Raw genomic sequence first — 57,671 nt, 5'->3', positions numbered from 1 at the left:
AAAAAAGAAAGAAACTTCTGACGAATTTCTGAGGTTTTCATTACATGCAACGCGATGGAAAATTTAACTGCCTATTATAAGACGATCAGCCTTGCAGCCCATGCGCGCGCTGCGCTGGCACAACACCTGCCGCCCCGGCAAAGCAGTGAGAAGCCAGGACGCCACACTCCCTGTACGAGCGGCTGCGTAAGCGTCAAATAGTACTGTTTTCAGCGGGCAGAAACAACAATTCCGACCCTGGCGAGTCGGAATGTGAAGGCACCCTGCTCATATTCAGGATGTCGTCCTGACGGGCCAGGAGGCATGAACCCTGGCCCTGCCTCGATCAGGCCTTGGGCTGATAGGGATGATGTTCGGCCCAATGACGGGCAATATCCACACGACGGCAAACCCAGACACGCTCGTGCGATTGCACGTAATCCAGGAAGCGCTGCAAGGCACGGAAGCGGCCAGGACGGCCAATCAGACGGCAATGCAAACCGATGGACAACATCTTGGGGGCTTCTTCACCTTCTTCGTAGAGCACGTCAAACGCGTCTTTCAGGTAGGAGAAGAAATGATCGCCGGTGTTGAAACCCTGAGGAGCCGCAAAGCGCATGTCATTGCTGTCCAGGGTGTAAGGCACGATCAATTGCGGCTTGACAGTATTGTCGCTGAGTTGAACCTCGGTCCAGAACGGCAGATCATCACCGTAGTAATCGGAGCTGTACAGGAACTGGCCTTCTTCTGCCACCAGACGCAAGGTGTTGGGGCTGTCACGGCCGGTGTACCAGCCTTCAGGGTGATGGCCCAGCAGGTCCGTCAGTACTTTTACGCACTGACGCATATGCTCGCGCTCCACCTCTTCGGATACGTTCTGGTAGTGAATCCAGCGGTAACCGTGGCACGCGATTTCATGGCCCAGGCGTACAAACTCCTGTGCCAGCTCGGGATGACGCTCCAGCGCCATACCCACACCGAAAATGGTCATGGGCAAGCCGCGTTTCTCAAACTCTTTCAGAATCCGCCAGACACCGGCACGCGAGCCGTATTCGTAAATGGATTCCATGGACAGGTGACGGTCCGGGTAAGCCGCTGCACCAATGATTTCGGACAGGAACTGCTCGGAGCCCGGATCACCGTGCAGAACGCAGTTCTCGCCGCCTTCTTCATAGTTCAAGACAAACTGCACCGCGATGCGCGCCCGATCAGGCCATTGTGCATGAGGCACGTTTTTACCGTAACCAACCAGGTCACGAGGGTACTTACTCAAGGACATACCGTCTCCGTTTAGCGTTTTACGCTGAGGGCCAGCCAAGGATCAGCAGCACTGCCATCACCCGCTTCGCTCATGCGATGTTCACAATCACTTAAGTGATGATGCATAGCCAGATGCGCGCCGTCGGCGTCGCCCTGACTAAGCTTGTCCAAAATCTCTTTGTGCTCGTAAAACGAGCAAGCCTGTTCGCCCGGTGTGTCGTGATAGGCAATGATGAGCGTGGTGCGGGCGCACAAGGTGTGCATCAGCTCGGTCAACTCATCGTTGCCAGCGCAGCGCGCCAGCATCACGTGAAACGCGTTTGACAGGCGCAACCAGCTGATGCGGTCGCCGTGTTCAAAAGCGTGCTGTTCACGTTCCACCATTTCATACAGGCCAGCCAAACGCTCCGGCAGATCCGGGTAGCTGATCAGTTTTTTCAGAATCAGCGCTTCCAGGTCTCGTCGCAGTTCAAACACATCCCGTGTCTGCTTGGCCGTCGGCTTCCAGATAAAAGCGCCACGATTGGGCTCGATAACCACAATCTTGTCGTGTTCGAGGGCAGCCAGCGCCGCACGAACGGTCGCCCGCGAGCACTCGAAAATCGTGCACAGCGTGGCTTCCGTCAGTTTGGTTCCAGGCAAAAGACGACGGTCAACGACCGCATCAAAGATCTGGCTATAAACACGCCCGACCTCGCTATCTGCCATGCCTCCCTCTAGCAGCGAGGAGGCGCTGGGCGCTTGGGATTCACTGCTCATCCCCTCTTGCCGCCGTATCTGAAGCATAGAATTTCTCGTTATTGACTATTGACAATTATTCGGTACCCCGACAAAATCGTCAACATAAATTGTCGACAATCTGATTCCTCAAACAGAGCGACAGTTTCGGGGCCTCAACCCAGCGCACTGATCCTTGCACCGTTGGCCCCCGGCCGGTTCTCAAAACTGGGCTCGCTGGACCTTTTTTGATCACCATAAACCGGAGACATTTATGGGAAAGCTATCAACCCATGTCCTTGACACGACTCAAGGGCGCCCAGCCAGCGGCGTGCGCGTCGATCTTTATTCCATCGAAAACGATCAACGCACTCTGATCAAAACCACTCACACCAACAGCGACGGTCGCTGTGATGAGCCCCTGCTGCAAGGCCAGGCCATGCACACGGGCGTTTTTGAACTGGTGTTCCATGCAGGTGACTACTTTGCCGCCAGCGGTGTGGCTCTGCCCGAGCCACGCTTTGTGGATCAGGTCGGCATTCGCTTTGGTATCGCTGATGCCAATGCCAATTACCACGTACCTCTGGTCGTGACCCCCTGGTCCTGGTCTACCTATCGCGGCAGCTGATCGCGTATCCAAGTCGACTTTTCGCTTCTATACGAAACCACTCTGATACGAGATCTTTATGTACGCTTACCTACTTGAGTACGGCAACCTGCTGTTGCGCTGGTTGCACGTGATTGCGGCTGTCGCCTGGATCGGCGAGTCCATCTACTTTGTGATGCTGGACAATGGCCTGAAACCGCCTAAAGGCGAAGAAAGCAAGAAACGCGGTGTATTTGGCGAGATGTGGGCTGTCCACGGCGGCGGCTTCTATCACAACCAGAAATACCTGACTAATCCGGCCGAACTGCCTGATGACCTGCACTGGTCTTTCTGGAAGTCCTACACCACCTGGTTGTCCGGTTTCTTCCTGTTCGCCCTGCTCTACCTGACCAAGCCCGAGTTCTATCTGGTCAACCCCAACAGTCCCTGGGAATGGGCGGCTCAAATGACAGGCACTCAGGCCAACGTCATGGCCATTGCCTTCCTGGTATTGGGCTGGGTGGTCTATAACGGCCTGTGCCGCCTGATCAGCCCCAACATGAACCGCGACGGCCTGCTAAGCGTGGCGGTGGCGATCATGATGGTGGTCGTGGCTTACCTGAGCGCCCACATCTTCTCGGGTCGTGCTGCGTTCTTGCTGACGGGTGCTGTCATGGCCACCAGCATGTCGGCCAACGTGTTCTTCTGGATCATTCCCGGCCAGCGCCGCATGGTCAAGGCACTGAAAGCCGGTCAGGCGCCCAACCCTCTGGATGGCAAGCGCGGCAAACAGCGTTCGGTACACAATACCTACTTCACGCTGCCTGTCCTGCTGCTGATGCTGAGCAACCACTACTCGTTCACGTATAACAACCCCAATGCGTGGATCATCATGGTGCTGTTCATCTTTGCCGGTGCCCTGATCCGTCAATACTTCGTGCTGATGCACGCTGGCATCAAAAAGCCTGCCTACCCGGCTGCCGGTGTTGTGCTGCTGCTGATCGTGGGTTACCTGGCGGCTCCTGCCAGCTTGAAGGGTGAAGTTGCCAGTGCACCTGAAGCTGCCAACGGTGCGGAAACAATCAGTGTTGCCCGTGTCCAGGAAATCATGGACGCACGATGTGTTCAGTGTCACGCGGTCAAGCCCAATGCCGACTTCGGCTTTACGGCTGCCCCTGCCGGCATGTTGCTCGATACCATCGACAACACGGTACTGCACGCCGAACAGGTCAAGACCGTGGTGCACTCCAAGTACATGCCCTTGGGTAACATGACGCAAATGACCGACGAAGAGCGTGCCGCCATTGCCGCTTGGAGCGGTACCCGCGACTAATGCAGAACAAGGCTCAAGCCTGACGAGCGACAAGCTCCGTAGTAACTTCCAACCCCGATATGATGAAAATCATGTCGGGGTTTTTTCTTGCTTCGGGTCTATGAAGCCGCCTGTCTGGTCTGCTGCTGCACGAACCCACGGCCTTGCTGATTCAAGAACAGTCAGGCGTGAAACCTGCAAAGCAGTAAGCCTGGGCTTCTGCGAATCGCAGAAGTCCGATCACACTTGGCCCTGCCCGGAAGGCAAACATAGTTTGATGGATTGCAATTCCAGTTGCGGTTGCGGTTGCGGTTGCGGTTGCGGTTGCGGTTGCGGTTGCGGTTGCGGTTGCGCAGCTTGAGCCTGGGTTTGCCCTATTTCAAGCTCAATACAGCGACTACTCAAAGACAAGAGGCGCATGGACCTATCTCGCTCACGCCCTATCGGCCAAAGCTGTCCTTGCTGAAACAAGAGCAGACGCTGCTCATGCTGCACTTCGGCTAGCAACTGGGTGTCTTTTCCATAGATCGCTTTCAGCTTCAATGCAGGGGTGGGCTTACTGGATTTGATCTTGGCCACATCAGGCTGACTTGCCCCCTCTTGCTCCTGTGGTGTCCTCAAGCAGGACGACATGTTCTGCCGCGCCTGTTCGGCTTCCAGCAACAGCATCTCCCTTACTATCGTCGCCATGGTTTCCATCGCCCAAGCCGGTGCACTAAACATCAGCGTCAGACCAAACAGAATGCTCAAAAGGGCTCTGCATGTAATCGGCCAGATCTTGATCAACCAGATCCCGCTGCGCAGATTCATAAACATAGCCTTCCAGCTCCACGATAAAAGCGCTGCCCAGCAGCGAGGGGTAGGACCGCGAGTTCAATGACAAGCTCATACGCTCCCAGTGCAGTTCAGGAAGCTGGGCCGCCAGTAAATAAACCGAACGCAGGGGCGATTGACTGAGCCAGGAGCGGCGCCACACGCCTGCCCTTGTTTGCTCATTTTCGGCGGAGGATTCAACCCACTGAGCGGGGCTCAATGACAAGCGCATAAAAGCAGGCTGCAGGGCCGCCAGCTTGGCATGCAAACCTGGAGATGCCGCAGTTGGCATTCGCGTCTGATCTTTCGTTTCCAAGGACTGGGGAATCAATACCTGATACCCGCGCCGGATACTCAAAGTCCCCTGCCCCAAGCCGGTGAACTCCAGCACATTCGGCTCACGAATCTGGCTATTCATGGCTGCACTCAAACTTTGCACATCCTCAAACCCGTAATGTGCCCTGCACTCCCACAAGCCGGCCTGACGGCGACAATCCACCTGCTGCAATTGCCAGTCTGCCCCCTGAGCAGGAAGCTCCTCAATCAAGCCCAACACAGATTGAATACTCGTCAAACCATGCTCTTCCTGTGATGGACTTTGCTCCCAATCAGACGCCATGGCAGCCAAGCGAGCCCGAAGATCAAGGGAGAACACGCTTCCAAGCGTAGCCAACACCAGCAAAGAAAGAACCGCCAGACGAAGCGGGATCTTTTCACACCCACCAACACGCCTGACAGGCTGGCGCAGCATACGGCCCTGCGGTCTTCTGCCCTGTTCCAGACAGACCCATAAATCAGCAGGTTGCCGCAGTTCACGTATAGAGGGATAACGCGCCTGCATGGCCCGCCGCAAGGTCTGCACTTGCCCGATCTGAGCCAGGAGGCAATCGCTACCTTCCATCACCTGACCATGTTCAAGCACCAGAAACCACAAACGGCCAGGAGCCACCGTCCATAAAAGAAAAACTGCGTCCTGAGGGTGGTGGGCAGCCATACAGGCAGCCGCAGAATAAGCCTGAACTCGCGTTAGTCTGGCTCTTGAAGGCCCATTCTGGGCCAAGCGCAAGACAGATTGGGTCCTCCGGCTGTTCAGCCAACAACTTGGAACCCAAGCCATTGCCTGCCCTGCTGTTCGTCCTGCTGTTCGTCCTGCTGTTTGCCCTGCTCTTTGTCCTGCTACATCCTCATCAGTCTTTTCCTGTACTTGTTGTAGTTCTTCTATTTGCCTTTCCGTTTGCTTACGTGCCTGTTCTCTCAGCCCCCCTTTCACTCCCATCAAGCAAGTCCAATACGATCTCTTCATTCGACGATTTTGAGTCCGCCGCATACCGTCCCTGGCATCCACCCACTGCAACCCAAACCAGTACTCCCGCTCAGGCAAGACAGAACTCATTTCACACCTCGACCAATTAAGCCCCCTGTCCCTGACCCGTCTACTTGTCGCAATCCAGACTGCTGCCCCAAAGCCAGAGAACTCTCATCGCGATACAACTCAATACGGCCTGCCTGATAACGCCACTTCAGGCCATATACCGCTGCAATCTGATCCAACAAGGCTGACAAACGTAGTTGTTCAAAAATCAGACCTCCCTGCCGAGTCGATTCCGGCCCCTCCTGCCCAGCGGTTCGTGGCGGGAAATGCGTTAAAGGCAAACGAGCCTGCGGGCTAATGAAAACGCTCAGATCAGACAATAAAGACAAACGACGCGCCAGCTCATCCAGATCGGGCAAAGGCGCTTCCAAAGAAAAACTGAAGGTTTGTCTGGAGCGCAATGCCGCTGGCAAGGCAGCCTGTTTTCGTAAAGGCACGGCCGCCCCCAGCAACCAGGGCTTGTCGACAGACTGTGCATGTGCCACGGAGGATGGACTATTGCCATCCAACACCACGGCATCATCCAGCCATGCCTGAGCCTGATCAACATGCTGCCCTGCTGTTTGCAAGCTGCAAGCCGCTATCAGCGGCAAAAGCAAGAGACAGAGATAATTCATGACTGTCCCTCGGGCGAAGCACTGGGATCACAGGCTTGCGGCCAAGCCAGAATCCTGAGCACCTGATTTGAGTAAAAACAGGCCTGCAAAGGATGAGCATTCAGTTGGGCAGCCGCCAACAACTGAGCCACAGCAGTCTCAAAGTCCCCCTCAAAGCGAGCCGCCGCCTTGATAGGGAAATCAACCTCCAAAGTCCAATGCTCAGGTGCAAAAACCCATTGCGCTTGCTTAGCCCATCGGACTAATGCCTGCCTCAAGGTTCTATCCTTGATTCGCAGTTCAAAAACAGGCTCTGCAATGGACTGTGCATCCACACCAGGAGCTGAGACTGGCAGCAACTCTGAACGGGCTTGAAAGGCTTGTGTCTGCAACACATTCCCAGGGGCAGACTCGCCCTCCTTCACTTGAGCCGCCATCCAATCTGGCGCGGGCTTTCCAGAAAACAGACTACTTTGCTCGGAAGAGCGGATATCGGAACGACTTAGGGGGAAATGGCTTGGCGAAGAATCACTACGCTGGGAGAGACTGGCTCGGGCTTGCTGCTGATCCTTCTGTTGACTACGGTCCTGTGGCAAGGCATCCGATGCCTCTACGCCAAGTGTTGCAGCACCCTCAGCATGGGCACTCTTGCGCCCTAAACTAGCCTGCGCCTGTGCTCGTCCGGCCCGAAATATCAACTCCGTCCACAGGCCTTCAATCACTTGAAACTGCCCCAAGGGCTTCAAAGACAGCAGCGTTTCCTGTCCATTCCTGCGCCCCAACACCGCTGGCAGCATCTGCTCCGGTGCAAAATGCAGCCAGATACGCCTGCCGTTATCAAACACCTGCATAGGGCCGACTTGAGGGTCGCCAGACAAGCGCCAATCGAAGTTAAAGACGCGTGTTCCCGGATCAGCCAACAGGCCATCAGGCCCCTGACTGGTCTGACAGGCAGACAACCCCAGGCCACACATCAGCAAGACGCAGAAACGGACAAGAAAACGCATTGCGAGCACCCAAAGAAAAAACCCCATGTCCCGTCAAGGGCATGGGGTTTATCTTCAAGGATGCTCGCTCAAACCGCTAGATCGGCTTGTACGCACAGATAAATCAGCGTCCTTTCTGAGCCACCAGTCGGTTGGCTTCCGTGGCGGCGGTACGCAAGGCCGTCATGGCAGGTTGCTGACCGTCCAGCGCGCTTTCCAGGCTCTGGTTGAACACGGCGCGAATCTGGCGGTAGTTACGGAAGTTGCCCTTGGCTGTACCCGATGTACCGCTGCTGTAGGCGCCCACCAGGTGCATCCAGTCGCCCTTGTCCTTGTAGTAGTCGCTACCCGTCGCGTTAAAGGCTTCACGGCTTACAGGCAAAAAGCCTGTTTTCTGATACCAGCGAGCGGCATTCTCTGGCTGGGCCAACCAGCTGATGAAGCGGGCCGAGGCCTGGTTCTGTTCAGCGTTATGGCCTTTCACCGCCCACAGAGCGGAGCCAGTCACAAAAGGCTTGCCGGGGGTTTGGGTGACTTCAGGGTAGTAAGGCAGACCAGTCACAGCGTACTTCAGGCCGCGCGTGTCGCTGTACTCACCGATATGGCCGGAGTTGGAGAACATGACTGCACATTCACCCTTGGCAAAACGCTGGGGCGACTCGGGCAAGGTGCCGGGTTTGACCATCAGCTCGGATTTCACCCAACTGATCATCATGGACAAGTGACGGATATACATCACGTCAAAATCAAAGCCCACTTTGCCTTTAACCTTGGGGCCGGGTGCCAGACCGTAAATCTGGTTATTAACCGCTGCCAGGTTTTCCAGGTTGATGGAGACAGACTGGTCGGAGGTCAAAGGACAACGGCGCGAGCCTTTATTGGCCAGATCAACCAGTTGAGCTTGCAAGTCCAGCCAGACGCGGCTGGGCACGGGAGGCTCGATCTTGGCTTTATCAAACGCTTCCAGGTTGTAGTACATGACCGGAATTTCGGCCATGTAGGGGAAGCCTTGCAATTGGCCGCGGCCATTGCGCACAAAGGAATTCGAGGCCAGGAACCAGGACACATTGTCCATTTTTTCCCGAGCCAGCAAGGTGTGCATGGGCATGATGTAGGAGCGGTCGGCGACCTCGTCCAGGCCGGACATCTCGCCTAACTGCACCAGATTGGGCAAATCCTTGCCCGCTTGCATGACCTGCTCCAAAGAGGCTTCTGTGTCATGCGCCTTGACCGACACCTTGACGTCGCTCTGGCTACGATTGAAATCCCGAACCAAGCGTTCGAACTCGTCCTGATTGTGCGAGTTCAAAGCGGTCCAGACCTGAATATCAACGGCTGCCAGGGCGGTCGACCCGAACAGCAAAGCGGCTGAGCCACCCGCTGCCATCGCCAAAGCCATAACACCACGTTTCAACAGTAATCCGCGTAGATTTTTCATACATCCTTCAAGATAAAAAAGGAAATTCAGGTTCGGGTTTGTGCCCCATGACCAGGTCCGCCAAGGCTCGGCCAGAGCCTATGCCCATGGTCCACCCCAAGGTGCCATGCCCGGTATTCAGGTACAGGTTGGGAATGGAGGATCGGCCTATCAGTGGGACATTTGATGCTGTGGCAGGACGCAGTCCTGACCAGAAATGAACATTATCAAAATCCAATGCGCTTGGGAACAGATCAGCCACATGCGTTAACAAAGCCTGACAGCGGGCGGGGTTCAAGCTACGCGTATAGCCCGACAATTCGGCCGTTCCAGCAACCCGCAGGCTATCGCCCAGGCGGGAAAAAACCAGTTTGTGATCTTTATCTGTCAGGCTGACAGTAGGCGCGCCCTCGGGGACCAGCACCGGGAAGGTGGCCGAATAGCCTTTGGCCGGATAAACGGGGCAGGAAATTCCCAGCGGCTGCAGGACGGTAGGGCTGAAACTACCCATGGCCACCACGAAGGCGTCTGCCTGTATGGAGTCGTACGCACCATCCGCGCCTATAACCTCGACCCCCACCACTCGGCCCTTGGCCGTCAGCAAACGGGTGATTTGGGTAGAAAAGCGAAATTCCACTCCGACTCGCCTGGCCATGGCCGCCAAACCGCAGGTGAATTGATTGGCATCGCCCGACTCATCATCTTTGGTGTAGTCGCCACCCACGATCTGGCCGCGCGCTGATGCCAGGGCAGGCTCCAGCTGCACCAGTTCGTCCACGCTCATGATGCGGCGGTCCACTCCCATATCTCGCATGACGTCGGCCATTTGCTGGGAGTCGTCCAGGCTTTGGGCATCCCGGTAAAACGTAATGATGCCTTTTTCCTGATGGCGATAATCAAAATCCAGGCTGGGACGCAATTGCTTGAGCGTGCTGCGGCTGTATTCCGCCATGGCCACCAGCGCGCGCACATTGGGCGTAACCCGCCCCGGCAGGCACTCTCGCAAGAAAGACAGGCACCAGCGCCACTGGCGCAGGTCCAGACGCGGACGGAACAACAAGGGAGCATCATCCTGCAACAACCATTTCAGCAGTTTGAGCGGCATTTTCGGGTTGGCCCAGGGCTCGGCATACGAGACCGAGATTTGCCCGCCATTGGCACGCGAGGTTTCCTGCGCGGGACCGGTTCCTCGATCCACGACCACCACCTCACAACCTTGCTGGCTGAGCCACCAGGCAGTTGATACCCCAATAATGCCGCTGCCCAGAACTGCTACTTTCATGTGTACTGTCCGCTTGTTGAGCTATTGATCAAGACGCTTACTTGACGTCTGCCAGCGACGTAAAGGCATCTGCAAAATAATTGTCCGGATTCAGTTGAGCCTGCTCCACAAAATCCTTGCGGGCCGCTTCAACCATGCCCGGCGCGCCACAGGCGTACACCTGCCAGGCCGACAGATCAGGCAAATCAGCCAATACGGCCTGATGCACAAAGCCGGTACGACCTGTCCAGCCATCTTCAGGCTGAGCGTCGGAAATCACCGGAATGAAACGCAAGTTAGGCAGTTCGCTGGCCCATTTCTCGGCCAGTTCGGACTGGTACAGATCCTTGGGTCGACGCCCGCCCCAGTACAGGGCGACTTCGCGCTGGCTGCCGGTTTGAATCAGGCGCTCGATCAAGGCCTTGATCGGAGCAAAACCTGTACCGCTGGCCAGGAAAACCATAGGAGCCGCGCTATCTTCGCGCAGGAAGAAAGAACCCAAAGGTGCTTCTACGCGCAGAATCTCGCGCTCTTTCATGGCGGTAGCACCGGCACCAAAGACGTGGTCGGTAAACACGCCACCGGGCATGTGACGGATATGCAATTCCACCTGATTGTCTTCCCGTGGCGGTGTCGCCATGGAATAACTACGACGGCTGCCGTCTTTCAGGATGAATTCCAGGTACTGACCCGGGTAGTAACGGAATGGCTCGGAAGATGGCATTTGCAAACGCACCACCATCACATCATCACGTACTTTTTCCAGACCCACCACGCGCGACGGCATTTTACGAATCTGGATATCGGTCGCCATGCGAATTTCGTGCGATTCGATCAACATGTCGCTGCTGGGCTTGGCCTGACAGAACAGGGTGTAACCTGCAGCGCGGTCCTCTTCGCTCAGCAATTGCTCGGGCGCACGGCCTGCATCGTATTCGCCTTCAATGACCTTGCCACGGCAAGACGAACAGGTGCCATTGCGGCAACTGTAGGGCAAGACAATACCGGCATTGAGCGCGCCATCCAGCACAGACTGTCCGGGCTGTACGTCAAAACTGTGCCCGCTGGGCTGAACCGTGACTTTGAAACTCATATCCAACACTCAAAAAAGAAATCTATCAGGCGGAGGCCCAGCCTCCGGCGGCTATACAAATTCAGGACTCTTCAGGCCGATGCAGTACAGGGTCGTTCAATTTAAGCGACAGGGCCTTGCCCTTGCCTGCCCGCTTGCCCAGATAATTGGCCAGCATGTCCAGATCCATCACGATGGTGGACGGACGCTTGCGGTTCACTCCGCTGACGGCCAGACCCGCCTCACCAAAGGCAACCCATTGACTGAGCGTATCGCCCTCGTTCAGTTTGATCAGCACCGTGCCACGCCCCCCTTTGGAAAGCACTTTCAGCTCCTTTATGTCCACCACCAGGAAACGTCCCTGCTCGCTGAGCAGACCCACGTACTGATCATCCGGGCGCAAGGCCAAGGGCTTGAGCAGCTTTTTGCCATCCTCGACGGTGACAAACTGCTTGCCCGCTTTCTGCCGTGTATTCATGTCGCCCTGAGAAGCCACAAAACCGTAACCGTCGCAGGCAGCCAGCAAGTAGTTCTGGTCCAAAGGCGCCCCCAGAATATGCTCAATGGGCGCACTGGGGCTGACTTCAATCATGGAGGTAATGGGCTGACCATCGCCACGCGCTGAAGGCAAACTGGAGACCGGAACAGTATAGACCCGGCCATCGGTGCCGATGGCGACCAGGTCCGTGGTACTGCGACACTCCAGCGCATCGCGCAAGCCATCGCCAGTCTTGAAGCTGAATTGCGAGGCGTCATGGCCATGGCCCTGGCGTGAACGCAGCCAGCCTTTGCGCGACACAATCACGGTAACCGGCTCGTCAACCACCTTGGTTTCCAGCACAGCGCGCTCGGCCGCTTCAATCAGGGTACGACGGTCATCACCATAGGTTTTAACGTCTGCTTCAATCTCACGAATCATCAGACGCTTCAAGGCTTTGGGATCGTCCAGCAGCTTTTGCAAAGACTCCTGCTCGTCCAGACGCTCTTTCAGCTCTTTCTCGATCTTGAAGCCTTCCAGACGCGCCAACTGACGCAAGCGCATTTCCAGAATATCGTCGGCCTGACGCTCGCTCAGATCAAAGCGCTCCATCAGGGCTGCGCGCGGCTCGTCGGATTCACGAATAGTCTGAATAACCTCGTCCACATTCAGGTACACCACCATGCGCCCTTGCAGCACATGAATACGGTCGGTGACCTTATCCAGACGGTAGCGAGTACGACGCTCCATCGTGTGACGGCGGAATTCCAGCCAGTTCAGCAACACCTGGCGCAAGGAACGCTGACCGGGACGGCCATCCGTATCAATACATACCAGGTTGATGGAGACGTTGCGCTCCAGGCTGGTCTGTGCCAGCAAGGTGGTCACGAACTCGTCCCGATCAATCGCGCGGGATTTGGGTTCAAAGACCAGGCGCACCGCCGCCTGCTTGCCCGACTCGTCACGCACGGCATCAAGCATGTTCAGCATCAAGGCTTTGGTTTGCTGTTGCTCGGTGCTCAGCGATTTCTTGCCAGCCTTGACCTTGGGGTTGGTGCGCTCTTCAATCTCTTCCAGAATCTGCTGGGAGGAGCTGCCGGGCGGCAATTCTGTGACGACCAATTGCCATTGGCCACGGGCCATTTCCTCGAATACCCAACGGGCACGAGCCTTGATGGAACCACGGCCTTGGGCGTACACCGCCGCAATATCGTCTGCGGCGGAAATAATCTGACCACCACCCGCAAAGTCCGGGCCGGGAACGATCTCGTGTATGTCCTGATCGCTCAAATTCGGATTGCGCAGCAAGCTGACGCAGGCTTGGGCAACTTCACGCAGGTTGTGGGAAGGAATCTCGGTCGCCATCCCGACGGCAATCCCCGATGCGCCGTTAAGCAGCATGATGGGCAAGCGTGCAGGCAGGGCCACTGGCTCTTTCTGGCTACCATCGTAGTTGGGGATGAAGTCCACCGTGCCCTCGTCCAGCTCGTCCAGCAGCAGACGCGAGAACGGTGTCAAACGTGCTTCCGTGTAACGCATGGCGGCGGCATTGTCACCGTCGCGCGAGCCAAAGTTGCCCTGCCCGTCTACCAGCGGATAACGCAGCACAAAATCCTGCGCCATACGTACCATGGCGTCATAGGCGGCCTGGTCACCGTGCGGGTGATATTTACCCAGCACATCCCCCACCACACGGGCCGATTTCACAGGCTTGGCCGTCGGGCCCAGACCCATGGCATCCATCGCGTACAAAATGCGGCGCTGCACCGGTTTCTGACCATCGGTTAGGTCGGGCAAGGCACGTCCACGTACCACTGAAACGGCGTAATCCAGATAAGCCTGTTCCGCGTAAGTCGCCAGCGTGATGCTATCGTCCGATCCCGCCGGTTCAAAATCCAATTGATTGCTATCCATAAATAACTCTTAAGTCGGGCTCAGACGTCCAGATCGGCCAAATTGCCTTTTTCTTCCAACCAGGCTCGGCGGGCCGAGGCCTCACCCTTGCCCATCAGCATGGTGAACATGGCTTGTGTATCGCTCAGGCCATCCTCACCCCAATGCACAGGCAGCAAGCGGCGGGTGTCCGGATTCATGGTGGTATCCCACAACTGCTCCGCACTCATTTCACCCAGACCTTTAAAGCGGCTGATGCTCCAGGACTCGTTACGTATACCTTCGTTGCGCAGCTTTTCCAGTGTCGCGTCCAACTCGCCCTGATCCAGACAGTAGATCTTGCGGGCTGGGCGTTTGCCGGCGGCAGGCACGTCTACGCGGAACAAGGGGGGACGCGCCACATACACGTGGCCCGCCTCGATCAGTTTGGGGAAGTGACGGAAGAACAGCGTCAACAACAGCACCTGAATGTGCGAGCCGTCCACGTCCGCATCAGACAGGATACAGATACGGCCATAACGCAAACCGGACAGATCCGGCTCGGACTGGGCGTCGTGCGGGTCCACGCCGATCGCCACGGAAATATCGTGAATTTCCTGGTTAGCGAACAAGCGGTCCTTATCGACCTCCCAAGCGTTCAGAACCTTGCCGCGCAGGGGCAAGATAGCCTGAAATTCCTTGTCACGGCCCATCTTGGCCGAACCGCCAGCCGAGTCACCCTCGACCAGAAACAGTTCCGAACTTTCCAGATCGTGCGACTCGCAATCCGTCAGCTTGCCGGGCAACACGGCCACGCCCGAGCTCTTGCGTTTCTCCACTTTCTGCGCCGAACGGGTACGGGCCTGAGCCTGACGCACCGCCACTTCAGCCAATTTGCGACCCTGATCCACATTGGCATGCAGATGCAGTTCCAGCGCATTGCGCACATAGCCACTGACCAGACGCACGGCGTCACGGCTATTGAGCTTTTCCTTGATCTGCCCTTGAAACTGCGGGTCCAGCACTTTGGCCGAGAGCACAAAGCTGGCACGGGCAAAGACGTCCTCGGCCTGCAGCTTGACGCCTTTGGGAATCAGGCTATGCAGTTCGGCAAAACTGCGCACGGCTTGATACAAGCCATCGCGCAAGCCCGATTCGTGTGTTCCCCCCGCTGGGGTTGGGATCAGATTGACATAGGACTCACGCACAATATTGGAGTCCAGCGCCCAGGCCACCACCCAATGCGCACCTTCGCCGGCGGAGAAATTATCGTCATCTTGCGGGGCGTACTGGCGGCCCTCAAACAGGGGAACCAGCAGCTCCACCCCTTCCATTTCCTCCTGCAGGTAGCCGCGCAAACCGTCCTCATAGCGCCACTGCTGGCGCTGACCGGTTTTTTGCTGCACCAGTTCCACCGTCACGCCTTCCAGCAGGACGGCCTTGCTATGCAGGATATGAGTCAGTTGGGCCAGGGGAATCTGGGCGGAGTCAAAATATTTGGCATCGGGCCAGACCCGCACACGGGTACCCGTCTTGCGCTTGGCCACCGTGCCCGTTTGGGTCAGGGGCTGCTCCAGCTCGCCGTCGGCAAACACAATCTCGTTAGCCTGGCCATCGCGCCAGACCAGCACTTCCAGACGGCGCGACAAGGCGTTGGTCACCGACACACCCACCCCGTGCAAACCACCAGAAAAGGCGTAGGCACCACCATTGAGCTTGTCAAACTTGCCCCCGGCATGCAGTCGCGTGAACACCAGTTCAACCACCGGCGCATTTTCTTCAGGGTGCAAGCCAACAGGAATACCGCGCCCGTCATCCTCAACCTGTATGCCGCCGTCCTCCAGCAAGGTGACAGTCAGTGTGCGGGCAAAACCAGCCAGGGCTTCGTCGGCCGCGTTATCGATGACCTCCTGCACAATATGCAGGGGATTATCCGTGCGGGTATACATGGCCGGGCGCTGACGGACCGGTTCCAGCCCTTTGAGCACCCGTATAGAAGATTCGTCGTAACGTGTAGTAGACAACTTGATTCCCGGTAGATCGTACAGAAAAACGCTATTTTACGAGTGGTTAGGCGCCAGTGGGGAAACGCTTTATTGGCGCGCGTTGCGCAGCGAATGCACATTATCAACCAGACGCAATGGTATCCTGTCAAAAATTGGCAACAAGACCGTCGCAATTGGCCGTAGAATACATTGTGCTCAGGTCACGCCACACGTATAGTTTTTCGTTATCCTCACTTTTTTTGTATCTAGCCATGAGCGACTCCATTAAACACATCACGGACGCCTCCTTTGAGTCTGACGTCCTTAACGCCGACCTCCCCGTTCTGGTCGATTACTGGGCTGCCTGGTGCGGTCCTTGTAAAATGATTGCCCCTTTGCTTGATGAGGCAGCCGAACTGTACCAAGGTCGTGTTATCATCGCTAAGCTCAACGTCGATGAAAATCCCGACACCCCAGCTCAATATGGTGTTCGCGGTATTCCAACGCTCATGCTGTTTAAAGACGGCAAAGTGGCCGAAACTAAAGTCGGTGCACTTTCCAAGTCCCAACTTAGCGCGTTTCTCGACAGCTCCCTGTAATCTCTGATTAACCGCACGCAGGCCCTTCGCTGGCCTGCGGTCTGCTGCTGAAAGCCCTTCCCCACTCCCATGCACCTGAACGAATTAAAAGCTCTGCACGTCTCGCAGCTGCTAGAAATGGCTGCCACTCTGGAAATCGACAACGCGAACCGCTTGCGCAAGCAAGAGCTGATGTTCGCCATCATGAAAAAGCACGCCAAAAAGGGCGAGCAGATTTTCGGCGACGGGGTGCTTGAAGTCCTGCCTGATGGTTTTGGCTTTCTGCGTTCGCCAGAAACCTCTTACCTGGCCAGCACAGACGATATCTACATCTCCCCTTCGCAGATACGTCGTTTCAATCTGCACACGGGTGACTCCATTGAAGGTGAAGTGCGCACCCCTAAAGACGGCGAGCGCTACTTTGCCCTGGTAAAAGTTGACAAGGTTAACGGCATGCAGCCCGAGGCCATCAAACATCGCATCATGTTTGAGAACCTGACGCCGCTGCACCCGGACCAGCCCATGCGCCTGGAGCGCGACATCAAAAGCGAAGAGAACATCACAGGCCGTATCCTGGATATCTTCTCGCCTATCGGTAAAGGCCAGCGCGCCCTGATCGTGGCCAGCCCCAAATCCGGTAAAACCGTGATGATGCAGCACATGGCTCACGCCATCACGACCAATTACCCCGAGGCCATCATGATCGTCCTGCTGGTGGACGAGCGCCCCGAGGAAGTAACCGAGATGCAGCGCACGGTGCGCGGCGAAGTGGTGGCCTCCACCTTTGACGAACCCGCCACACGTCACGTGCAAGTGGCCGAGATGGTCATTGAAAAGGCCAAACGCCTGGTTGAATTGAAAAAAGACGTGGTGATCCTGCTGGATTCCATTACCCGTCTGGCTCGCGCCTACAACACTGTGGTCCCTGCTTCGGGCAAGGTTTTGACCGGTGGTGTGGACGCCAACGCCCTGCAGCGCCCCAAACGCTTTTTTGGCGCTGCCCGTAATCTGGAAGAAGGTGGCTCCTTGACCATCATCGGTACTGCCCTGATCGAAACCGGCAGCCGCATGGACGAAGTCATCTATGAAGAATTTAAAGGTACCGGCAACTCCGAAATCCATCTGGAGCGCCGTCTGGCCGAGAAACGTATTTACCCAGCCATCAACCTGAACAAATCAGGCACACGTCGTGAAGAGTTGCTGATCAAGCCCGACCTTCTACAAAAGGTCTGGGTTCTGCGCAAGTTCATCCATGGGATGGATGAAATTGAAGCCATGGAGTTTATCCTGGACAAAATCCGGGCCACAAAGACCAACTCCGAATTCTTCGACATGATGAAGAAGTAAATCGAACATCCTGCGCAAGCCTCTCTATACGAGAGGCTTGCTTGCGATGGGCGTATGATCGGGTGCATTCCCGTGCATCCATTCTTTCAATCTGCTGAGTTCGACTCGAGTTCTCAGTATTGCAAACAGAGTTCGCTTGCAATGAAATCTATCTCTCTAGAACAGTTCCTAGCCAGAGTGCAGTCCCGCGACCCCAACCAGCCTGAATTCATGCAGGCCGTTCGGGAAGTCATGACCAGCTTGTGGCCCTTCATCGAGAAAAACCCCCAGTACGCCGATCATGGTCTGCTCGAGCGTCTGGTCGAACCCGAACGTGCTATCCAGTTTCGTATTTCCTGGGTAGATGATCGCGGCCAGGTTCAGGTCAATCGCGGCTTCCGTATTCAGCACAGCAATGCCATCGGTCCTTTCAAGGGCGGCATGCGCTTTCACCCTTCGGTGAACCTGTCCATTTTGAAGTTTCTGGCGTTTGAACAGACCTTCAAGAATGCCTTGACCACTCTGCCCATGGGCGGCGGCAAAGGCGGCTCGGACTTTGATCCCAAAGGCAAGTCGGATGGCGAAGTGATGCGCTTTTGCCAGGCCCTGATCGTTGAGCTGTACCGTCACCTGGGCCCCGATACCGACGTTCCTGCTGGTGATATCGGCGTGGGCGCGCGTGAAGTGGGCTTTATGGCCGGCATGATGAAAAAACTCTCCAACAGTGCAGCCAGTGTGTTCACCGGCAAGGATTTGTGCTTTGGCGGCAGTTTGATTCGTCCTGAGGCCACCGGTTATGGCACCGTATATTTCGTACAGGAAATGTTGGCACGTAAAGGGCTGTCCTTGGACGGCATGACAGTGTCCGTTTCCGGCTCGGGCAATGTGGCTCAGTACGCCATTGAAAAATGCCTGGATCTGGGTGCCAAAGTCGTTACCGTTTCCGACTCGCAAGGTTGCGTGGTGGACATGGATGGCTTTACGCGTGAAAAACTGGCTTCCCTGATGCACGTTAAAAATGTACAGCGTGGCAGTCTGGTCGATTACGCCCAGCAACATCACCTGCTGTACGAACAAGGCAAACGTCCTTGGCATATCCCTGTGGATGTCGCCCTGCCTTGCGCCACCCAGAACGAACTGGACGGCAAGGATGCAGAAATCCTGATCAAGAACGGTGTACGTTGCGTTGCCGAAGGTGCCAATATGCCCAGCACGCTGGATGCAGTCGATGCCTTTATCCACGCCAAGATCCTGTATGCCCCAGGCAAAGCCAGCAATGCGGGCGGTGTTGCCGTATCCGGTCTGGAAATGAGCCAAAACGCCCAGCGCTTGAGCTGGACACGCGAACAAGTTGACGCAAAGCTGCACTCCATCATGCGTGACATCCACGAAAATTGTGTGAACTATGGTCAAGAAAGCAACTTCATCAACTACGTTAACGGCGCCAATATTGCCGGCTTTGTCAAAGTCGCCAATGCCATGCGTCATCAAGGCGTTTATTAAGTTTTGCGCCTTGCTCAGTAGTCAAAAAAACCGCCCACAAGGCGGTTTTTTTTGTTTCTGGCCCAACCGAAAGTGTCTATTGCAGGCTTGATGTTATCTGCCCTTGAAAGCTGTCTATGTTTCAGTCATCTGTGTAGAGCAAAAAAGCAGGCCCTTAGCCAAAACTCACTGATCTACAAACACAGCCAGGACGAAAACCAATCAACAGGCAATGACATCAAGGAAGAAGAATATCTCCCCGCTGTGCATAATACGGTCCAGCCCACCGAGCCAAAGGCCGATACGCCTCCAGATTCACTCTCCCTTTTTCGTCCATCAAGGATGAATCCACATGGAAGGCCAGCACTTCCAGAATATGCAGCTGGTTAACTCCCCGTCCCAAATCCACCACCTGATCCAGCCTGCACTCCATCTGCACGGCAGCGCCATCCAGACGAGGTACACGCACATGCTGACTGGGCACGAGGTGCATGCCCAACTCCTGTACCTCACTCTGGCCGGGCGGCAAAGCAGCGGCACTGGCATGAACCGCAGCCAGATCAGACTGACGACATAACTGCACCACACACTCTTTATTGGCCTGCAAATTACGGGCCGTATCCTTCAAGCTGCCATCCTCATTGCGGTTGATATTGATCGCCAGCATGGGCGGGCTATGCGCCACATAGTTAAAGGAGCTGAACGGTGCCAGATTCACACTGCCCGACTCCTCCAAGGTACATACCCAGGCAATGGGGCGCGGTACGATCAGGGACGTCAGCAGGCGATAAGCCATGCTGTCGTCCATGCCTTCACACGGCAGGCTGAGATAGCCTGGTGATGGGTCATTCAAGTGCATATAGGGCCTAAATGAAGAGCTGAATGGTGGGCAAATAGCCATCCACGCTCAGCAAGTCCACCCGCTTTTCCACGATCTCCCAAGCCTGATCGACGGCGCGCAAACGGTAAGAGGCAGTAGCGGGCAGAACCTCGGTTTTTTGCTTCTGATACTCCGAATAAATCAGATTGATGCGCACGGTATAGCAGCCATCTTCATCAGGATGTTCGGACTGAACACGTGGATGTTGAATCACACGCAGACCACGTACACCGGGTTGCAAGGAAAAGGCACGATGGTGCGACAGGCGGTCGATACGCAAGCGCATCAACATACGGTTTTCCAAGGCAATACACATGCGCCCTTCCGGGCTTTCCTGGCCGGACTCACCAGGAATCCAGTACAGCCCATCCTGTGCGAACAGCTCATACCATTCGTCAAAACGCCCCTCGTCCAGCAGGGCGTTCTCTTGCCATACAAAGTTTTGCAGGCTTTGTTGCAGGCTCGTCGTTTGGTCCAGACGCTGGCCTGGCTCCTGGCTTGGCTGCGGATTCATTGGTTGCTGCTGTTGCTGACCCTCTTGCAGTTCATGCTGTGCTTGGCCACTGCGCTGGCCCCGCTCTTGCGCCATTCCCATCATTCCTGCTCCTGCTGCTTCATGCCTTGCTTCCAGGCACGGTATTGATTGCGGATTACCCATTCATTATTCGCGTCGTCAAAGCTGCCCTTGCCCTGCTCGCCTTCTTGCGCATCGTATTGACGCAGCAGATTCACCCACGGATTGCCTTGGGCTTTCAGGCTGGCTTGCTGGCTCTCGAACAAGTGCACATCATCATGGGCGACGACGCTCATGGGGGAATACACCAGACGGCTGTACGTCAGGCCGCGATCCAGCATTTCACGCGGCGCTCCTTTGGGCTGAAACACCCATACTTCCAGCAAAGTGCGATCAACCGCTAAAGGTCGCAATACACGAATAATCTGCGGCGAACCCTTGGCTGCCATGCTGGGGTAAAACACCACATTTTGTGGATTGAAACCCAGCACCCGAGCCGCTTTTTCCTCGCCCCAGGCTTCGTTCATCATGGCTTCGTAGCCTGGAATCCCGGAGTAGTCGGTATGAATGCTGAACTTGGTGCCCAGAATGCTGTGCCCGTTCGGGTAAGTTTCCACACCCATACGTGAATAGAAGTCGTAGCCCGAACCGAAGGGCAGCAATTGCTCCAGTGCGGTAGGGTCCTCTTCCTTGAACACTTCGCCCACCTTGGCAGCCGAGCTGGATGCGGACTCGTGTGTGGAAATGGGATGCACGGTGTCGTTGATGTTCTCCATGTACATCTTCCAGTTGCAGTTGATGACGGTACGAATCGAACCGCCTGCCACCTGCAACTCCCCTTCCGGAGAGCGATCCGCCATATTGTCCAAAGCCTGCAGCACATCCCCGAAATACTCTTGCAGGCTGAAGCCTTCCTTGCTGAGGCGGGCAAACACAAAGCCCCGATAACTTTCTACCGCCCCCGGTGTGGACAGGCCGCCCGCAGCCGGACATTGCGAAAATTCCGTGTTTTCATAGGCATTTTTCAGCGGCACCGCCAGCAGCGAGCCATCCAGCTTGTAGGTCCAGGCGTGGTACGGACAACGCAGCATCTTGCCCACATTGCCGCTGGGTTCGCTGACCAGTCTGGCCCCCTTGTGAGCGCAACGGTTCATCACCACCCGCACCGAGCCATCGCTATGGCGCAGCATGATGACGGGGCTTTGTGCCAAGGTCACCGAGACATAATCGCCCGTTTTGGGCACCTGACTTTCATGGCCCACATAGAGCCAGGCACGGCTGAATAGCCGTTCCATTTCCAGTTGAAAGACATCCTCGTCCAGATAGGCATCCCGATGGACCTGATGGTCCTGGGTCAGGCCCGACAAGGCGGCCTCGTTATTGGCATAACTCATAGTGCTTCCTGTAAATACGAGTAAAACGGGATTCAGACCGCCATAGCGGGTACTAAGGCGGGTGCAGCCTCACTCACGGTTTGGGATGGACAGTCCAAAGGCGCAGGCCAGATCTGGCTGGAATCATCCGGCGGCACACTGCCCAGCAAAAGACGGGTATAGGGATGCTGCGGGTCGGCAAACACCTCGGCGGTATTTCCTTGCTCCACGACTTCACCGTTTTTCATCACCAGCACTCGTGTGCACAAATAGCGAATCACGGACAAGTCGTGCGAGATGAACACCACCGCAACGCCCAACTCCTTATTCAGTCGCAGCAAGAGATTCAAAATCAGCGCCTGCACCGACACATCCAGACCGGACACAATCTCGTCCGCCACCAGCAGACGCGGCTGCACACATAAGGCGCGGGCAATGTTCACGCGTTGCTTTTGCCCGCCGGACAGCTCCGAGGGAAAACGCAAACCGGCATCCTGTGCAATGCCCACCTGCGCCATCAACTCGTCGGCTTTCTGACGACGCTGCTCGGGCGTCATACCCGGCTGCAACTCCAGCACCTGCGTCACCAGCTGCTGCACGCTACGACGTGGGTTCAAGGCCGAATCAGGGTCCTGAAACACCATCTGAATCGTTTGCGACAAGGACTCGCCTTGCCCTTTGGCAAACTGCTCGCGGGACTGACCTTGCACCAGCACTTGCCCACCACTAGGTTGCAACAAGCCCACCATCAAGCGGGCGACAGTGCTTTTGCCACTACCGCTTTCCCCCACCACGCCAACCATCTCGCCGGGACGCACGCTCAAGGACAGGGGCCGCAAGGCATACATCAGGCTGCGGCGGCCGTTGCGTGTGACTCGGTAGCTGCGCTCCACATTCTGGAACTCCACCAGCGGCGCGGACTCTTCAGACGGCCCTTGCGGCAAGACATGCAGCTGGGTTTGAGCAGCCGTATCGCGCGTCATACAGGGACCGGCACAACTTACCCAATGACCGGGTTTCACCGCTTCCAACTCTGGCGCGCGCTGTTCACAGACCGCATTACGCGTAGGACAACGACGGGCAAAACGACAGCCCGGCAGATCCCGCATGTCTTTCAAGCCCGGCATGATGTCGGCCAGCGACGGCAAGGCATACAAAGGGCCATTCAGTGCTGGCGTCGCATTCTTCAAGGCCCAGGAGTAAGGATGCAAAGGTGTATCCAAAACATCTGCAGCGGGACCTTGTTCAACCACATCCCCGGCATACAGCACGGCCACCTCGTCACAGACATGGGCAGCCATACGCAGATCGTGAGTGATCAGAATCACGGCGGTTTGATGCCGCTGCTGTACATCGCGCAGAATCCGGATGATTTGCGCTTGGGTAATCACGTCCAGCGCTGTGGTGGGCTCGTCGGCCACAATCAATTCCGGATCACCGGAAAAAGCCATGGCAATCAAAATGCGCTGACACTGCCCACCCGAAAGCTCATGGGCATAGCGCCCCAACATGGACGGCGGATCGGGCAGCCCCACCTCATGCAGACGCTCCAGGCAATATTGCTCGCGCGATGCGCGGGGAATGCCCAGTCGAGCCAAATGCTCGAACATCTGCTGGCGTATGGTCAGCACCGGATTTAGCGAGGACAAAGGCTCCTGCGGCACAAAAGCCACTTTGCGACCCAGCAGACGGCGCATTTGCGCACCCGTCACCACCGAACCCTGAAAGCAGACCTGCCCCGAAGACAGACGCAGATTACTGGGCAACATGCCCGAGATTACCCGCCCTATCATGCTCTTGCCCGCGCCAGATTCCCCGACCAGCCCCAAGGTACGACCTGCCTGCACTGCAAACGAGACCTTGCGCAGCAGCTCGACCGATTGCCCTTGTACCGGCACCGAGACACTGACTTGCTTGAATTCAATAACCGGCACGCTCATCAGTGCGCTCCTCGTTGCTTGAGCCGAGGATCCAGCGTGGTGCGCAAACCATCACTCAGCAAATTGAAACCCAGCACTGCAAACACAATGCCAATTACCGGCGCCATCAGGCCCCAGCCCGCCTGGTAAATCTGGTCACGGCCATCGGCCAGCATCACGCCCCAGGCCACCACATCCGACGGAACAGAAAGGCCCACGAAACTGAGGATTGCTTCAACCACAATGGCCACGCCCATTTGCAGGCTGAACAAGGTGACGATCAGTGGCGCCACGCTAGGCAATACTTCACGCAACATGATGCGCAGATGAGAAAAGCCCAACAAATGCGCGGCATACACATAATCACGCTGACGCGCCACCAGCACTTCCGCCCGAACCACGCGATAAAAACGAGTCCAGTCCACCAGCACCACAGCCAGAATCACGTTGAACAGGCCCGTGCCCAAGCCCACCATCAACATCATGGAAAACACCACGGGCGGGAATGCCATCCACAACACCACCAGGGAGCTAACTCCACGGTCGAACCAGCCACCGATATAGCCCGCCAAGATCGCCAGCACCGTACCCAGCACCATGGTGCCGGCGGCAGCGGTCACCGCCACCTGAAAGGCCACACGGCTGCCATAAATCAGACGCGACAAAATACATCGCCCCAGGCCATCAGTTCCCAAGGGATACTGCGCCAGACCGCCGTCCTGCCAGGCGGGTGGCAAGAGCGTGGCCAGCAAGTCCTGTGCATTAGGATCATTGGGCGCCAGCAAAGGGGCAAACAAGGCCACCAGAGCAAAGATCAAGACCAGAGTGCCGCCAAGCAGCACTTTGGGATGGGCCAGCACAGGCCGCAGCCGCGCTTGCCAGAAAGAATGTGGATGCACGCTCATGCGGACCTCAGACGTGGATTCATAACGCTGTACAAGCCATCGACACAGAAGTTGACGGCCAGCACCATCAAACAAAACACCAGGGCCACGCCCTGAATCAGGGGAAGGTCGTGGTTCTTGATGGCTTGCACCATCAGATTGCCGATACCGGGGAAGGAGAAAATGACTTCAATCAGCAAGGTGCCGCCAAACAAAAAGCCAAATTGCACGCCGATCAAGGTCAAGGTAGGCAAAGCGGCATTCTTGAGCATGTGCACCAAGAGCACTCGCCACTCAGGCACACCGCGCAGACGGGCGACGTTCACGTATTGGCTGGTCGCCGTTTCGATCAGGCTGGAACGCAGGACGCGAATCACGATGGGGCTGAATGCCAGCGCCAAGGCCAGAGCAGGCAGAAGCAGATGCGAGAAGGCATCCCACCAGGCTTGCCATTGGCCACGTACCAGCAGATCAAACAGCAAAAAGCCCGTGCCGCCATCCACGGCGGGTGTGCCTTCCATCCGTCCCATAAAGGGCAAGACCGGAAACAGCACACCGAACACCACGATCAAAATAATGCCCCACAAAAAGGACGGCACTGACAGAAGCAGCACCAGCACAAAGTCGGCCACAAATTCGATCTTTTTCTTGTCCAGCAAGTACAGAACAAGGCCGCCGGGAATGGAGATCAGCAAAGCCATCAGCAAGCTGATACAGGCCAACTCCAGCGTGGGTGGCAAAGCTTGCGCCAGCAAACCTGTCACTGGCTGATGAAAGAAGATGGAGTTGCCCAGATTGCCGCGAAACACACCGCTCAACCAAACCTGGTACTGATGCAAGGCCGAACCATCCATGCCCAGCTCAACACGCAGTGCCTGTGCATCGGCTTCCGTGGCCGAAGGAGGCAGCATCATGCCCAGAGAGTCAGCGGGAATGACGCGCAGCATGAAGAACACGATCATGGACAGCAGGAACGCCGTCACCAGCACGAAGACGAGCTTGCGCGCCATCAGGAAGCAAACGTTTTTCATGAAGAGAACCGCAGGAGAAAATATGCCGGGTCAAACCCGGTAGATCACCCCGCAGCGCGAGGCTGCGGGGCACATGAAAGGCTTACTGCCAGGAATATTCCTGCGGCAGGATGTAGCCCGTCTGATAGGTGTTGAGCTTCAAGCCCTTTTTATAGGCAATGGTGGAGATGGACTGCAGCACCGGCAGGCTCCAGGCCTGTTCCGCCGCTTCACGATTCAGCGCCTGATAGCCGGCTACTCGCTTGTCCTCGTCCATCTGACGGTTCAGCTCATCCAGCGTGCCCGCCAGACGCTCTTCTTTCCAGGTGGAAAAACGCAGGCGCGGGTCCAGAATGCGGCCCGTGAAAATCTCCGGATCGCCAGTTGCATTAGCCCAGCTGTACAGCATCACACCCGTCAATTTGGACGAATGACTCAGCTCCAGATACTTGGCCACAGTAATTTCTTCAACCGTGGTCTGCACACCGATCTGGCTCCACATCTGCGCCACCGCACGGGCCACGTCATAGTCCGAAGGGAAGGTGTTATTGGTGGAGTACAAGGTAATGGTCAGCGGTTTTTCCGTGCTGTAACCCGCTTTGGCCAGTTCCTCTAACGCTGCTTTCTTGTCGAAGGGAATATTCAGATCCGGTACATCACCAGGCGAGCCTTTGGTGGCCAGAACCGACAAGGGCTGGGCGACATTTTTGTAAAAGGCACGAGACAGACCGGCCTTGTCGATGGCCATGTTCATGGCACGACGTACATGCACGTCTTTAAAGCTTTCTACATAGCTGGGCATCTGCAGAATGTAGATCTCGCTATAGGGGTAGACCTTGGCTTCCAGCTTGGGATTCTTTTCCAGGCGGGTAATTTCGCGCACCGGAATCTGTACCGAGACATCTGCCCGACCGGACTCAACCGCAGCAACACGCGCCGAGGAATCCGGCACGATTTCAAACACGACCTGCTTCAGGTCTGGCGCACCTTGCCAGTAGTCCTCAAAGGCTTCCAGGGTGATGCGGGAACCACGCTGATAATCGCTCAGCTTGTAGGGGCCTGCGCCAATTGGGCGCTTCAGGAACTCCTCTTCCCCCACCTTCTCGAAATAGGCTTTGGGCAGGATATAGGCCGACAAGAAGGCCAGGCCTTTGGGGGCCGTTGGCGTGGGCGAGCTGAAATGGATAATGGCTTCCAGCGGGCCGGTGACTTCCACCGACTTCAGGGTGGGCAGCATACCGTTCAGGGCCAGGGTTTTTTTGTTGATCGCACGATCAAAGGTGAACTTCAAGTCTTCAGCCGTCATGTCGCTGCCGTCATGGAATTTCACCTTGTCGCGCAGCTTCACCTTCAGGGCCTGACCTTGCTCGTCCGCCCATTCCCAGGACTCGATCAGACGCGGTGCCACCTTCAAATCGTCACCCACAAACAGGGGTGAATCAAACACGGCCTTGTAAATCGACTGGCCCGCCGGAAAGGTAACCGAGGTCGGATCCCAGGATGGGATATCGACCGGGAAAGCAATTTTCAACTCGCTCCCGGCTGCCTGGCTGACCGTCCCCCAGCCCATCATCAAGGCTGCCCCCAAGGCCAGCCCCATTACGCTTTTTCGCAACGCTTTCACCATTTGTCCCCTTTTGTTATGCACTTCATTCCAGCGTTAGTCCGCCTTGCGAAAAAGTATATAGTTTATTCTTAAATTAAATAGATAATGGTTTTCCCTATAATTTATTTGCTTTAATATCAATCTATTATCTAAAAACAAAACAATATACTTTTAATTTAAAATGACAGAATTCAGAGACAGATTAAGCTGGGATACGGCACAGGGCCAGATTTTGGACAACGATCGGCGCTACTTGATGATGCGTGTCGACGTGTTGATGGGGCTGTTTCGCCGGCTGGATGAACCCGCCCGAACACAGGCGCTAGATGCATTGGGGCAGGCCGTAATGGAACAAGGTGGTTTGTCAGCCAAGGCGTATTGGGAAGCCATCAATCACGACCCGCAGGCCTTGCTGCACAACATTGCCGACATCTCGGCACAACTGGGCTGGGGGAGCTGGGACATTCAAACAGAGGCCACGGGATCCTTGCAGGTCCGCGTGAAAAACAGTCCCTTTGCATGGGGATTTGGCCCCCATGATCGGCCCCTGTGCCGCCCTATCGTTGGTATGCTTACAGCCGTCGGCCAACTGATCTACGATCAGCACGTCCAGGTGCAGGAAACACACTGCTGCGCACAGGGATTTCATGCCGACTGCTTGTTCACCGTCTTGCCCAAAACCAATGAATAAAAACCAGCCTGCCGCCCCCAAACTGAACATACGCCAGCAGGTCTACAAACACCTGCGCAGCCGCATGCGCAGTGGCGACATCAGCTATGACGACCGTCTGGTCGACCATGAAATTGCTGCCGAACTGCAAGTCTCGCGCATGCCTGTGCGCGAAGCCTTGCTGCAACTGACCAACGAAGGATTGCTGGAGGGCACCTCGCGCGGCTTCATGCTGCGGCGCTTTACTCCGGCCGATATTGCGCAGATTTTTGAAATACGCATGTTGCTGGAACCGGAAGCAGCAGCAGCTGCCTGCTTGCAGGCCAATCTGGAAGGGTTGGCCTTGATGAACAAGGCTGCCAATGCCTCAGAAAAAGCCCATGCCGCCGCCGACCCCATGCAGTACATGATTGCCAACGATGCGTTTCGGGAAAGCTGGATTTCGCTATGCCCCAACCCGCACTTGAGCACCATGATTTTTCGTCTGAGTGACCACGTGGAAGCGGTGCGTCTGGCTACCTTGCGCGACACGCGCTATCGGGAGCTTTCCATGCAGGCCACCCGAGGCATCCTGCAATCCTTTCTGGACAAGGACCCAGAACAGGCACACGAGCATGTACGCACGAATCTGCGCCATGCGTCCATGAGCTATTACGCGACACTGGATGAAATGCTGGAGCGTCAGACCGGCTAGGGATCCTGCCGCTGCCGGTGTCTGCCCGGTGATCAGGGCTATGCTTTCTGATCCACAGCCGTTGCAATGGCCTTGCCAATCGTGGCGATGGCCGCATTGCGCTCTTCCATGGAAGCCTTGGTTTCCGTGATGTAGACGGCAGCCACCAGCGGCGCACGTCCAGGGGGCCACATCACCGCCACGACACCGCGTGTGCCGTAAGCCGCTGCCCCGGTTCGGTCTGCCACCGTCCAGCTTTCCGGGACGCCAGCCCGCAGCAAAGGCCCACCCACTTCGTTATGGCGCAGCCAGTCAATCAAGCGATCACGATCTGGGGCTTTAAGCGCATCGCCCAAAACCAGATTCTGCAAGGTATGCACCATGGCTTGCGGGGTTGTTGTATCCCGTGGATCACCAGGCGTAGCTTCATTCAAGCTGGGCTCGTTGCGATCCAGACGCGTCACCGTGTCACCCACGCTACGTAGAAAGGACGTGATCGCTTCAGGCCCGCCCAGCATCTCCAGAACCCCATTGGCCGCAGTATTGTCGCTGTTGCGCATCGTGATCGCACACAATTGCGACGCTGGCACATACTGTCCTATCAGGTTTTCTGTCGTCGGGGCGTAAGATTGAATGGCCTCTTCCTTGACCAGCCAGGCGGTCTTCATGGCACCCGGCCCTCGGGCCAACAACGCCGCGCAGATCAAGGCCTTGCTGGTACTGGCCATAGGGAAGCGTTCATCGGCACGGTATTGCCACAACTGCCCATCTGTCGTATCCAGTACAGCCAGTCCGACACGGGCCTGCAAGGATTGTTCGACCACTTGTGCGGCCTGAGCCACAGGATGCGTTTGCGCTCCAAGCGCATGGAACGGCAGGCTCGCCACGAGCAAGGTCGCTGCCAGTTGTTTCAGTCTCTGTGCGCTCATCGGCCCATCCTTTGCATAAGGGGTAAAACACGGAAAAGCCTGGCTGCAACCCTGACAACAAGCGACGCGAATCGTTTGGGTGAGGCGCTTGCCATCAAGGCTCGATCCGAGGCTGTTTCTCTTGTTTCGCGCTACCAACCGCAGGGACTTCCAACTCTTTGAGCTGAGGATCATCCATCTTGCCTGTTACCGCATACGTGACAGACAGGTGACTGCTCATCGGAATCTGCATCAGCCACTGTGTCAGCAAGGCCCCAACTCCCACCATCGGGTTGACAGTAAAGTACGCTGCAATCGCCGCACCGCTCATATCCAGATTCGGGTCTACCACCGCAATCAAATCCAGCGTCTCATCCCGGATATCAATCCAGCCTTTCAGGCTGATCGCCCCTGCCGGCCCCTTGATCTGATAATTATCCAGCTCCAGCTTGCCCTGCGACAGATTCATGCGCCCGGTCAGGCTATCGAACGCAAAGCCTTGTTTCACCGCCCCAAACAAATCCAGATCCAGACGGCTCAAGCGCGAGATGGACTGCAAGCTAAGCAGCTCCAGCAATTTGGCCGAGCGCGACTTCAGGCTGATAAAGCGCCCTTTGCGCAAATCCACATTGAACTGGCCACGGATGTTGCGCTTGTCAAAAGACCAGGGGAAGTCGCTCCAGAACAAGGCCGCCTGTACCGTGCCGTCACCATCCTTGATGGACTCGGTCAGCAAGCCACTGACATCCACAAACTGTCCCAAATTGCTTACCTGGCTGTTTGCCACCAACTCCAGGCCACGCTGCGGCCCACTCAATGCCAAAGAGCCGTAACCATTCAGCTGCATACCCTGGGCATTCAGAGAAATGTTTTCCAACGTCCACTTTTGTCCCTTTCCAGCGGGCTTGCCCTTGGCTTCCAGCTTGCCAAAGCGAACACCCTGAATCTGCAAATCATCCACCTTGAACGAGATCGCGGGCAAACGCAGGTCGTCATTCATGGGCAAGTCGGCGTCGGGCCAAGCCCAATCAGGCCTGCCACTGTCAATGTACAGATGGGAGAAGTTGGCATTGAACATGCCGGTGTAGCGGCCACCTTGATGCTGCGCCTGCAAACGCCCTTCGGCCTGCTTGGCCTTCATGCTTAGAAACAGTCTGCCAGCGGCATCTTCCGTGCTTTCCATTTCCAGCTGGTCCAGCAGTTGCCCTCTGAAAAACGCCTGATCCGCTTTCAGACGCACCCGCTCCAGCAAAGGCAGCAAGGGGCGGGCCGAAGGAGGTAAGGGACTGCCATCCAGATTCTGGCCAAACTCCCCCACCACCCTTTCCCAGGCATCCAGGTCCATACGGTCATAGCGACTATGTAATTCAAAACCGCGTTGGGGCCAATTCACCAATCCCGGTGTTCCCATGCTGCCACTTTGAAAGTAGCTGCCATCACGGGAACCTTGAGCATGCAGCAGGTTCAGCAAAAAGCTCTGTCTGTCCTCCAGGCTGATTTGCAAACGGTCCATCTTGGCGACGGAATCGCTACTCCAATCCGCCTTCAGTTTGGCCGCACGCTCGGCAGGCTTGTGGAAAGGTTCAGGCAAATTCAGTGCCAAACCTGTCAGGTTCGACTCGGCCCCAAAAGAAAAAGCGCCCTTGGCGTCCAGCTTCATCAACACGCTATAAGATGTCTGACCCTGCAAACGCTGCAAGCCCTTCAACTCCAGGTATTGCTCCAGGCCTTTGGCCGTCAGCACACCATTCAGGCGTAAACCGGGTTTGCCGGGCTCCAGCACACCACTGATCCGGGTATCACCGCCCAGCATCTTGCCCGTCAAGGTTTGGGCACTGACGCCTTTTTCACTAAAGGCCAGTTCGCCTTTCAACGCTGTAAACGAAGGGGCTTCAGGCATGTACTGAAACTCGCCATTGTTCATCTGGATTTGGCCCTGTACCTGGGCATCATCAGCATTATCCAAAGGAATCTGCAACTTGACCGGTACGGTCCAATCCCCTTTGACACGGCTGTCGGCCAGCAAGCCATCCAGCAAGGCATTCAAGGGGGATTGATGCACCAGGGCCAGATAACTGGTCGCCGGTGCCTGGGACAGACCTTCCAGCTTCAGAAAGCTGTTTTGCTCCAAGGAGGTAATGTGGGTCTGAATATCGCGCAGCACGATATCCTGCTGCTTGGCAATCGGCATGCGCGCCTGCTGAGCCACAATATCCAGATTGTCGTTATGCATGCGTATGCTGCCCTGCACGCCTTCCAAACGCGGCCAGGCCAACCGCTTGGGACGGGCGGGCTGATAATCCACAATTCCCTGATCCAAAGCCCCCGCCACTTCAAAGCTGCCATCCTCCGGACTCAAGCCATACGGGAAGGTATCCAGGCCGCCTTGCAGACGGATTGTCCCGTCTCGTACCGCCCCCTGCACCAATCCAGCTTGCATCCATTCACGCGCCAGAGGATTGACCGTCAATGGCAGGTAATTCACCAAAGCCGCCAGATTCAGGTGTTTGAACTGCCCCTGCCAGTCAGCCACACCGGCCTCGAACGTGGCATCCTCGCGCCAGCTACCTGTCAACTGTGCATCCAGATCAGGATTACGCAAAGCCAGATTCATTTTGCTGACGCTCAGTCTGGCCTGCTCATCCCGGTGGACGGTGCCTTGAGCATTGAGCTGATCCACAGCCAAATACTGAGCAAACAAATCCGGCACACGCAGACCAAAACTGTTCATCGACAAGGCCCACTGCACTTCGCCACTTTGCTTGCCTTGGGCCAGCGCCTGCATATCATTCAGCCCCCCCGCCAGTTCCAGATTGGCTTGCTGCAGTTGCAGGCGATCATCGCTATCGGTGAGCACCGCCATATCACGCAACTGGGCGGCCATCTGCATCTGTACGGTCTGGGCCGCTTTAGGCTGAGTGGCTTGAGCGCGCACATCGACCCAGCCCTTGTCCAGGGCCACAGGCACATCCAGCCACGGGCGCAGCGCAGGAGCATCCACCCCTTTAGCCTGAACCGTCAGTTCCCAGGGCAGGTCCATCACATCCACATTCTCGGGCAGACGACGCTTGCCCTGCACACGCAAGGCCAAAGCCAGGGACTCGCCCAAATTGGCGGGCAAGGCGGTAGCCAGACTGACCTCGTGCCAGCCCTGCCTGTAGCCGATCTGCAATTCAATCGAAGGCAGACTCAAGACAGGCGCGCCACGCAGATCATCCTGCCATTGCAAGGACGTACCTTGAATGCGAATGCCGCGCTGCTCCAGCAACCAGCGAACCGGTCCTTGCCAGGCTTCGGGTTCGGACGGGGCACTCTCATCATTCAGATCCAGCACCTGACCCATCACCAGAATCTGACCCTGGGGGTCGCGCCGCACCGGGATCGTCAAACCTTGCACATCCAGCTGGCGCAATTGCAGCGAGCCGCTGAACAAGGACTTCCAGCTGATATCGGCTTGCAGTTTGGGCAGCTGCAACATGGGCTCCTGCCCAGGTTCTGCCAGCGACAGGTTTGTCACGGAAAGATGGGGATTCCAGCCCTGCCAGTCGCCTTTTAATTCTTGGATCTGGACTTGCAGGCCGGTTTGCTCACTGATTTTCTGCACCAGATAGGGACGCAGATTATCCAGCTGGGGCACGAGCAAGTAACGTAGCCCGACAAGGCCTAGCATCAGCGCAAAATAGAGCACTAGCGCCAGTCGCACAAGCCCTCGAACTACCATGCAATCAATTCCCGAGTATAGTTAGATGCGGTCATTTCCGGCCTAGTCAGACAAGTCATTTCACTTGTCGTTCCCCCTTATCCGAAAAGCCTCTTATCGTATGAGCCAGTCCATTATATTGAAGCCCGTGATGCAATGGTCCGGCCCCTTGCGTCGAAAAGTAAACGCTCAGCCGCAATTTGGAGCGTGGCTGGAAGAGCAAGCCCAACACCCTGTCACCCCCGCATTGATTACGCAATGGTATAGGACTTTGCTGCCCGAGCCCGATAATGATCGTCTGGCACAAGTGCGCCAGGCCTTGCGCCAACTGCGCGAACGGGTCTTTCTGGTGCTGATGATCCGCGATATCAATGGCTTGGCGCCACTGGAAGAAGTCATGCAGGCCATGAGCAGCCTGGCTGATCTGGCCGTGGCGCAAGCCTATGAGACCGTGGCCCGGCAACTGGCTGACGTACACGGTATTCCTAGAAACTCGAAAACCGGCCTGCCCCAAGAGATGATTATTTTGGGTATGGGCAAGCTGGGCGGGGGGGAATTAAACGTTTCCTCGGACATTGACCTGATCATGCTCTACGACGAGGACGGCGAAACCGAGGGTCGCCGCCCCCTGAGCTATCACGAGTTTTACGGCAAAGTAACCCAGCGCATGATGCCCATGCTGTCTGATACTGACGCCTTCGGCCAGGTGTTTCGCACCGACTTGCGCCTGCGCCCGGACGGTGATTCGGGGCCGCTGGCCTGGAGCATGCAGGCCCTGGAAAACTATCTGGTCAATCAAGGCCGGGAGTGGGAACGCTATGCCTGGATCAAGGCGCGCCCCATCAAGGCCCAGGCCTTTGAAGGCAGCCGTAGCGCCGGCGATATACATCACTTCGAAGCGCTGCGTACCCCTTTTGTGTACCGCAAGTATTTTGACTTTGATGCCCTGTCCGCCCTGCGCGGCCTGCGCGAGCGCATCCGTCAGGACTGGACACGCCGCGCCCTGAACCGCAATGGCGTGGAGACCTGGCACAACATCAAGCTGGGGGATGGCGGGATTCGAGAAATTGAGTTTGTGGTTCAGCTCAATCAACTGATACGCGGTGGACGGCAACCTTCCCTGCAAACCACCAGCCTGCACAAGGCTCTGCGCGGTCAATGCGCGGCCGGTCTGCTGGACCAGGAGGTCTGCGACAAGCTGCTGGCCGCCTATACTTTCTTGCGACGTGTCGAACACCGCTTGCAGTACCGCGAAGACGAACAAACCCATTTGCTGCCCCAGGACGAGGAACTGCGCACTGAGCTGGCCGCCACCTTGGGCCTGAGCCTGCCCGACTTCGATGAACAGTTAGGCCAGCACAGAAAGTTTGTGTCGCATACCTTCCGCAATGCCTTCCGTCTAGCGGGTATGGGGGAAGAAGCCAGTGCCGAGCCTCCTGTAGCGGCAGCACCCACCCTCGACGTCAACAGCGCCGAGCAAGATCAGGCTTTGCAGGAACGCATCGAACAATTACGTCAGGCCCTTTTGAACAGCCATCGCCTGCGCAGCCTGCCCAATGCCAGCCTGGATCGCGTACAACGCTTGATCCCCTTGGCTGAGGACTACGCCTACCGCTCCGAAAACCCGGAAATGACAGCGACACGGCTCTTCAACCTGATCGAGCTGATCGCCCAACGCAGTGCTTATCTGGCTTTGCTGGCTGAATACCCCGATACGCTGGCCCGCGTCGCCCGTATTGTCTCGGCCAGCCCTTGGGCTGCCCAGTACCTGGCTCAATACCCGCTCCTGCTGGACAGCCTGATCGAATGGCATTCGCTAATGGAAATTCCGGACTTTGCAGCCCTGTCCGAGCAAATGTGCCGCGATCTGGACGCCTGCCGCCTGCCCGATGGCCAGGCTGATGTCGAACAGCAAATGAACATGATGCGCGACTGGCAACACCAGATCACCTTCCAGTTGCTGGCTCAGGATCTGGAGGGTGTGCTGACGGTAGAGGCACTGGCCGACCAGCTCTCGGCCCTGGCCGATATGATGCTGGCCGAGACGCTGGAGCGTACCTGGCCTCTGACGCGCCCCCGCAGCCTGGGCCCTGAACACGACACCCCGCCCCGCTTTGCCGTCATCGCCTACGGCAAGCTGGGCGGCAAGGAAATTGGCTACGCCTCGGACCTGGATCTGGTGTTTCTCTATGACGACCCCAGCCAGGATAATGTGGAGCGCTACATCAAACTGGCTCGCCGCATGACCAGCTGGTTGTCGGCCATGACCTCCTCCGGTCGTCTCTACGATATTGACCTGCGTTTGCGCCCGGATGGCGATGCCGGTTTGCTGGCCGTCAGTGTGGATGCCTTCGAGCAGTATCAAACCCGTAGCGCTTGGTCCTGGGAGCATCAAGCCATTACCCGTGCCCGTTTTGTGACCGGGGATGCCCAGATCAAGGAACGCTTCGATGAAATCCGCCGCTCCATCTTGTTGATGGAACGCGACCGTCGCAAACTGCGCGCAGACATTCTGGACATGCGTGACAAGATCAGTGCCGGGCACCCCAACCGCAGCGAGCTGTTTGATTTGAAGCACGACCGTGGCGGCATGGTGGATGTGGAGTTCATCACCCAATATCTGGTGCTGTGCCATAGCCGAGAGCATCCCAAGCTGCTGGAAAACCTGGGCAATATCGCCTTGCTGGGCATTGCCGCGCAAGCGGGCCTGATTGCGGTTGACCATGCTCAGGAGGTGGCCGATGCCTACCGTGCCCTGCGCCGTCGTCAGCACGCATTACGTCTGGAAGGGGCGGAAAAAGCCCGTGTCCCGCAGACCGAGCTGACTCAGGAACGACAGGCCGTGACGCGACTATGGGACGAGGTCCTGGGGTACTAAGGCAACAGATTGATTTCACTAAACTTTGCCAAGAATCTACAATAGTCGCATTGATTTACTGTGCGACCGACTCGGGACGCCTTTTTTCTCGGATTCAGATTCATGTCCACTCAGCTCAATCGTCCAGTTTTAACCATGCCGGAAAAGCGCGAGAAATTGCTGCTGCACTCCTGCTGCGCCCCCTGTTCGGGCGAGGTGATGGAGGCCTTGCACGCCTCGGGGATTGAATACACCGTTTTCTTCTACAACCCCAATATCCATCCGGTGCGCGAATATGAACTGCGCAAGCAGGAAAACATCCGCTTTGCCGAACAGCACGGTATCGAATTTATTGATGCCGACTACGACGTGGATAACTGGTTTGAACGCGTACGCGGTCTGGAACACGCCCCCGAGCGCGGCGAGCGTTGTACGGTCTGCTTTGACATGCGCTTTGAGCGCACAGCCCTCTACGCCCATGAAAATGGCTACGACATCATCTCCAGCGTCCTGGGTATCTCGCGCTGGAAAGACATGAACCAGATCAACGACTGTGGCGAACGCGCCGCAGCCCGTTATCCGGAGATGAAATACTGGACCTACAACTGGCGCAAAGGTGGCGGCTCGCAACGCATGCTGGAGATCAGCAAGCGCGAGAACTTTTATCAGCAGGAATATTGTGGCTGCGTGTACTCGCTGCGCGACACCAACCGCCACCGCCGCTCGCAAGGCCGCCCTCGTGTCGAGATCGGTGTGAAGTTCTACGGCAAGGATGAACTGGAACTGACTCCGCCCCCAGCACCGGCGCACGAGAACGCCTAAGCGAGGCCTGAACGGTCGTCCTTACGGTCTCAGTACACCTGACTAAGACGGTCTCTGCTTGACAGCTATTCCTTATACGAACACTGCATGGCTGAGCCACACCAAGATTCTGGATAGCTTCGTCTTTGCTAAAACCCAAGTGGGTGTCACAGTTCAGAGGTAAAGCAGCCCAAGCTTGAAACAATCCGTCGAGCCAAAGAAAAAGCGCCTTGGTTGCCCAAGGCGCTTTTTTTACTGCCGTTTCAACTAAAGCTTACAGCATGCGCTGGTCCGCTTTACTGCTCAACGCTCACCAGCACAGCAGTAATCAGAGCCTGCTCATTACTGGATACTGCGGGTGAACGTAAACTCGCCGTCCTTCCAGTCTACAGGCACCACATCTTTAGGACCAAAGCGACCTTCCAGAATCAGACGTGCCACCGGGTTCTCAATGTGCTGCTGAATGGCACGTTTCAAAGGACGTGCGCCAAACACAGGGTCAAACCCGGCCTTGGCCAACTGAGCCAAAGCAGCCTCGCTGACTTCCAGATGCATGTCACGTTGAGCCAGACGCTGATCCAGACGTTCAAGCTGGATACGAGCAATGGACTCGATGTGTTCTGCTTCCAGACCGTGGAATACCACTACTTCGTCGATACGGTTCAGGAACTCGGGGCGGAAATGCTGCTTCACTTCTTCCCACACCACTTCCTTGATCACATCGTAAGGTTCGCCCGACAAACGCTGGATATGCTGCGAACCCAGGTTGGAGGTCATGATGATCACCGTATTGCGGAAGTCCACCGTACGGCCCTGACCATCGGTCAAACGACCATCGTCCAGCACCTGCAAGAGCACGTTAAAGACGTCGGGGTGTGCTTTCTCGACCTCATCCAGCAAAATCACCGAATAAGGTTTGCGACGCACGGCCTCGGTCAGGTAACCGCCCTCTTCATAGCCCACGTAGCCGGGAGGCGCCCCGATCAAACGAGCCACCGAGTGTTTCTCCATGAATTCGCTCATGTCGATACGAATCATGTGATCCTCGGAATCAAAGAGGAAGTTGGCCAATGCCTTGGTCAGTTCGGTCTTACCCACACCGGTTGGCCCCAGGAACAGGAAGGAACCATAAGGGCGGGACGGATCAGACAGACCGGCGCGCGAGCGACGGATGGCATCCGACACCAAACGTACGGCTTCACCTTGGCCGACCACACGCTTGTGCAAGTAGTCTTCCATCTGCAAGAGCTTTTCACGCTCGCCCTGCATCATCTTGGACACAGGAATACCGGTTGCACGCGAAACCACTTCCGCGATTTCCTCGGCACCAACCTGTGTACGCAACAAGCGAGGCTTGTCCTGATCCGCCTTGTCCATATTGGCTTCAGCCGCTTTCAGGCGCTCTTCCAGTTCGGGCAGCTTGCCGTATTGCAGCTCGGCCAACTTGTCGAACTGGCCCTTGCGTTGCAGCTCGGCCATTTCGGCGCGAACCTTCTCGATTTCCTCTTTAACAACTTGCGAGCCCTGAACTGCCGCTTTTTCGGCTTTCCAGATCTCTTCATAGTCGTTGTACTCACGCTGCAGCTTCTCCATCTCGTCATTGATGGCCTGCAAACGGCGCTGAGAGGCCTCGTCCGTGTCCTTGATGACCGCTTCACGCTCGATCTTCAGCTGAATGATGCGGCGATCCAGCTTGTCCATGACCTCGGGCTTGGAGTCGATCTCCATACGGATACGGGCCGCGGCCTCGTCGATCAGGTCAATGGCCTTATCGGGCAGGAAACGGTCCGTAATGTAGCGCTGCGACAGCTCGGCCGCAGCCACAATGGCCGGGTCGGTAATCGCCACACCGTGGTGCAGCTCGTAGCGCTCCTGCAAACCACGCAGAATCGCAATGGTGGACTCCATGTCCGGTTCGTTAACCAGCACTTTCTGGAAACGACGCTCCAGAGCCGCGTCTTTCTCGATGTACTGGCGATACTCGTTCAGCGTGGTGGCACCGATACAGTGCAGCTCGCCGCGCGACAAGGCGGGTTTGAGCATATTGCCGGCATCCATGGCACCTTCGGCCTTACCGGCGCCCACCATGGTGTGCAACTCGTCAATAAAGACAATGGTTTTGCCATCGTCCTTGGACAGCTCTTTCAAGACGGCTTTCAGACGTTCTTCAAATTCGCCACGGTACTTGGCACCCGCCAGCAAGGCAGCCAGGTCCAGCACCAGAACACGCTTGCCCTTCAGGGTTTCGGGCACTTCGTTGTTCACGATGCGCTGCGCCAAGCCTTCCACAATGGCGGTCTTACCCACACCAGGCTCACCAATCAACACGGGGTTGTTCTTGGTGCGACGCTGCAGAATCTGGATAGTGCGACGAATTTCGTCGTCACGGCCAATCACCGGGTCCAACTTGCCCAGACGGGCACGCTCGGTCAGGTCAGTGGTGTACTTGTCCAGCGCCTCACGGTTGCTATCACCTTCGGCATCATTCACATTGGCACCACCGCGTACGGCCTCAATGGCCGCTTCCAAGGCACGGCGCTGCAAGCCGGCATCGCGCAAGGCACGACCGGTTTCGCCTTTGTCGTCAGCCAGGGCCAGCAGGAACAACTCGCTGGCGATATAGGTATCACCGCGCTGGGCGGCTTCCTTGTCGGTTTTCGCCAAAGCGGCTTGCAGAGCCGAGCTGAGCTGCTGCTGACCTTCCGCCCCTTGTACCTTGGGCAGATTGGAGATCAGGCGGTTAAGCTCATTTTCCAGACGGGGAATGGCGACGCCCGCACGAGCCAGCAAGCTGCCAGTGCCGGAATCGGCATCGGCCAGCAAGGCGACCAGTACGTGGGCGGGTTCCAGATAGGGGTTGTCTTCGCGAACAGCCAGGCTCTGCGCATCGGCTAGAGCCTGTTGAAACTTCGTTGTCAATTTATCGATTCGCATAGAATTTTCACTTGAGAAAATATGCGATAAGCTAAAGCAAACAGTTACTAAATACTGCTCGCCCAGATCTCGCAACAAATAACAGGATGAATTGAAGATAAGGACAAAAACCAAGTATTCAAGTGTTTGGATCGCTTTTAAACAACAACCTGACAAGAGCAGTCTGACCGCGCTGTACCCGGCATGGGCAGCCGCTTCCCGCATGGCGCGGCCCTTAAGAACTAAACATATTAAGGATTAGCGGGAATACCAACCAATAAAAAGCTACAATTACACTTGATTTGACTCAAAGATTTAGCGTTTCGCCATCTGACATTATTCCTTATGCAAAAACGTATCTCGGTTACCGCTGACTCCATACGCTGCTCCAGCTGTATGCTCAATGAGGTATGTCTACCTCTTGGGATGCCTAAGCATGAAATGGAGCGGTTGGACGAATTAGTCAAGGAGCGCATCCGCATCCCCAAGGGCGGCGTGCTGTTTCGACTGGCCGACTCAGTCGAGGGAATCTATGGTCTGCGCTCTGGTTCTATCAAGATGCAGCTGGAAGATTCCACCGGCCACATCCAGATTACGGGCTTTTTATTACCAGGAGAAATCCTTGGCATGGATAGCCTGGTTGAAAACCGCCATGTCTCCCATGCCATCGCCCTGGAAGACAGCGAGGTCTGTGTGATCCGCCTTGATGATCTGGACCGCCTGTCGGCCCAACTGCCTATCTTGCAACAACAATTCCGTCGCTTGATGAGCAAGGAAATCAACCGCGCCCATCAACTGATGATGACCTTGGCCGGACTGCGTTCCGAGCAGCGCCTGGCCGCCTTCTTGCTGAACCTGTCCCAGCGCCTGTCGCTGCTTGGCTACTCCCCTTACGAATTCATTCTGCGCATGAGCCGCGAAGAAATCGGCAACTTCCTGGGCCTGACACTGGAAACGGTCAGCCGCCTGTTCTCGCGTTTTGCGCGCGAAGGTCTGCTGAAAATCTCCCAGCGTGAAGTCCACTTGCTGGATCTGGCTGCCCTGCGCACTCTGGCAGGCACGGAGTGCGATTAAGGCTACTTGCTTTACCTGGTATTGCCTAGGGCTTACGCAAGGCTCTGAACGTCTCTAGGGCCTGCTGCATCACTCCCCAGCACCAAGCGCGCACAAAAAAAAGCACATGCAGTTTGCATGTGCTTTTTTGTCTTTTGGCGCTTGTCGAAATCAGTCCAGACTATCTGCCGGTTCAGCCAGTACCGCTGGCGAACCAGAGGACATATACAGGCTAAGCGTACAAGCCACCGCAGCGGCCACCCAGAACAGAAAAAACGCCACCGTATAAAAGGTCAGTCGATCTACTTGCATATGTCCAAGCACAACGATGTCCAACGGGTCTACCAAAGCAAACACGATTGCACTCAGTACCCCAGCGACCAGGAATGAAGGCCACAGTATCCACATCAACGATCGGATGGTCATTCGTACCCCCTTCTTGAACGGAAACATACTTCTCTCAACCCTAGCGTAACGGTGTATCAACTACTTTTAGCGCTGCTCGCGGGCAGGCTCGCCTTTGGTGACGACCAGACCTTGCTTGACGCCGCCGTCCGTCACTCCCTGATTACTGAAGTTCTGGAACGCCAGCACAATGGTAATGACGCAGCCCACGATAGCCAGAGCCGGGCCGGCCATCAACAACCAGGGCCACGGTTCACGCCACCAGGGTCCACTGTCCTTTGATTCGTCCATTTTTTGCTCTTTATAAAGTTACTGAGGAATATAAAAACTACTGCGTTCATTCACGTAGGTTTTGCGGCCCCCTTCATGCTCGCCGACTGCCTGAATGGAAATATCATACAGGCCTGGCTTGGCACTACTAATTGGGACTTGCACCACGACAGGCAACAATCTATTGCCTGCAGGGGCCACATGAATGTGATCCTGGCCGTTCTCGGTCAAGTGAATGCGTGCACCTTCCAGACCTGTTACGGACAACTGCAACTCCATCGCCTCTTCCGAGGTATTGATGACTTGCAAACGGAACACGTTTTCGATCATGCCCCCAGGCACTTCACGGCCCAGAGCACCACGGTCACGAATCACGTCCACACGCATCGGGGTACGGGTTGCCAAGGTGTAGACGAAGGCACCGCAAATGACGGCCAGAATCAGGATATAAGACAGCACGCGCGGGCGCAGCATGCGACGTCGCACCTGCGATTGCGTCATGCGCTCTTTAATGGCGCGCTCCGAGGTGTAGCGGATCAGGCCCTTCTCATAGCCCATCTTGTCCATGACCTGGTCACAGACGTCCACACAGGCGCCACAGCCAATACACATGTATTGCAGGCCATCACGAATATCAATACCGGTCGGACAGACCTGAACACAGAGGCTGCAGTCCACACAGTCGCCCATACCGGCTTCTTTGTGGTCAATCTTGCGAGATCGACCACCGCGGGTTTCACCACGCACAAAATCGTAGGTCACCACAAAGGTATCGCTGTCCACCATGGCACTTTGGAAACGTGCGTAGGGGCACATGTACTTACAGACGGCTTCGCGCATGAAACCGGCGTTACCCCAGGTGGCAAAGGCGTAGAACAAGAGCCAGAACCACTGCCAAGGGCCCAGAGACAGGGCGATCAGCTCGCCACCCAGTTCACGGATAGGAGCGAAGTAGCCGATAAAGGTAAAGCCGGTCCACAAAGCAATCACGATCCACAGGAAGTGCTTGGTTGCTTTGAGACGTAATTTGCGGGCGTTCCAGGCTTGCTCATCCAAGCGGATACGCGCCAGACGGTCCCCTTCCACCTTGCGCTCGACCCACATGAAGATCTCGGTGTAGACCGTCTGCGGACAGGCATAGCCACAGAACAAACGTCCGGCCATGGCGGTGAAAAGGAATAAGGAGAAGGCAGATATCAGGAGCAGCACCGTCAGGTAAATAACGTCCTGGGGCCACAAAATCATGCCAAAGATGTAGAACTTGCGTTCCAGCAGGTCAAACAGCACGGCCTGACGGCCATGCCATTCCAACCAGGGCAGACCATAGAAAATGATCTGCGTGAAATACACCATCCAGATCCGCCAGCGGGCGAATACGCCCTTGACGGATCGTGGATAGATTTTGCTGCGTACATCGACCAGCGCCTTCTCGACTTGCGGAGAGGTTCCACCCGCTCCCTTGGTGTTACGTGGAGGTTGCCACTTGGGCACAGTTCCCTGCGCGTTATCAGCGCTGGGTTGGGAAGAATCACTACTCATTGCAAGTCCTGAAGGCGTCAGATCAATTTAAAACACATTAGTTAGCCTGGGCAGGCTCAGCATTGTTCGACAAGCCCCAGACCCAACCCGCCAGCAAACGAATCTGCTCAGGAGTCAAAGTGGCTTTCTGAGCCGGCATCTGGTTGGTACGACCCTGCAAGACGGTCTGAACGATGGTGGCTTCGGAGCTGCCATACAACCAGTAATCGTCCGTCAGATCAGGAGCGCCCAACAAGGTGTTGCCCTTGGCATCCGCACCGTGACAGGCAAAACATGCGCTGTCATAAACACGCTTACCAGCCACCAGACGCAGAGGATCTGCAGCCAGGCCGGACAAGGAACGCACATACTGAGCCACGTCGGAGGCTTGAGCGGGGGTGAATTGCGCTTGTGGCGGCATCATCCCGGTACGACCTTCGGTAATGGTGTGCAGAATCTGCTCGGGCTCGCCACCCCACAACCAGGCTTTATTGGCCAGGTTAGGGAAGCTGGGAGCACCTTGTGCATCGGAACCGTGACACTGGGCGCAGTTATTCAGGAACAGGCGCTGACCAATTTCGCGGGCCTCCTGATCGCGAGCGATCTCTTCAATAGGCATTTCGCGGTAACGGGCGTACACAGGCTCCAGGCGAGCATTGATCTCGGCCTGTTGCTGCTTGACCTGTTGGCCGGAACTAAAACCCAATGTGCCCTTGAAACTGCCCAGGCCGGGATACAGCACCAGGTAACCCAAGGCAAACACACACAAACCGATGTACATCACGGTCCACCAGCGAGGCACTGGCGTGTTCAGCTCGGTCAGGTCACCATCCCAGACGTGGCCGGTTTCTTCCACATCGACCGTCTTGCCCAGAAATGCACGCTGAGTAAATAACAGCCACAAACAAAATATGATGCCTAACAAGGCGATGCCGGAAATCCAGAGGCTCCAGCCATTGTTAAAAAAGTCACTCATTCGGAACCCCCAGGGTTTTTATCGTTGATTCCCTCGTCGGGCAAGGCGAAAGGCAGAAGCGCTGCTTCTTCGTTGGCCTGGCGGCGTCCCCGAGAGAACGCCCACCAGCAAATGCCAAGGAAGGTCGCCATCGCCAAAGCGGTCACAACAGCGTTGATGATGGCTAGCATTTAGTGGCTCCCCTGCTCCACAGCCTTGGCGGCTGCGTCGCGACTGGCTACGCCCAGGCCCTGCAAGTAAGCAACCACTGCATCTTCTTCGGTCTTGCCTACCAGCTCCTGAGGAGCAGCATCAATTTGTTCCTGCGTGTACGGCACGCCCAGGGTACGCAGCACCTTCATGCGATCCTGCACGTTTTCACCTTCCACCGAGTTCTTCTGCAGCCATGGGTAGGCGGGCATATTGGACTCTTTGACCACGTTACGTGGGTTACGCAAGTGAATGCGGTGCCATTCGTCGCTGTAACGCTGACCTACGCGGGCCAAATCAGGACCGGTACGCTTGGAGCCCCACAGGAAGGGGTGGTCGTACACGGACTCACCGGCCAGCGAGTAAGGACCGTAGCGCTGCACTTCGGACTGCAGCATACGGATCTGCTGGGAGTGACAGCCCACACACCCTTCACGGATGTAGATGTCACGACCAATCAGTCGCAAAGGTTCGTATGGCTGGATGCCTTCGGTAGGCTGCGTGGTCGAGTGTTGAAAGAACAAGGGCACAATCTGAACCAGACCTGCGAACGAGATCACCAAGATGCTCAGGATGATCAACAACCCGGTATTTTTCTCGATCGTGGCGTGTGAAAAGCGCTTTTTAGTGTCATTAGCCATGATTTACTCCTTAGGCCAGCACAGGGGTTGGACCCACCAGGGCTGGATCGCGGGCGTCTGGGTTCTTGAGGGGCACAACAGGGTTGATGCCTTTCTCGCCTGCACGGATGGTCAGGAACACGTTCCAGGACATCAGCAAGATACCGGCCACAAAGAAGGCGCCGCCCAAAGCACGGATTGCGTAGAAGGGGTAAGTAGCTTTCACGACTTCCACAAAGCTGTACGTCAAGGTGCCATCAACACCGGTAGCACGCCACATCAGACCTTGCATCACACCGGCAATCCACATCGCGGCGATATACAGCACCACGCCCAGGGTAGCCAGCCAGAAGTGCAGGTCGATCAGACGGGGACGAGCCATTTCAGTACGGCCGTACAGACGTGGGATCAGGTAGTACAGAGAACCGAAGGTAATCATGGCAACCCAGCCCAACGCGCCGGAGTGCACGTGACCAATAGTCCAATCGGTGTAGTGCGACAGCGCGTTCACCGTACGGATAGCCATCATGGAACCTTCAAAGGTAGACATACCGTAGAAGGACAGAGCCACAACCATGAACTTCAGGATCGCGTCAGTACGCAGCTTGTGCCAGGCACCCGACAAAGTCATGATGCCGTTGATCATGCCGCCCCAGGAGGGAGCCAGCAGAATCAGGGAGAAAGTCATGCCCAAGGACTGAGTCCAGTCTGGCAAGGAGGTGTACAGCAAGTGGTGAGGACCTGCCCACATGTACGTAAAGCCCAGAGCCCAGAAGTGAACGATGGACAAACGGTAGGAGTAGATGGGGCGGTTGGCCTGTTTGGGGATGAAGTAGTACATCATGCCCAGGAAGGACGTGGTCAGGAAAAAGCCCACGGCGTTATGGCCGTACCACCACTGCACCATGGCGTCCTGCACACCGGCGTAGGCCGAGTAGGACTTCATGAAGCTGACTGGCAGTTCCAGGTTATTGAAAATGTGCAGTACAGCGATGGTGACGATGTAGGAGCCAAAGAACCAGTTGGCCACATAAATGTGACGCACACGGCGCTTGACGATCGTGCCAAAGAACACAATGGCGTAAGCCACCCAGACCAGCGTGATCAGGATGTCAATCGGCCATTCCAGTTCGGCGTACTCTTTGGAGCTGGTGTAACCCATAGGCAGGGTAATGACCGCGGCCACCAGCACGGCTTGCCAGCCCCAGAAGGTAAAGGCTGCCAGCTTGTCGCAGAACAAACGGGCCTGACAGGTACGCTGCACGACATAGTAGGATGTCGCGAACAAGCCGGTGCCACCAAAGGCAAAAATCACAGCGTTCGTATGCAGTGGACGCAGACGTCCAAAACTAAGCCACGGTGTGTCGAAATTGAGTTCTGGCCAAATCAACTGCAAGGCAATAAAAAGGCCTATTGCCATGCCGATGACGCCCCAAAATACGGTCATGATGGCGAACTGCCTCACAATCCCGTAATTGAAGACTTCGGCGTTATTTCCGACTGCATCGGAAGTGCCCATTTGCTTCCCCTAAACAAACATTGTTAATACAAGCGACAACAAGCTACATCATCCAGCAAGTCGGTAATCTGCTACTTGATGCTTATCAAAAAACTTCGGAAAGCACGCGCTCGCGCGTGTTTCCGCCCCGCAGACTGTGTGTCGCCGACCATTTGCAGGGCTAAAAAACAAAAAAATTGGAAGGTATCAGGAATCGGGTGGACGCTCTGCTCCCGACAAACCCGCTGTGGAGTCGTCGTCCAGCAAGATGGAATCAGCCGCATTGCCCGTATCTTCAAACTGGCCAGCAAAAATGGCCCACCAGAAAGAGACACCGATAACAATGACCAGAAAAATGGAGATGGGGATCAGGACCAGCAAAGAGCCAAACATATCAGCCCTGCCTTGCTGCTGGACCGGTCCACTGAGCCGGCACCTCGCGGGTGCGGCTGCGATAGATGCGCCAGGAGTTGGCCGCCACGGCCAAAGAGGACACCAGCATGCTGACGGCGGCCAGCCAGGGAGCCACAATGCCCAAGGCCGCCAAAGGAGTCATGAGCAAGTGCCAGACAATCGAACCGTACAGGTTTTGACGGGCGATGCGGCCAGTTTGCTGGGTCAGTTGTACAACTTCAAATTCATTCCTGGCAGGTCGGGCCAGCAAGCCGGCATGCGCCGAAGCGACGGCGGAGGGAACCGACATGGACATGGCACAGGGACAGCTCATGACCAGCATGGCAACCACAACAGGAACGACATGCGAAGGGTCCATCCAGTACCAGACCAGACCAAAGGCGGCGGCCAATACCAGCTGAATGCTGACAAACCAGAATGCCAGAGTATTGGCATGACCTGTCACGGACTGGCGAAAGCGTTCGATCAGGTCATGGGATGCGGACTGCGTCACCGACTGGCGGGCGCAAAGCTCCAGATAACGGGCAGTCAGCAAAAAGGCCACGAACATCGTGACCGAGTCGTAGTACACCTCGCCCTGCTGGATCCAGGTGTTGTACACACTAGGCAGGAAGGCACCCACAATACCCAAGGCCACCGGCACATCCATGCCTACACGACCTTCGGACAAGCTTTTGACAGCCCCTTTCAGGATGGGCCAGGCACAGTACAGCACGACAGGCATGGTCAAGCACAGGCCCGCCCAATTCATGAGCACAATGACTTGCGAGAGAGATTCAATGTCTTCAGCGCGAGTGCTGAAAGAGCGCATATAGCCGGGGAAAGCAAACATCATCACCTGCATGGCAGCCAGCCAGGACAGGCCCAAACGGGCTAATGTGTGTCGCCGACGTGACCGCTGCTCATCGGTGAGGGGCTTTGGAAGAGAAAAAATCGAATATGCGCGCATGGAAGGACTATAAGCCACTGATATTTCTTCATTCTTGATTTAAATCAATACGACTTTGCTTCGATCCTATATCGTTGTCCTTATGCATCTTGTTCAGGCCGTTACCCCCCCAACGCGGCGCTAACTGTTCAATGCTTTCAAGGCTGCTTATTGGCAGCCTTTTTTTTATTCCATCCGCAACACAGGACAAGGATTTCGCACTGCTTGTGCGTCCCTTGCGCGGCCAAAGTCTACCACGCCTTTTCCCTATGAGAGTGCCTTGATTATCAAGACTTTTCATGACGAAATAATGTAGCGCTGTGAATGCAAATCAATCCACGCAAACGTGCACCTTGAATTGAAGAACAGGCAGGTCTGACCACCCGCTTTGCAAGCCTTTTCGGGCTTGTTTCCGCTCCCTCTTTCCATACTTTCAAAGTCTGTTCAAAACAGCTGCCACCAAATATCAAGCCTTCAAATTTGATATTTGAAATATGTAGCTTTTAAGCAAAAAAGTGTGCCAATAAAAAAGCAGCCCACCGACTGGAGCGTACGGTGGGCTGCCTGCAACCAGAGAAGGGGCTATCTACCCTTCCCTGTCCTGCTTATGCCTCGGAGGGCGCGAACTGCTCGGCTTCTGTGGAGCCAGCCAGTGCGGTCGTCGAGGACTTACCGGCTTCAACTGTCTGAGTGACAGCGTCAAAGTAGCCTGTACCCACTTCGCGCTGGTGTTTCACAGCGGTAAAGCCCAGGGGTGCAGCGGCGAACTCTTTTTCCTGCAGTTGAACGAAGGCGCTCATCTGGTTGCGGGCGTAGCCGTGGGCCAGCTCGAACATGCCGTAGTTCAGTGCGTGGAAACCAGCCAAGGTGATGAACTGGAACTTGTAGCCCATGGCACCCAGCTCGCGCTGGAACTTGGCAATCGTGGCGTCGTCCAGGTTCTTCTTCCAGTTGAACGATGGCGAGCAGTTGTAGGACAGCAGCTTGCCAGGGAACTGACGGTGGATGGCTTCCGCGAAGCGGCGGGCGTACTCCAGATCCGGTGTGGAGGTTTCGCACCAGACCAGATCGGCATAAGGAGCGTAGGCCAGACCACGGGCAATGGCTTGATCCAGACCGGCACGGGTGCGGTAGAAACCTTCCACCGTACGCTCATCCAGAATGAAGGGGCGATCGTACTCGTCCACATCGCTGGTGATCAGGTCCGCTGCATCCGCATCCGTGCGGGCAACCAGAATGGTGGGAACGTCCAGAACGTCAGCAGCCAGACGAGCAGCCACCAGTTTGGAGATGGCCTCACGAGTTGGCACCAGCACTTTGCCACCCAAGTGACCACACTTCTTGGCCGAAGCCAGTTGGTCCTCGAAGTGAACGCCAGCAGCGCCAGCCACAATCATGGCCTTCATCAGTTCAAATGCGTTCAGCACACCACCGAAACCGGCTTCTGCGTCGGCCACGATAGGAGCGAAGTAATCCACGTAGCCTTCGTCACCCGGGTACACCCCTTCCATCCACTGGATCTGATCACAGCGAGCCAGGGAGTTGTTGATGCGACGCACCACGGATGGCACCGAATTGACGGGGTACAGCGACTGGTCAGGGTACATTTCGCCAGCGCTGTTAGCGTCGCCAGCCACTTGCCAACCCGACAGGTAAATCGCTTTCAAACCGGCCTTGACCTGTTGCATGGCCTGGTTACCCGTCAGGGCGCCCAGTGCGTTCACAAAGGGTTCCTGATTGATGGACTGCCACAGACGCTCAGCACCACGGCGAGCCAGGGTGTGCTCCTCAACCAGAGAACCACGCAAACGAATCACTTCCTCAGCGGTGTAACCACGCTTGATACCTTGCCAGCGTGGGTCTTCTGCCCAGCGTTTTTGCAAATTGCGGATCTCAGTTTCTCGAGCATTCATGGTGAACTCCTAAGATGGATTTAACAGTGAACAAGATGACTACAGTCTACCCAAATGCTGCACCGCATCCATGTTTTCTATCTTATATAAGAGTAAATATTTTTCTTTTAAAAATCATATGGATATATAATTAATTTCGAGATATGAAATGACTTACCTGTTTGTGAAATGAAAATCTGTGCGGCGCGCAAGCCGTTTTTTGCATACTGAGACAAGGATTTCACAATGTGGGATAATCGCCTTTATACCGCCCGGTGAGCGCCTGCTCGCTGCACCGGTTTCCCGTTTTATTTCTGCAGCACCCGTCAATGAGCAACAACTCCCCTCTTAAAGACTCGCCTCTTGGGCACGATGTGGTTTATCCCACACAGTACGACCCCAGTGTCCTGTTTGGTATTGAGCGCTCCCTGAACCGCCAGGCGCTTCAGCTTCCCGAGCAATGGCATGGCGCCGATATCTGGAACGGTTACGAGATGTCCTGGCTCAATCCCAAAGGCAAGCCTGTCGTCGCACTGGCGCGCTTTGTTATTCCCTGGAATAGCCCACGCATCATCGAGTCCAAATCCTTCAAGCTTTATCTGAACTCGTTCAATGATGAAGTGGTGGAAGATATGGCCAGCTTTGTTCAGCGCATGGAGCAAGACTTGAGCGTGGTTGCCGGTGCCGCTGTGAATGTGACGCTGATTCCGCTCAAGGCCTTGAACGGCCAGCCTATCCGTCAGCTCGAAGGCCATTGCATTGATGAGCTGGACATCAGCATTCAGGACTACACGCCACAAAGCGGCTTGCTGCAATGCCTGCCAGATGCCCCCATCGTGACCGAATCCCTGGTTTCTGATTTGCTCAAGTCCAATTGCCCCGTTACCGGTCAACCCGACTGGGGCAGTGTGCAAGTACGCTATACCGGCCCACAGATTGATCCCGCTTCCTTGCTGCGCTATATCGTCTCACTGCGCCGTCACACCGAGTTCCATGAACATTGCGTGGAACGTCTCTACAGCGATATTCAGCAAAGCTGCAAGCCTGAGCGTTTGCTGGTGTATGCGCGCTACACCCGCCGTGGGGGCCTGGATATCAACCCCTGGCGCAGCAGCCATGCTGATAGCGTGGAAGAACCACGCCTGGCGCGTCAGTAGTCTCTATATAGCTATATAGAAAAGCGTGAACCGGAAAAGCCAATATGCTTTTCCAGGTTCGCGACTACAAGAGACCAGCTTTAAGGCAAGGCAAGAAAAAACCCCAAAACCTTGATAGGTTTTTGGGGTTTTCTTTTATGGCCTTGCATAGCAGCAAGCAGATCAGGACTTGGTCGCGCGGCTTACTGTAGAGGCCACATACACAGCCAAACCGGCCGCGGTCCAATACCCGATGGCGGCACCATACCAGGGAGCCTGGGTCAAACCCACGTCCAGCAGCAAACCAAAGCCCACTGGTGCCAGGGAAGAACCTACGTCCATGCCCGAGTACACTAGGCCATACACTGCGCCGGTAGACCCTTTGGGGGTAACACGGCGTATCAGCATGTCCCGCGATGGCGAGGCAATGCCCGAGCAGAAACCAGCCGCCCCCACCACAAACAAGGCCAGCGAAGGCATGACCCAACCTGCCCCCAGTACCAGCAACAAAGCGCCCGATACGCACAGGGACACAAACACAATCAATTCAGAACGTGGTGTCGTGGAAGCAATAAAACCACCAACAAACATGCCCGCTGCCGAAGCCAGCATGAAGCCGGACAAGGCCGTACCCGCCGTTACCTTATCAATGCCATAGGTGTTGTGCAGCATAGGAATGGTGTAATTCTGCACCACGGCCATCGCTGCTGTAGCAAAGGCAAAGAACAGGAAGGCGCCCCACAAGGAAGGACGCGACAACAAGGTAGACAAGGTCGTCCAGACCGACTCCTTGGCCTGCGGACGCGCAGGCGCTGCTCCCGAGGCCGTGCGCCCTGCCAAGGCATCCCGGTTCATCAGAACCAGCACCAGAATGGCCGCAATCAGGGCTGCCGCCGACAGTACAGCAACGCGCCAGTTGAAATAGATGGTCAGCGTGGTGATAAAGACCGGCGTCAGGGCCCAGCCCAGATTCCCCGTCAAACCGTGTGCGCTAAAAGCGTGGCCCAAACGAGCCGGGCTGACACGATGATTCAGGATGGAGTAATCCACCGGGTGGAACACGGCATTGCCCACGCCACCGATCAAGGCAGCCGCCAACAGCATTCCATAGCCATTGGCCGTCCCGATCAGCAAGGCCGCCACCACAAAACAGGACAGACCCACTTTCAGGACCGGCAAGGCTCCGATACGGTCAACCAGAAAACCGGAAGAGGCCTGCCCAAAACAGGACACCAGATAAAAGGTGGTCACCAGACCACCCAAGGTCAGGAAGTCGTAACCGAACTCTTGGCCAAGGGAAATATACAGTGTGGGCAGAATCAGCTGAAAGAAGTGCGAACTGGCGTGTGCGATACCGATAACGCCAATAACCCGCCAGTCCTGTGAACCGTCAGGCCCCGCCCCATCCAGCGTCGTTGTTGATGAATTAGCCATTTATCTTAGAGCTGCTTTTTCTTGATTTCCGGCCAGGCCTTCTGCAAGTAATAGCACATGGACCAGACCGTGAGAACCGCGGCCACAATAATCAGGGCCTGCCCAATAATCCGTGTCGGCAGGCCCATGACAGGCGACCAGTACAACAAACAAGGAATGGCAACCATTTGCGCGGCGGTTTTGAATTTACCCAAGCGATGAACTGCCACACTACCACTGGCACCAATCTTGGCCATCCATTCCCGCAATGCCGAAATGGTGATTTCACGGCCAATAATAATCAGGGCGATAAAAGCATCCACACGGCCCAGATCCAGCAAGACCAGCAAAGCGGCACTGACCATGAGTTTGTCCGCAACCGGGTCCAGGAAGGCCCCGAATGAGGACGTCTGGTTCCAGCGGCGAGCCAGCCAGCCGTCAAACCAATCCGTTGCGGCGGCCACGATAAACACCGAAGCGGCCCACAGATCGCGTGTTTCCATGCTCAGCCAATCCGCTGGCAGATAAAACAGGGCGACGATCAAGGGGATCAGAACGATGCGAAGCCACGTCAGGGCTATGGGCAGATTAAAAGGCATAGCTTGGATACCAACCTAATTTAAAACAAAGGCTCTCGCCTATCGTAAAGCATGATAAATGCGTTCGGCCAGTTCAGTGGATATTCCATCAACCGCACTAAGCTCATCAATACTTGCGTCCGCAACGCCACTAAAACCACCAAAGCGAGCCAGCAGACGCTGACGCCGTTTGGCGCCAATCCCGTCAATATCTTCCAGGCGTGACACATTGCGCGTTTTGGCACGTTGGGCACGCATGCCCGTAATGGCAAAACGGTGCGCTTCGTCACGCACCTGAGCGACCAGCATCAGTGCCGCCGACTCCACACCCAAAGCCACAGGCTGGCGATCATCGGCAAATACCAGGGTTTCCAGACCTACTTTACGCTTTTCACCCTTGGCAACGCCGACCAGGACGTGAATATCCAGGCCCAGTTCCACAAAAACCTGGCGGGCAATTTCCACCTGCCCCTTGCCACCGTCGATCAACACAATGTCGGGCAAAGGCGCCAAACCTTCGGCAACCCGCGAGAAACGTCGGTTCAGCACTTGGCGCATGGCCGCATAATCATCGCCGGGCGTGATGCCTGCAATGTTGTAGCGGCGATAAAGCGAGTTCTGCATCTCGTGGTGTTTATAAACCACACACGAGGCTTGGGTGGCCTCCCCTGCTGTATGGCTGATATCGAAACATTCAATGTGCAGGGTATCAAGCTGGGCCTCATCCAGGTCCAGTTGCAGGGCTTCGGCCAGGGCTCGGGTACGGTCAGCACGAGCGGTGGATTCGCTCAGCACACGGGCCAAGGCCAGGCCGGCATTCTTGGTGGCCTGCTCCAGCCAGATCTTGCGTACCCCTTGGGGGCGCACCACCACACGCGCCTTCACACCGGTTTGCTCAGCCAGCAATGGCATCAGGTCTGCATCAGGCAAAGCGTGCGAACAAACCAGAACCGGCGGCATGCGGCGCTCCAGATAGTGCTGGGCGATAAACGCGGCCAGCACATCACTAGGGGTGTCATCGTTGATTTGGGTGGGGAAGAAAGCACGGTCCCCCAGGTGACGGCCGCCACGCACCATGGCCAGGTTCACACAGAACTTACCACCGGCGTTCAGCACCACAATAATGTCTACGTCTTCCTTGCCCACCTGCTCCATGCTTTGCTGCTGCAGTACGGCGGACAGGGCTTTCATCTGGTCGCGCAAAATCGCTGCCTGCTCGAAATCCAGCGAGTCCGAAGCCTGCATCATGCGCTCTTGCAGCTCGCCCAGAATTTCAGAGGTATTCCCGTCCAGAAAGCTGATGGCGCGCTGCACATCCAGCTGATACTGCTCGGGCGCGATCAAGTTCACACAGGGGGCCGAACAGCGCCCGATCTGATGCAGCAAACAGGGACGGCTGCGGTTGGCGTAAACGCTGTCTTCACAGGTCCGCAAACGAAACACCCGTTGCAGAATCTGAATGGTTTCACGCACCGCCCAGGAGTTGGGATAAGGGCCGAAAAAATGCCCTTTCCCGCTGGTACTGCCCCGGTAATAGGCAATACGCGGCGCCTGATGGGCGCTGATCATCAGGTAGGGGTAGGACTTGTCGTCCCGGAAAAGAATGTTGTAGCGCGGCCGCAGGCGCTTGATAAGGTTATTTTCCAGCAGCAAGGCCTCGGCCTCGCTGCGGGTAACGGTTACCTCGATGCGCGCGACGCGCGCCACCATATGGGCAATACGGGGACTGCTCAGCGTTTTCTGGAAGTACGAGCTGACACGGCGCTTGAGATCACGCGCCTTGCCCACATACAGTACCTCGCCCTGTTCGTCGATATGCCGGTACACGCCCGGCAGATTCGGCAAATCAGACAGAAAGGATTTTAGATTGAAGTCCGCGGGCATATTGATAGTGTTCATCCGCTTGCAAAGCGTCCCAATCCAAGGCTGGCGTCGTCGGCATCAGACGACGGATGCGATTTTGTGATTCCTCGGAAATCGTGAAATCCAGGCGCGAGAGCAGATCGTCGGCTAGATCGGGACGATTGCATACCAGCACCATGTCGCAACCGGCACCCAGGGCAGCCTGAGCACGTGCCAGGATATCGCCCACGACAGTGGCGCCTTCCATGGTCAGGTCGTCGGAAAAAATCACGCCGTCATAAGCCAGGGCCTTGCGCAGCACACGCTGAATCCAGTATGGCGAAAAGCCGGCTGGCAGCGGGTCCACTTTGGAATAAATCACGTGTGCCGGCATCACCGAAGGTAGCTGCAAGGTGCCCAGCCAGCCATAAGGAGCGGCATCCTCGTCCAGAATCTCTTCCAGCGTACGGTCGTCAACGGGAATCTCGTGATGCGAATCTGCCTCTACGCCGCCATGGCCGGGAAAGTGCTTGCCGCAGGCAGCCATACCGGCCTTGTTCAAACCACGTATCAAGCCAGCCGCCAACATGGAGACGGCACGGGGGTTACGGTGGAAAGAGCGATCACCAATCACCTTGCTGACACCCCAGTCCAGATCCAGTACCGGCGTAAAGCTCATGTCCACGCCGCAAGCGCGCAGCTCGGCCGCCAGCACATAGCCCGTATCGGCGGCAACAGCAGCGGCCTTGACCGCATCGCGCGTCCACAGTTGCCCCAACTGGCTCATGGCGGGCAGCGTGGTAAAGCCATCCTCGCGGAAACGCTGTACCCGCCCCCCCTCGTGGTCCACGGCGATCAGCAAAGGCTCATCCCGCGCTTCGTGAATGGACTGGCACAGGGCGGTCAGTTGAGCACGATTTTCAAAGTTGCGGCTGAACAGGATCACGCCACCGACCAGTGGGTGACGCAGGCGCTCACGCTCCTGATCCGTCAGGACCATGCCCTGCACGTCCACCATGACCGGGCCCGGAGGCAGCACTGCTTGCGAGGAAGAACTCATTTAGTATCAGACTCAGCTAAGGATAAGGAAGGAATGGCAGGCGCTTTGGCTTCCAGCACCACAAAGGCCATGGCCATATCGGATTCATCTGTCAGGGAAATATGAACGGCCCCGAAGCGGGCGTCAAACCAGTCTTGCAAATCAGCAGACAGGCGCACTACCGGGCGGCCACCAGGCGCGTTCAAGGTTTGCATGCGTGACCAGGCCATAGGCATGCGCATGCCCAGCCCCACCGCTTTGGAAAAAGCTTCCTTGGCTGCGAAACGGGTGGCCAGATAGCGCAGGCCGCGCACCGGGTCGCGTGCCTGACGGCGGGCATAGACCTCTCGCTCCTGCTCGCCCAGAATGCGCTTTACAAAGCGATCACCATGACGAGCCAAGGCGCGCTCGATCCGCTCGATACGGATCAGGTCGGTGCCGATGCCGGCAATCAAACCGGACGGTATTGGGGGCATGATGTCATCAGAAAAAATACTGCAAAAGCGGCCTGGGCCGCCTACCAGCTTGCAATGATACCGTGAGAGCGCGGAATACAAAAACGGCCCTGCCAGAGCAGAGCCGTTTTTTTGACGTCAATCCGCCAGACTTAGAACGCACGCTTGTCGATCACACGTTTGGCTTTGCCCGTCACAGTACGCTCGACCATGCCGGAGGACTGCACACGAATTCGAGCGCTGACACCGATAAAGGTCTTGATGGAGTGGCTCAGACGACGGGCCATTTGCTCACGCTCGGCGTCGTTCAGGTGATTGAACTCGGGACGCACTTCAACCAGAATTTCCAGTTCGTCCATATTGCCGTTACGGCTCAATACCAACTGATACTGGGCGGCCAGCTCGGGCATCTTCAGAACCAGTTCTTCGACCTGGGTCGGGAACAGGTTCACGCCACGCACAATGACCATATCGTCGCTGCGGCCCGTAATCTTGCCAATACGGCGCATGCTGCGCGAAGTGGGCGGCAACAGTTGTGTCAGGTCGCGAGTGCGGTAGCGAATGACGGGCATGGCTTCCTTACTCAGCGAGGTAAAGACCAGTTCACCACTTTCACCCTCAGCCACAGGCTCGCCGGTTTCAGGGTTGATGATTTCGGGGTAGAAATGGTCTTCCCATACCACTGGGCCGTCCTTGCTTTCCACACACTCCATGGCCACGCCCGGGCCCATCACTTCGGACAGACCGTAGATGTCCACGGCGTCAATGCCAGCGCGCTGCTCAATATCCAGACGCATCTGGCCGGTCCAGGGCTCGGCACCAAAAATACCGATACGCAAGGAGGTATCGCGGGGGTCCATGCCCTGGCGCTCGATCTCTTCGACGATATTGCAGAAGTACGAAGGGGTAACCAGAATCACGTCGGGACGGAAATCCTGAATCAGCTGAACTTGTTTTTCAGTCTGGCCACCGGACATGGGAACCACGGTACAACCCAGGCGCTCGGCACCGTAGTGCGCACCCAGACCGCCAGTGAACAGGCCGTAGCCGTAAGCCACGTGGGCAATATCACCGGGGCGGGCACCGGCCGCCCACATGGAACGGGCAAACAGATCGGCCCAGGTGGAGATGTCATTGGCGGTATAGCCCACCACGGTTGGCTTGCCCGTGGTGCCACTGGAAGCATGCACGCGTGCTACCTGTTCACGGGGAACCGCAAACATCTTGAAGGGGTAGTTGTCACGCAGGTCCTGCTTGGTCGTGAAAGGGAACTTGGAAATGTCCGACAACTGCTTCAAGTCGTCGGGGTGCACGCCCGCTTCGTCAAATTTCTGCCGATAGTGCGGCACATTCTCGTAAGCATGCTTTAGCGTCCATTTCAGACGCTCCAGCTGCAAGTTGCGGATTTCGTCAACACTTGCATGCTCAATGGCATCGCGGCCAACCTGTTCTTTAATTGCTGTCATGGTGTACTCCTGCCCTGCCGCTGGTGTGGTACTTCCGACCCCCCCGGGTCTACAGGGTATGTATCGTCAAAAAATTATTTTTTTTCAATCCCGCCCAGTACCGTGCCATTCAGCCGGTACGAGCGCCCACGGAACAAGGCAACGCGCTTGTTGTTCTGGTTGACCACCTCGATGTCATA

At 56.3% G+C, this 57,671-nt stretch carries 50 protein-coding genes (2 of these 50 cut by a window edge); 11 read left to right on the top strand and 39 right to left on the bottom strand.

Annotated elements, in window-relative coordinates; all coding sequences use genetic code 11:
- From alaS to D0C27_RS01065, 3 genes are all read right to left on the bottom strand, one after another.
- Positions 1–41 carry the 5' portion of an alanine--tRNA ligase gene (gene alaS, locus D0C27_RS01075; protein WP_137430226.1) on the bottom strand. 2,587 nt of this gene lie to the left of the window's left edge, so only the first 41 of its 2,628 coding nucleotides appear in the window; the start codon lies at positions 39–41; its stop codon lies off the left edge, out of view.
- A 284-nt stretch (positions 42–325) separates the two neighbouring features.
- On the bottom strand, positions 326–1,258 hold the full coding sequence (gene puuE / locus D0C27_RS01070; protein WP_021446474.1) for an allantoinase PuuE: 933 nt from the start codon (positions 1,256–1,258) through the stop codon (positions 326–328).
- An 11-nt stretch (positions 1,259–1,269) separates the two neighbouring features.
- Positions 1,270–1,998 (bottom strand): GntR family transcriptional regulator, encoded by a 729-nt coding sequence (locus tag D0C27_RS01065; RefSeq protein WP_035272249.1) that lies wholly within the window; start codon positions 1,996–1,998, stop codon positions 1,270–1,272.
- 232 nt (positions 1,999–2,230) lie between these two features.
- Here D0C27_RS01065 and uraH point away from each other — a divergent pair, with 232 nt between their 5' ends.
- Both uraH and D0C27_RS01055 read left to right on the top strand, forming a co-directional pair.
- On the top strand, positions 2,231–2,584 hold the full coding sequence (gene uraH, locus D0C27_RS01060) for a hydroxyisourate hydrolase (RefSeq protein WP_115633837.1): 354 nt from the start codon (positions 2,231–2,233) through the stop codon (positions 2,582–2,584).
- A 58-nt stretch (positions 2,585–2,642) separates the two neighbouring features.
- Positions 2,643–3,875, top strand: coding sequence for a urate hydroxylase PuuD (locus D0C27_RS01055; RefSeq protein ID WP_009455921.1), 1,233 nt, complete (start codon positions 2,643–2,645; stop codon positions 3,873–3,875).
- A 219-nt stretch (positions 3,876–4,094) separates the two neighbouring features.
- Here the strand turns inward: D0C27_RS01055 and D0C27_RS01050 are convergent, their stop codons facing one another.
- The 9 genes from D0C27_RS01050 to D0C27_RS01010 all read right to left on the bottom strand — a co-directional run bounded on the left by D0C27_RS01050 (position 4,095) and on the right by D0C27_RS01010 (position 15,751).
- Positions 4,095–4,604, bottom strand: coding sequence for a hypothetical protein (locus tag D0C27_RS01050; RefSeq protein WP_137430225.1), 510 nt, complete (start codon positions 4,602–4,604; stop codon positions 4,095–4,097).
- Positions 4,570–5,661: a hypothetical protein gene (locus D0C27_RS01045; protein WP_170978530.1), complete on the bottom strand. Its 1,092-nt coding sequence runs from the start codon at positions 5,659–5,661 to the stop codon at positions 4,570–4,572. The genes D0C27_RS01050 and D0C27_RS01045 overlap by 35 nt, the downstream gene beginning before the upstream one ends.
- Positions 5,662–6,056: 395 nt before the next feature.
- A complete protein-coding gene (locus tag D0C27_RS01040) occupies positions 6,057–6,656 on the bottom strand; it encodes a hypothetical protein (protein ID WP_137430223.1) in 600 nt (199 codons plus the stop codon).
- Positions 6,653–7,642 carry a TcpQ domain-containing protein gene (locus D0C27_RS01035; RefSeq protein ID WP_137430222.1) on the bottom strand — a complete coding sequence of 330 codons (990 nt, stop codon included), beginning with the start codon at positions 7,640–7,642 and terminating at the stop codon, positions 6,653–6,655. The genes D0C27_RS01040 and D0C27_RS01035 overlap by 4 nt, the downstream gene beginning before the upstream one ends.
- Positions 7,643–7,745: 103 nt before the next feature.
- The gene (locus tag D0C27_RS01030) at positions 7,746–9,059 is read right to left on the bottom strand and encodes an extracellular solute-binding protein (protein ID WP_009455926.1); all 1,314 of its coding nucleotides are present in this window, start codon (positions 9,057–9,059) and stop codon (positions 7,746–7,748) included.
- A gap of 7 nt (positions 9,060–9,066) precedes the next feature.
- Positions 9,067–10,320, bottom strand: a complete 1,254-nt coding sequence (locus tag D0C27_RS01025) for a D-amino acid dehydrogenase (RefSeq protein WP_137430221.1) — start codon at positions 10,318–10,320, stop codon at positions 9,067–9,069.
- 37 nt (positions 10,321–10,357) lie between these two features.
- A complete protein-coding gene (locus D0C27_RS01020) occupies positions 10,358–11,392 on the bottom strand; it encodes a CDP-6-deoxy-delta-3,4-glucoseen reductase (protein ID WP_009455928.1) in 1,035 nt (344 codons plus the stop codon).
- A 61-nt stretch (positions 11,393–11,453) separates the two neighbouring features.
- Complete coding sequence (gene parC, locus D0C27_RS01015; protein ID WP_137430220.1) at positions 11,454–13,763, bottom strand: DNA topoisomerase IV subunit A; 2,310 nt, start codon at positions 13,761–13,763, stop codon at positions 11,454–11,456.
- 20 nt (positions 13,764–13,783) lie between these two features.
- Entirely contained in the window at positions 13,784–15,751 is a 1,968-nt protein-coding gene (locus D0C27_RS01010; RefSeq protein ID WP_374698172.1) for a DNA topoisomerase IV subunit B, read from the bottom strand.
- A 227-nt stretch (positions 15,752–15,978) separates the two neighbouring features.
- Between D0C27_RS01010 and trxA the strand changes: the two genes are divergently transcribed.
- The 3 genes from trxA to gdhA all read left to right on the top strand — a co-directional run bounded on the left by trxA (position 15,979) and on the right by gdhA (position 19,113).
- Positions 15,979–16,305 carry a thioredoxin TrxA gene (gene trxA / locus D0C27_RS01005; protein ID WP_009455930.1) on the top strand — a complete coding sequence of 109 codons (327 nt, stop codon included), beginning with the start codon at positions 15,979–15,981 and terminating at the stop codon, positions 16,303–16,305.
- Between the two features lie 69 nt (positions 16,306–16,374).
- Entirely contained in the window at positions 16,375–17,631 is a 1,257-nt protein-coding gene (rho, locus tag D0C27_RS01000; RefSeq protein ID WP_009455931.1) for a transcription termination factor Rho, read from the top strand.
- Between the two features lie 141 nt (positions 17,632–17,772).
- Complete coding sequence (gene gdhA, locus D0C27_RS00995; RefSeq protein ID WP_009455932.1) at positions 17,773–19,113, top strand: NADP-specific glutamate dehydrogenase; 1,341 nt, start codon at positions 17,773–17,775, stop codon at positions 19,111–19,113.
- A gap of 217 nt (positions 19,114–19,330) precedes the next feature.
- On the opposite strand, the gene D0C27_RS00990 is transcribed toward gdhA, so the two are convergent.
- From D0C27_RS00990 to D0C27_RS00960, 7 genes are all read right to left on the bottom strand, one after another.
- Positions 19,331–19,888, bottom strand: coding sequence for a flavin reductase family protein (locus tag D0C27_RS00990; protein ID WP_170978529.1), 558 nt, complete (start codon positions 19,886–19,888; stop codon positions 19,331–19,333).
- Between the two features lie 70 nt (positions 19,889–19,958).
- The gene (locus tag D0C27_RS00985) at positions 19,959–20,561 is read right to left on the bottom strand and encodes an aromatic-ring-hydroxylating dioxygenase subunit beta (protein ID WP_170978528.1); all 603 of its coding nucleotides are present in this window, start codon (positions 20,559–20,561) and stop codon (positions 19,959–19,961) included.
- A gap of 5 nt (positions 20,562–20,566) precedes the next feature.
- On the bottom strand, positions 20,567–21,880 hold the full coding sequence (locus D0C27_RS00980) for an aromatic ring-hydroxylating dioxygenase subunit alpha (protein ID WP_063690659.1): 1,314 nt from the start codon (positions 21,878–21,880) through the stop codon (positions 20,567–20,569).
- Positions 21,881–21,912: 32 nt separating this feature from the next.
- The gene (locus D0C27_RS00975; protein ID WP_137430217.1) at positions 21,913–23,799 is read right to left on the bottom strand and encodes a dipeptide ABC transporter ATP-binding protein; all 1,887 of its coding nucleotides are present in this window, start codon (positions 23,797–23,799) and stop codon (positions 21,913–21,915) included.
- Positions 23,799–24,683, bottom strand: coding sequence for an ABC transporter permease (locus D0C27_RS00970; RefSeq protein WP_060185260.1), 885 nt, complete (start codon positions 24,681–24,683; stop codon positions 23,799–23,801). Before D0C27_RS00970 ends, D0C27_RS00975 begins: the two co-directional genes overlap by 1 nt.
- Positions 24,680–25,693 (bottom strand): ABC transporter permease, encoded by a 1,014-nt coding sequence (locus D0C27_RS00965; RefSeq protein ID WP_137430216.1) that lies wholly within the window; start codon positions 25,691–25,693, stop codon positions 24,680–24,682. The genes D0C27_RS00970 and D0C27_RS00965 overlap by 4 nt, the downstream gene beginning before the upstream one ends.
- A gap of 82 nt (positions 25,694–25,775) precedes the next feature.
- Positions 25,776–27,296 carry an ABC transporter substrate-binding protein gene (locus tag D0C27_RS00960; RefSeq protein WP_240688344.1) on the bottom strand — a complete coding sequence of 507 codons (1,521 nt, stop codon included), beginning with the start codon at positions 27,294–27,296 and terminating at the stop codon, positions 25,776–25,778.
- A gap of 163 nt (positions 27,297–27,459) precedes the next feature.
- Between D0C27_RS00960 and D0C27_RS00955 the strand changes: the two genes are divergently transcribed.
- On the top strand, positions 27,460–27,969 hold the full coding sequence (locus D0C27_RS00955; protein ID WP_137430215.1) for a V4R domain-containing protein: 510 nt from the start codon (positions 27,460–27,462) through the stop codon (positions 27,967–27,969).
- On the top strand, positions 27,962–28,642 hold the full coding sequence (locus D0C27_RS00950) for a GntR family transcriptional regulator (RefSeq protein ID WP_137430214.1): 681 nt from the start codon (positions 27,962–27,964) through the stop codon (positions 28,640–28,642). The genes D0C27_RS00955 and D0C27_RS00950 overlap by 8 nt, the downstream gene beginning before the upstream one ends.
- Before the next feature lie 38 nt (positions 28,643–28,680).
- On the opposite strand, the gene bla is transcribed toward D0C27_RS00950, so the two are convergent.
- Together bla and D0C27_RS00940 are read right to left on the bottom strand one after the other, a co-directional pair.
- Positions 28,681–29,550, bottom strand: a complete 870-nt coding sequence (bla, locus tag D0C27_RS00945) for a class A beta-lactamase (RefSeq protein WP_137430213.1) — start codon at positions 29,548–29,550, stop codon at positions 28,681–28,683.
- Positions 29,551–29,644: 94 nt separating this feature from the next.
- On the bottom strand, positions 29,645–33,232 hold the full coding sequence (locus D0C27_RS00940; protein ID WP_240688281.1) for a YhdP family protein: 3,588 nt from the start codon (positions 33,230–33,232) through the stop codon (positions 29,645–29,647).
- A gap of 118 nt (positions 33,233–33,350) precedes the next feature.
- Here D0C27_RS00940 and glnE point away from each other — a divergent pair, with 118 nt between their 5' ends.
- Both glnE and D0C27_RS00930 read left to right on the top strand, forming a co-directional pair.
- Positions 33,351–36,107, top strand: a complete 2,757-nt coding sequence (gene glnE, locus D0C27_RS00935) for a bifunctional [glutamate--ammonia ligase]-adenylyl-L-tyrosine phosphorylase/[glutamate--ammonia-ligase] adenylyltransferase (protein ID WP_137430212.1) — start codon at positions 33,351–33,353, stop codon at positions 36,105–36,107.
- Positions 36,108–36,209: 102 nt separating this feature from the next.
- A complete protein-coding gene (locus D0C27_RS00930; protein ID WP_060185267.1) occupies positions 36,210–36,908 on the top strand; it encodes an epoxyqueuosine reductase QueH in 699 nt (232 codons plus the stop codon).
- 321 nt (positions 36,909–37,229) lie between these two features.
- Here the strand turns inward: D0C27_RS00930 and clpB are convergent, their stop codons facing one another.
- Positions 37,230–39,821 (bottom strand): ATP-dependent chaperone ClpB, encoded by a 2,592-nt coding sequence (clpB, locus tag D0C27_RS00925; RefSeq protein WP_009455937.1) that lies wholly within the window; start codon positions 39,819–39,821, stop codon positions 37,230–37,232.
- 324 nt (positions 39,822–40,145) lie between these two features.
- Here clpB and D0C27_RS00920 point away from each other — a divergent pair, with 324 nt between their 5' ends.
- Positions 40,146–40,874 carry a helix-turn-helix domain-containing protein gene (locus D0C27_RS00920; protein ID WP_009455938.1) on the top strand — a complete coding sequence of 243 codons (729 nt, stop codon included), beginning with the start codon at positions 40,146–40,148 and terminating at the stop codon, positions 40,872–40,874.
- Between the two features lie 150 nt (positions 40,875–41,024).
- On the opposite strand, the gene D0C27_RS00915 is transcribed toward D0C27_RS00920, so the two are convergent.
- The 10 genes from D0C27_RS00915 to aceA form a co-directional block, all read right to left on the bottom strand.
- Positions 41,025–41,279 carry a hypothetical protein gene (locus D0C27_RS00915; RefSeq protein WP_022983138.1) on the bottom strand — a complete coding sequence of 85 codons (255 nt, stop codon included), beginning with the start codon at positions 41,277–41,279 and terminating at the stop codon, positions 41,025–41,027.
- A gap of 66 nt (positions 41,280–41,345) precedes the next feature.
- A complete protein-coding gene (locus tag D0C27_RS00910; RefSeq protein WP_009455940.1) occupies positions 41,346–41,549 on the bottom strand; it encodes a FixH family protein in 204 nt (67 codons plus the stop codon).
- An 18-nt stretch (positions 41,550–41,567) separates the two neighbouring features.
- The gene (gene ccoG, locus D0C27_RS00905; protein ID WP_026482942.1) at positions 41,568–43,067 is read right to left on the bottom strand and encodes a cytochrome c oxidase accessory protein CcoG; all 1,500 of its coding nucleotides are present in this window, start codon (positions 43,065–43,067) and stop codon (positions 41,568–41,570) included.
- 37 nt (positions 43,068–43,104) lie between these two features.
- A complete protein-coding gene (gene ccoP / locus D0C27_RS00900; protein WP_035272722.1) occupies positions 43,105–44,022 on the bottom strand; it encodes a cytochrome-c oxidase, cbb3-type subunit III in 918 nt (305 codons plus the stop codon).
- Positions 44,019–44,192 carry a cbb3-type cytochrome oxidase subunit 3 gene (locus D0C27_RS00895; protein WP_035272721.1) on the bottom strand — a complete coding sequence of 58 codons (174 nt, stop codon included), beginning with the start codon at positions 44,190–44,192 and terminating at the stop codon, positions 44,019–44,021. The genes ccoP and D0C27_RS00895 overlap by 4 nt, the downstream gene beginning before the upstream one ends.
- Positions 44,193–44,852: a cytochrome-c oxidase, cbb3-type subunit II gene (gene ccoO, locus D0C27_RS00890; RefSeq protein ID WP_060185270.1), complete on the bottom strand. Its 660-nt coding sequence runs from the start codon at positions 44,850–44,852 to the stop codon at positions 44,193–44,195.
- Positions 44,853–44,862: 10 nt separating this feature from the next.
- Complete coding sequence (gene ccoN, locus D0C27_RS00885) at positions 44,863–46,350, bottom strand: cytochrome-c oxidase, cbb3-type subunit I (protein ID WP_021446465.1); 1,488 nt, start codon at positions 46,348–46,350, stop codon at positions 44,863–44,865.
- A gap of 186 nt (positions 46,351–46,536) precedes the next feature.
- Positions 46,537–46,722: a cbb3-type cytochrome oxidase assembly protein CcoS gene (gene ccoS / locus D0C27_RS00880; RefSeq protein ID WP_009455947.1), complete on the bottom strand. Its 186-nt coding sequence runs from the start codon at positions 46,720–46,722 to the stop codon at positions 46,537–46,539.
- Position 46,723: 1 nt separating this feature from the next.
- Positions 46,724–47,692 (bottom strand): hypothetical protein, encoded by a 969-nt coding sequence (locus D0C27_RS00875; RefSeq protein ID WP_051359093.1) that lies wholly within the window; start codon positions 47,690–47,692, stop codon positions 46,724–46,726.
- Positions 47,693–48,276: 584 nt separating this feature from the next.
- Entirely contained in the window at positions 48,277–49,584 is a 1,308-nt protein-coding gene (aceA, locus tag D0C27_RS00870; protein ID WP_137430211.1) for an isocitrate lyase, read from the bottom strand.
- Positions 49,585–49,892: 308 nt separating this feature from the next.
- Between aceA and queF the strand changes: the two genes are divergently transcribed.
- Positions 49,893–50,720: an NADPH-dependent 7-cyano-7-deazaguanine reductase QueF gene (gene queF / locus D0C27_RS00865; RefSeq protein WP_137430210.1), complete on the top strand. Its 828-nt coding sequence runs from the start codon at positions 49,893–49,895 to the stop codon at positions 50,718–50,720.
- A gap of 162 nt (positions 50,721–50,882) precedes the next feature.
- On the opposite strand, the gene D0C27_RS00860 is transcribed toward queF, so the two are convergent.
- The 7 genes from D0C27_RS00860 to paaI all read right to left on the bottom strand — a co-directional run.
- A complete protein-coding gene (locus tag D0C27_RS00860) occupies positions 50,883–52,133 on the bottom strand; it encodes an MFS transporter (protein WP_137430209.1) in 1,251 nt (416 codons plus the stop codon).
- 5 nt (positions 52,134–52,138) lie between these two features.
- Complete coding sequence (pgsA, locus tag D0C27_RS00855) at positions 52,139–52,711, bottom strand: CDP-diacylglycerol--glycerol-3-phosphate 3-phosphatidyltransferase (RefSeq protein WP_026482947.1); 573 nt, start codon at positions 52,709–52,711, stop codon at positions 52,139–52,141.
- A gap of 39 nt (positions 52,712–52,750) precedes the next feature.
- Complete coding sequence (gene uvrC, locus D0C27_RS00850; protein WP_137431493.1) at positions 52,751–54,574, bottom strand: excinuclease ABC subunit UvrC; 1,824 nt, start codon at positions 54,572–54,574, stop codon at positions 52,751–52,753.
- Complete coding sequence (gene nagZ / locus D0C27_RS00845; protein ID WP_035272713.1) at positions 54,537–55,592, bottom strand: beta-N-acetylhexosaminidase; 1,056 nt, start codon at positions 55,590–55,592, stop codon at positions 54,537–54,539. The genes uvrC and nagZ overlap by 38 nt, the downstream gene beginning before the upstream one ends.
- Complete coding sequence (gene acpS / locus D0C27_RS00840; protein WP_060185274.1) at positions 55,589–56,047, bottom strand: holo-ACP synthase; 459 nt, start codon at positions 56,045–56,047, stop codon at positions 55,589–55,591. Before acpS ends, nagZ begins: the two co-directional genes overlap by 4 nt.
- 131 nt (positions 56,048–56,178) lie before the next feature.
- Positions 56,179–57,492, bottom strand: a complete 1,314-nt coding sequence (paaK, locus tag D0C27_RS00835; RefSeq protein ID WP_009455971.1) for a phenylacetate--CoA ligase PaaK — start codon at positions 57,490–57,492, stop codon at positions 56,179–56,181.
- A 74-nt stretch (positions 57,493–57,566) separates the two neighbouring features.
- Positions 57,567–57,671, bottom strand: partial view of a hydroxyphenylacetyl-CoA thioesterase PaaI gene (gene paaI, locus D0C27_RS00830; protein ID WP_009455979.1) — the 3' end only. Its footprint extends 357 nt past the window's final position; only the last 105 of its 462 coding nucleotides appear in the window; its start codon lies beyond the right edge, outside the window — the gene reads right to left on this strand; it ends in the stop codon at positions 57,567–57,569.

Origin of the sequence: Alcaligenes faecalis (assembly GCF_005311025.1) — a bacterium.
GTDB lineage: Bacteria > Pseudomonadota > Gammaproteobacteria > Burkholderiales > Burkholderiaceae_B > Alcaligenes > Alcaligenes phenolicus.
This window is presented reverse-complemented; position numbering and strand designations above follow the sequence as displayed.

What these genes read in the sequence shown, in the direction of transcription:
- puuE (WP_021446474.1), bottom strand. Translation starts at nt 1,258, where the DNA reads ATGTCCTTGAGTAAGTACCCTCGTGACCTGGTTGGTTACGGTAAAAAC.
- D0C27_RS01065 (WP_035272249.1), bottom strand. Translation starts at nt 1,998, where the DNA reads ATGAGCAGTGAATCCCAAGCGCCCAGCGCCTCCTCGCTGCTAGAGGGA.
- uraH (WP_115633837.1), top strand. Translation starts at nt 2,231, where the DNA reads ATGGGAAAGCTATCAACCCATGTCCTTGACACGACTCAAGGGCGCCCA.
- D0C27_RS01055 (WP_009455921.1), top strand. Translation starts at nt 2,643, where the DNA reads ATGTACGCTTACCTACTTGAGTACGGCAACCTGCTGTTGCGCTGGTTG.
- D0C27_RS01045 (WP_170978530.1), bottom strand. Translation starts at nt 5,661, where the DNA reads ATGGCTGCCCACCACCCTCAGGACGCAGTTTTTCTTTTATGGACGGTG.
- D0C27_RS01040 (WP_137430223.1), bottom strand. Translation starts at nt 6,656, where the DNA reads ATGAATTATCTCTGTCTCTTGCTTTTGCCGCTGATAGCGGCTTGCAGC.
- D0C27_RS01035 (WP_137430222.1), bottom strand. Translation starts at nt 7,642, where the DNA reads ATGCGTTTTCTTGTCCGTTTCTGCGTCTTGCTGATGTGTGGCCTGGGG.
- D0C27_RS01030 (WP_009455926.1), bottom strand. Translation starts at nt 9,059, where the DNA reads ATGAAAAATCTACGCGGATTACTGTTGAAACGTGGTGTTATGGCTTTG.
- D0C27_RS01025 (WP_137430221.1), bottom strand. Translation starts at nt 10,320, where the DNA reads ATGAAAGTAGCAGTTCTGGGCAGCGGCATTATTGGGGTATCAACTGCC.
- D0C27_RS01020 (WP_009455928.1), bottom strand. Translation starts at nt 11,392, where the DNA reads ATGAGTTTCAAAGTCACGGTTCAGCCCAGCGGGCACAGTTTTGACGTA.
- parC (WP_137430220.1), bottom strand. Translation starts at nt 13,763, where the DNA reads ATGGATAGCAATCAATTGGATTTTGAACCGGCGGGATCGGACGATAGC.
- trxA (WP_009455930.1), top strand. Translation starts at nt 15,979, where the DNA reads ATGAGCGACTCCATTAAACACATCACGGACGCCTCCTTTGAGTCTGAC.
- rho (WP_009455931.1), top strand. Translation starts at nt 16,375, where the DNA reads ATGCACCTGAACGAATTAAAAGCTCTGCACGTCTCGCAGCTGCTAGAA.
- gdhA (WP_009455932.1), top strand. Translation starts at nt 17,773, where the DNA reads ATGAAATCTATCTCTCTAGAACAGTTCCTAGCCAGAGTGCAGTCCCGC.
- D0C27_RS00990 (WP_170978529.1), bottom strand. Translation starts at nt 19,888, where the DNA reads ATGGCTTATCGCCTGCTGACGTCCCTGATCGTACCGCGCCCCATTGCC.
- D0C27_RS00985 (WP_170978528.1), bottom strand. Translation starts at nt 20,561, where the DNA reads ATGGCGCAAGAGCGGGGCCAGCGCAGTGGCCAAGCACAGCATGAACTG.
- D0C27_RS00980 (WP_063690659.1), bottom strand. Translation starts at nt 21,880, where the DNA reads ATGAGTTATGCCAATAACGAGGCCGCCTTGTCGGGCCTGACCCAGGAC.
- D0C27_RS00975 (WP_137430217.1), bottom strand. Translation starts at nt 23,799, where the DNA reads ATGAGCGTGCCGGTTATTGAATTCAAGCAAGTCAGTGTCTCGGTGCCG.
- D0C27_RS00970 (WP_060185260.1), bottom strand. Translation starts at nt 24,683, where the DNA reads ATGAGCGTGCATCCACATTCTTTCTGGCAAGCGCGGCTGCGGCCTGTG.
- D0C27_RS00965 (WP_137430216.1), bottom strand. Translation starts at nt 25,693, where the DNA reads ATGAAAAACGTTTGCTTCCTGATGGCGCGCAAGCTCGTCTTCGTGCTG.
- D0C27_RS00955 (WP_137430215.1), top strand. Translation starts at nt 27,460, where the DNA reads ATGACAGAATTCAGAGACAGATTAAGCTGGGATACGGCACAGGGCCAG.
- D0C27_RS00950 (WP_137430214.1), top strand. Translation starts at nt 27,962, where the DNA reads ATGAATAAAAACCAGCCTGCCGCCCCCAAACTGAACATACGCCAGCAG.
- bla (WP_137430213.1), bottom strand. Translation starts at nt 29,550, where the DNA reads ATGAGCGCACAGAGACTGAAACAACTGGCAGCGACCTTGCTCGTGGCG.
- glnE (WP_137430212.1), top strand. Translation starts at nt 33,351, where the DNA reads ATGAGCCAGTCCATTATATTGAAGCCCGTGATGCAATGGTCCGGCCCC.
- D0C27_RS00930 (WP_060185267.1), top strand. Translation starts at nt 36,210, where the DNA reads ATGTCCACTCAGCTCAATCGTCCAGTTTTAACCATGCCGGAAAAGCGC.
- clpB (WP_009455937.1), bottom strand. Translation starts at nt 39,821, where the DNA reads ATGCGAATCGATAAATTGACAACGAAGTTTCAACAGGCTCTAGCCGAT.
- D0C27_RS00920 (WP_009455938.1), top strand. Translation starts at nt 40,146, where the DNA reads ATGCAAAAACGTATCTCGGTTACCGCTGACTCCATACGCTGCTCCAGC.
- D0C27_RS00915 (WP_022983138.1), bottom strand. Translation starts at nt 41,279, where the DNA reads ATGACCATCCGATCGTTGATGTGGATACTGTGGCCTTCATTCCTGGTC.
- D0C27_RS00910 (WP_009455940.1), bottom strand. Translation starts at nt 41,549, where the DNA reads ATGGACGAATCAAAGGACAGTGGACCCTGGTGGCGTGAACCGTGGCCC.
- ccoG (WP_026482942.1), bottom strand. Translation starts at nt 43,067, where the DNA reads ATGAGTAGTGATTCTTCCCAACCCAGCGCTGATAACGCGCAGGGAACT.
- ccoP (WP_035272722.1), bottom strand. Translation starts at nt 44,022, where the DNA reads ATGAGTGACTTTTTTAACAATGGCTGGAGCCTCTGGATTTCCGGCATC.
- D0C27_RS00895 (WP_035272721.1), bottom strand. Translation starts at nt 44,192, where the DNA reads ATGCTAGCCATCATCAACGCTGTTGTGACCGCTTTGGCGATGGCGACC.
- ccoO (WP_060185270.1), bottom strand. Translation starts at nt 44,852, where the DNA reads ATGGCTAATGACACTAAAAAGCGCTTTTCACACGCCACGATCGAGAAA.
- ccoN (WP_021446465.1), bottom strand. Translation starts at nt 46,350, where the DNA reads ATGGGCACTTCCGATGCAGTCGGAAATAACGCCGAAGTCTTCAATTAC.
- ccoS (WP_009455947.1), bottom strand. Translation starts at nt 46,722, where the DNA reads ATGTTTGGCTCTTTGCTGGTCCTGATCCCCATCTCCATTTTTCTGGTC.
- D0C27_RS00875 (WP_051359093.1), bottom strand. Translation starts at nt 47,692, where the DNA reads ATGCGCGCATATTCGATTTTTTCTCTTCCAAAGCCCCTCACCGATGAG.
- aceA (WP_137430211.1), bottom strand. Translation starts at nt 49,584, where the DNA reads ATGAATGCTCGAGAAACTGAGATCCGCAATTTGCAAAAACGCTGGGCA.
- queF (WP_137430210.1), top strand. Translation starts at nt 49,893, where the DNA reads ATGAGCAACAACTCCCCTCTTAAAGACTCGCCTCTTGGGCACGATGTG.
- D0C27_RS00860 (WP_137430209.1), bottom strand. Translation starts at nt 52,133, where the DNA reads ATGGCTAATTCATCAACAACGACGCTGGATGGGGCGGGGCCTGACGGT.
- pgsA (WP_026482947.1), bottom strand. Translation starts at nt 52,711, where the DNA reads ATGCCTTTTAATCTGCCCATAGCCCTGACGTGGCTTCGCATCGTTCTG.
- uvrC (WP_137431493.1), bottom strand. Translation starts at nt 54,574, where the DNA reads ATGCCCGCGGACTTCAATCTAAAATCCTTTCTGTCTGATTTGCCGAAT.
- nagZ (WP_035272713.1), bottom strand. Translation starts at nt 55,592, where the DNA reads ATGAGTTCTTCCTCGCAAGCAGTGCTGCCTCCGGGCCCGGTCATGGTG.
- acpS (WP_060185274.1), bottom strand. Translation starts at nt 56,047, where the DNA reads ATGCCCCCAATACCGTCCGGTTTGATTGCCGGCATCGGCACCGACCTG.
- paaK (WP_009455971.1), bottom strand. Translation starts at nt 57,492, where the DNA reads ATGACAGCAATTAAAGAACAGGTTGGCCGCGATGCCATTGAGCATGCA.